49 protein-coding genes (2 of these 49 running past the window's edge) are annotated in these 57,311 nt (G+C 72.7%); 20 read left to right on the forward strand and 29 right to left on the reverse strand.

The window, feature by feature from the left end; translation table 11 throughout:
• Positions 1–280, forward strand: partial view of an SRPBCC family protein gene (locus I4Q55_RS10025; RefSeq protein ID WP_206786063.1) — the 3' portion only. Its footprint begins 164 nt before the window's first position; the window shows 280 of its 444 coding nt (coding positions 165–444); the start codon falls outside the window, past its left edge; it ends in the stop codon at positions 278–280.
• A 12-nt stretch (positions 281–292) separates the two neighbouring features.
• Here I4Q55_RS10025 and I4Q55_RS10030 read toward each other — a convergent pair whose 3' ends face one another.
• Genes I4Q55_RS10030 through I4Q55_RS10045 form a run of 4 tightly spaced genes read right to left on the reverse strand, consistent with a single transcriptional unit; the run spans position 293 to position 8,431 of the window.
• Positions 293–1,765 (reverse strand): MFS transporter, encoded by a 1,473-nt coding sequence (locus I4Q55_RS10030; protein WP_206786065.1) that lies wholly within the window; start codon positions 1,763–1,765, stop codon positions 293–295.
• Entirely contained in the window at positions 1,762–6,042 is a 4,281-nt protein-coding gene (locus I4Q55_RS10035; protein ID WP_206786067.1) for a type I polyketide synthase, read from the reverse strand. The genes I4Q55_RS10030 and I4Q55_RS10035 overlap by 4 nt, the downstream gene beginning before the upstream one ends.
• Positions 6,039–7,739 carry a fatty acyl-AMP ligase gene (locus I4Q55_RS10040; RefSeq protein WP_206786069.1) on the reverse strand — a complete coding sequence of 567 codons (1,701 nt, stop codon included), beginning with the start codon at positions 7,737–7,739 and terminating at the stop codon, positions 6,039–6,041. Before I4Q55_RS10040 ends, I4Q55_RS10035 begins: the two co-directional genes overlap by 4 nt.
• A gap of 20 nt (positions 7,740–7,759) precedes the next feature.
• Complete coding sequence (locus I4Q55_RS10045; RefSeq protein WP_206786070.1) at positions 7,760–8,431, reverse strand: hypothetical protein; 672 nt, start codon at positions 8,429–8,431, stop codon at positions 7,760–7,762.
• A gap of 388 nt (positions 8,432–8,819) precedes the next feature.
• Between I4Q55_RS10045 and I4Q55_RS10050 the strand changes: the two genes are divergently transcribed.
• The 3 genes from I4Q55_RS10050 to I4Q55_RS10060 all read left to right on the forward strand — a co-directional run bounded on the left by I4Q55_RS10050 (position 8,820) and on the right by I4Q55_RS10060 (position 12,026).
• Positions 8,820–9,815, forward strand: a complete 996-nt coding sequence (locus I4Q55_RS10050; RefSeq protein WP_242545629.1) for an alpha/beta hydrolase family protein — start codon at positions 8,820–8,822, stop codon at positions 9,813–9,815.
• Positions 9,812–10,642, forward strand: coding sequence for an SDR family NAD(P)-dependent oxidoreductase (locus I4Q55_RS10055; protein ID WP_206786079.1), 831 nt, complete (start codon positions 9,812–9,814; stop codon positions 10,640–10,642). Before I4Q55_RS10050 ends, I4Q55_RS10055 begins: the two co-directional genes overlap by 4 nt.
• Positions 10,643–10,808: 166 nt before the next feature.
• Entirely contained in the window at positions 10,809–12,026 is a 1,218-nt protein-coding gene (locus tag I4Q55_RS10060) for a glycosyltransferase (RefSeq protein ID WP_206786082.1), read from the forward strand.
• On the opposite strand, the gene I4Q55_RS10065 is transcribed toward I4Q55_RS10060, so the two are convergent.
• The gene (locus I4Q55_RS10065) at positions 12,017–12,946 is read right to left on the reverse strand and encodes a YdcF family protein (protein ID WP_242545708.1); all 930 of its coding nucleotides are present in this window, start codon (positions 12,944–12,946) and stop codon (positions 12,017–12,019) included. The two genes, I4Q55_RS10060 and I4Q55_RS10065, sit on opposite strands and share 10 nt — an antisense overlap.
• A gap of 123 nt (positions 12,947–13,069) precedes the next feature.
• On the opposite strand from I4Q55_RS10065, the gene I4Q55_RS10070 reads away from it, so the two are divergent.
• The gene (locus I4Q55_RS10070) at positions 13,070–13,429 is read left to right on the forward strand and encodes a DNA polymerase ligase N-terminal domain-containing protein (protein ID WP_307793168.1); all 360 of its coding nucleotides are present in this window, start codon (positions 13,070–13,072) and stop codon (positions 13,427–13,429) included.
• A gap of 83 nt (positions 13,430–13,512) precedes the next feature.
• Here I4Q55_RS10070 and I4Q55_RS10075 read toward each other — a convergent pair whose 3' ends face one another.
• From I4Q55_RS10075 to I4Q55_RS10100, 6 genes are all read right to left on the reverse strand, one after another.
• The gene (locus tag I4Q55_RS10075; RefSeq protein ID WP_307793169.1) at positions 13,513–14,187 is read right to left on the reverse strand and encodes a DUF998 domain-containing protein; all 675 of its coding nucleotides are present in this window, start codon (positions 14,185–14,187) and stop codon (positions 13,513–13,515) included.
• Positions 14,188–14,315: 128 nt separating this feature from the next.
• Positions 14,316–15,182: an NAD(+)/NADH kinase gene (locus tag I4Q55_RS10080; RefSeq protein WP_206786099.1), complete on the reverse strand. Its 867-nt coding sequence runs from the start codon at positions 15,180–15,182 to the stop codon at positions 14,316–14,318.
• Positions 15,183–15,212: 30 nt separating this feature from the next.
• Positions 15,213–16,691: an NAD(P)/FAD-dependent oxidoreductase gene (locus I4Q55_RS10085; protein ID WP_206786101.1), complete on the reverse strand. Its 1,479-nt coding sequence runs from the start codon at positions 16,689–16,691 to the stop codon at positions 15,213–15,215.
• Positions 16,688–17,533 carry an SDR family oxidoreductase gene (locus I4Q55_RS10090; RefSeq protein ID WP_206786103.1) on the reverse strand — a complete coding sequence of 282 codons (846 nt, stop codon included), beginning with the start codon at positions 17,531–17,533 and terminating at the stop codon, positions 16,688–16,690. The genes I4Q55_RS10085 and I4Q55_RS10090 overlap by 4 nt, the downstream gene beginning before the upstream one ends.
• The gene (locus I4Q55_RS10095; protein ID WP_206786105.1) at positions 17,517–18,407 is read right to left on the reverse strand and encodes an alpha/beta fold hydrolase; all 891 of its coding nucleotides are present in this window, start codon (positions 18,405–18,407) and stop codon (positions 17,517–17,519) included. Before I4Q55_RS10095 ends, I4Q55_RS10090 begins: the two co-directional genes overlap by 17 nt.
• Positions 18,404–19,696: a cytochrome P450 gene (locus tag I4Q55_RS10100; RefSeq protein WP_206786107.1), complete on the reverse strand. Its 1,293-nt coding sequence runs from the start codon at positions 19,694–19,696 to the stop codon at positions 18,404–18,406. Before I4Q55_RS10100 ends, I4Q55_RS10095 begins: the two co-directional genes overlap by 4 nt.
• An 86-nt stretch (positions 19,697–19,782) precedes the next feature.
• Here I4Q55_RS10100 and I4Q55_RS10105 point away from each other — a divergent pair, with 86 nt between their 5' ends.
• Positions 19,783–20,370 (forward strand): TetR/AcrR family transcriptional regulator, encoded by a 588-nt coding sequence (locus tag I4Q55_RS10105; protein WP_206786110.1) that lies wholly within the window; start codon positions 19,783–19,785, stop codon positions 20,368–20,370.
• Between the two features lie 95 nt (positions 20,371–20,465).
• Here the strand turns inward: I4Q55_RS10105 and I4Q55_RS10110 are convergent, their stop codons facing one another.
• From I4Q55_RS10110 to I4Q55_RS10130, 5 genes are read right to left on the reverse strand one after another with little or no spacing between them, the layout of a single operon-like run.
• A complete protein-coding gene (locus I4Q55_RS10110) occupies positions 20,466–20,744 on the reverse strand; it encodes an HPr family phosphocarrier protein (protein ID WP_206786111.1) in 279 nt (92 codons plus the stop codon).
• Positions 20,745–20,755: 11 nt separating this feature from the next.
• Positions 20,756–22,210 (reverse strand): PTS fructose transporter subunit IIC, encoded by a 1,455-nt coding sequence (locus tag I4Q55_RS10115; RefSeq protein WP_206786113.1) that lies wholly within the window; start codon positions 22,208–22,210, stop codon positions 20,756–20,758.
• Positions 22,211–22,212: 2 nt separating this feature from the next.
• Entirely contained in the window at positions 22,213–22,665 is a 453-nt protein-coding gene (locus I4Q55_RS10120; RefSeq protein ID WP_206786115.1) for a PTS sugar transporter subunit IIA, read from the reverse strand.
• On the reverse strand, positions 22,662–23,606 hold the full coding sequence (gene pfkB / locus I4Q55_RS10125; RefSeq protein WP_206786117.1) for a 1-phosphofructokinase: 945 nt from the start codon (positions 23,604–23,606) through the stop codon (positions 22,662–22,664). Before pfkB ends, I4Q55_RS10120 begins: the two co-directional genes overlap by 4 nt.
• Positions 23,603–24,364, reverse strand: coding sequence for a DeoR/GlpR family DNA-binding transcription regulator (locus I4Q55_RS10130; protein ID WP_206786119.1), 762 nt, complete (start codon positions 24,362–24,364; stop codon positions 23,603–23,605). Before I4Q55_RS10130 ends, pfkB begins: the two co-directional genes overlap by 4 nt.
• A 103-nt stretch (positions 24,365–24,467) precedes the next feature.
• Between I4Q55_RS10130 and I4Q55_RS10135 the strand changes: the two genes are divergently transcribed.
• Positions 24,468–26,045 carry a putative PEP-binding protein gene (locus tag I4Q55_RS10135; protein ID WP_206786121.1) on the forward strand — a complete coding sequence of 526 codons (1,578 nt, stop codon included), beginning with the start codon at positions 24,468–24,470 and terminating at the stop codon, positions 26,043–26,045.
• Here I4Q55_RS10135 and I4Q55_RS10140 read toward each other — a convergent pair.
• The gene (locus I4Q55_RS10140; RefSeq protein ID WP_206786123.1) at positions 26,022–26,996 is read right to left on the reverse strand and encodes an SEFIR domain-containing protein; all 975 of its coding nucleotides are present in this window, start codon (positions 26,994–26,996) and stop codon (positions 26,022–26,024) included. The genes I4Q55_RS10135 and I4Q55_RS10140 overlap by 24 nt on opposite strands.
• Positions 26,997–27,239: 243 nt before the next feature.
• On the opposite strand from I4Q55_RS10140, the gene I4Q55_RS10145 reads away from it, so the two are divergent.
• The 5 genes from I4Q55_RS10145 (at position 27,240) to I4Q55_RS10165 (ending at position 33,761) form a co-directional block, all read left to right on the forward strand.
• Positions 27,240–27,809 carry a toll/interleukin-1 receptor domain-containing protein gene (locus I4Q55_RS10145; protein WP_206786125.1) on the forward strand — a complete coding sequence of 190 codons (570 nt, stop codon included), beginning with the start codon at positions 27,240–27,242 and terminating at the stop codon, positions 27,807–27,809.
• A gap of 3 nt (positions 27,810–27,812) precedes the next feature.
• On the forward strand, positions 27,813–29,420 hold the full coding sequence (locus I4Q55_RS10150) for a CATRA system-associated protein (RefSeq protein WP_206786127.1): 1,608 nt from the start codon (positions 27,813–27,815) through the stop codon (positions 29,418–29,420).
• Positions 29,417–30,061, forward strand: coding sequence for a hypothetical protein (locus I4Q55_RS10155; RefSeq protein ID WP_206786129.1), 645 nt, complete (start codon positions 29,417–29,419; stop codon positions 30,059–30,061). Before I4Q55_RS10150 ends, I4Q55_RS10155 begins: the two co-directional genes overlap by 4 nt.
• Complete coding sequence (locus I4Q55_RS10160; protein WP_206786138.1) at positions 30,061–33,138, forward strand: ATP-binding protein; 3,078 nt, start codon at positions 30,061–30,063, stop codon at positions 33,136–33,138. The genes I4Q55_RS10155 and I4Q55_RS10160 overlap by 1 nt, the downstream gene beginning before the upstream one ends.
• Positions 33,139–33,206: 68 nt before the next feature.
• On the forward strand, positions 33,207–33,761 hold the full coding sequence (locus I4Q55_RS10165) for a dihydrofolate reductase family protein (RefSeq protein ID WP_206786140.1): 555 nt from the start codon (positions 33,207–33,209) through the stop codon (positions 33,759–33,761).
• Between the two features lie 27 nt (positions 33,762–33,788).
• Here the strand turns inward: I4Q55_RS10165 and I4Q55_RS10170 are convergent, their stop codons facing one another.
• From I4Q55_RS10170 to I4Q55_RS10185, 4 genes are all read right to left on the reverse strand, one after another.
• Positions 33,789–34,499, reverse strand: a complete 711-nt coding sequence (locus I4Q55_RS10170; RefSeq protein WP_206786149.1) for an Asp23/Gls24 family envelope stress response protein — start codon at positions 34,497–34,499, stop codon at positions 33,789–33,791.
• Between the two features lie 222 nt (positions 34,500–34,721).
• On the reverse strand, positions 34,722–35,951 hold the full coding sequence (locus I4Q55_RS10175; RefSeq protein ID WP_206786151.1) for an SGNH/GDSL hydrolase family protein: 1,230 nt from the start codon (positions 35,949–35,951) through the stop codon (positions 34,722–34,724).
• Positions 35,948–38,245 carry a beta-glucosidase gene (locus I4Q55_RS10180; RefSeq protein ID WP_206786160.1) on the reverse strand — a complete coding sequence of 766 codons (2,298 nt, stop codon included), beginning with the start codon at positions 38,243–38,245 and terminating at the stop codon, positions 35,948–35,950. Before I4Q55_RS10180 ends, I4Q55_RS10175 begins: the two co-directional genes overlap by 4 nt.
• A gap of 47 nt (positions 38,246–38,292) precedes the next feature.
• Entirely contained in the window at positions 38,293–39,303 is a 1,011-nt protein-coding gene (locus tag I4Q55_RS10185) for a LacI family DNA-binding transcriptional regulator (protein WP_242545631.1), read from the reverse strand.
• A 135-nt stretch (positions 39,304–39,438) separates the two neighbouring features.
• On the opposite strand from I4Q55_RS10185, the gene I4Q55_RS10190 reads away from it, so the two are divergent.
• The 4 genes from I4Q55_RS10190 to I4Q55_RS10205 are packed head-to-tail and all read left to right on the forward strand — an operon-like array spanning position 39,439 to position 45,577.
• Entirely contained in the window at positions 39,439–40,734 is a 1,296-nt protein-coding gene (locus tag I4Q55_RS10190) for an extracellular solute-binding protein (RefSeq protein ID WP_206786169.1), read from the forward strand.
• Positions 40,731–41,702 carry a carbohydrate ABC transporter permease gene (locus tag I4Q55_RS10195; RefSeq protein ID WP_206786172.1) on the forward strand — a complete coding sequence of 324 codons (972 nt, stop codon included), beginning with the start codon at positions 40,731–40,733 and terminating at the stop codon, positions 41,700–41,702. Before I4Q55_RS10190 ends, I4Q55_RS10195 begins: the two co-directional genes overlap by 4 nt.
• Positions 41,702–42,526: a carbohydrate ABC transporter permease gene (locus I4Q55_RS10200; RefSeq protein WP_206786174.1), complete on the forward strand. Its 825-nt coding sequence runs from the start codon at positions 41,702–41,704 to the stop codon at positions 42,524–42,526. Before I4Q55_RS10195 ends, I4Q55_RS10200 begins: the two co-directional genes overlap by 1 nt.
• A 15-nt stretch (positions 42,527–42,541) precedes the next feature.
• The gene (locus I4Q55_RS10205) at positions 42,542–45,577 is read left to right on the forward strand and encodes a glycosyl hydrolase 115 family protein (RefSeq protein WP_206786177.1); all 3,036 of its coding nucleotides are present in this window, start codon (positions 42,542–42,544) and stop codon (positions 45,575–45,577) included.
• Positions 45,578–45,945: 368 nt separating this feature from the next.
• Here the strand turns inward: I4Q55_RS10205 and I4Q55_RS10210 are convergent, their stop codons facing one another.
• A complete protein-coding gene (locus I4Q55_RS10210) occupies positions 45,946–47,016 on the reverse strand; it encodes a LacI family DNA-binding transcriptional regulator (protein WP_206786179.1) in 1,071 nt (356 codons plus the stop codon).
• A 131-nt stretch (positions 47,017–47,147) separates the two neighbouring features.
• Between I4Q55_RS10210 and I4Q55_RS10215 the strand changes: the two genes are divergently transcribed.
• A complete protein-coding gene (locus I4Q55_RS10215) occupies positions 47,148–48,122 on the forward strand; it encodes an endo-1,4-beta-xylanase (protein ID WP_307793170.1) in 975 nt (324 codons plus the stop codon).
• On the opposite strand, the gene I4Q55_RS10220 is transcribed toward I4Q55_RS10215, so the two are convergent.
• The 7 genes from I4Q55_RS10220 to I4Q55_RS10250 all read right to left on the reverse strand — a co-directional run bounded on the left by I4Q55_RS10220 (position 48,112) and on the right by I4Q55_RS10250 (position 53,965).
• Positions 48,112–48,654, reverse strand: a complete 543-nt coding sequence (locus I4Q55_RS10220) for a polysaccharide deacetylase family protein (protein WP_206786182.1) — start codon at positions 48,652–48,654, stop codon at positions 48,112–48,114. The two genes, I4Q55_RS10215 and I4Q55_RS10220, sit on opposite strands and share 11 nt — an antisense overlap.
• On the reverse strand, positions 48,654–49,586 hold the full coding sequence (locus I4Q55_RS10225; protein WP_206786184.1) for an acyl-CoA desaturase: 933 nt from the start codon (positions 49,584–49,586) through the stop codon (positions 48,654–48,656). Before I4Q55_RS10225 ends, I4Q55_RS10220 begins: the two co-directional genes overlap by 1 nt.
• A gap of 328 nt (positions 49,587–49,914) precedes the next feature.
• Positions 49,915–50,118: a cold-shock protein gene (locus I4Q55_RS10230; RefSeq protein WP_004558414.1), complete on the reverse strand. Its 204-nt coding sequence runs from the start codon at positions 50,116–50,118 to the stop codon at positions 49,915–49,917.
• A gap of 100 nt (positions 50,119–50,218) precedes the next feature.
• Positions 50,219–51,514, reverse strand: coding sequence for a class I SAM-dependent methyltransferase (locus I4Q55_RS10235; RefSeq protein ID WP_206786193.1), 1,296 nt, complete (start codon positions 51,512–51,514; stop codon positions 50,219–50,221).
• The gene (locus I4Q55_RS10240) at positions 51,496–52,902 is read right to left on the reverse strand and encodes an FAD-binding oxidoreductase (protein WP_206786195.1); all 1,407 of its coding nucleotides are present in this window, start codon (positions 52,900–52,902) and stop codon (positions 51,496–51,498) included. Before I4Q55_RS10240 ends, I4Q55_RS10235 begins: the two co-directional genes overlap by 19 nt.
• A gap of 92 nt (positions 52,903–52,994) precedes the next feature.
• Entirely contained in the window at positions 52,995–53,534 is a 540-nt protein-coding gene (locus I4Q55_RS10245; RefSeq protein ID WP_206786197.1) for a DivIVA domain-containing protein, read from the reverse strand.
• Positions 53,531–53,965 carry a DUF6292 family protein gene (locus I4Q55_RS10250; RefSeq protein WP_206786199.1) on the reverse strand — a complete coding sequence of 145 codons (435 nt, stop codon included), beginning with the start codon at positions 53,963–53,965 and terminating at the stop codon, positions 53,531–53,533. The genes I4Q55_RS10245 and I4Q55_RS10250 overlap by 4 nt, the downstream gene beginning before the upstream one ends.
• 188 nt (positions 53,966–54,153) lie before the next feature.
• Between I4Q55_RS10250 and I4Q55_RS10255 the strand changes: the two genes are divergently transcribed.
• The 3 genes from I4Q55_RS10255 to I4Q55_RS10265 all read left to right on the forward strand — a co-directional run.
• Positions 54,154–54,576: a DUF6292 family protein gene (locus I4Q55_RS10255; RefSeq protein ID WP_206786201.1), complete on the forward strand. Its 423-nt coding sequence runs from the start codon at positions 54,154–54,156 to the stop codon at positions 54,574–54,576.
• A gap of 25 nt (positions 54,577–54,601) precedes the next feature.
• Complete coding sequence (locus tag I4Q55_RS10260; RefSeq protein ID WP_206786203.1) at positions 54,602–56,482, forward strand: prolyl oligopeptidase family serine peptidase; 1,881 nt, start codon at positions 54,602–54,604, stop codon at positions 56,480–56,482.
• Positions 56,483–57,021: 539 nt separating this feature from the next.
• Positions 57,022–57,311 carry the beginning of a HAMP domain-containing protein gene (locus I4Q55_RS10265; RefSeq protein WP_206786213.1) on the forward strand. 4,261 nt of this gene lie beyond the right edge of the window, so the window shows 290 of its 4,551 coding nt (coding positions 1–290); the start codon lies at positions 57,022–57,024; its stop codon lies beyond the right edge, outside the window.

The following is a 57,311-nucleotide window of genomic DNA, read 5'->3' on the forward strand; positions in this document are numbered from 1 at the left end:
CGTCGCGGGGGAGGCGTGGCTGCGCACCGACCCGGCGACGCGATCGCTGAAGTGGGGTGCGGAGGGCCCCGACGACTACCACGGCGAGCTGCGCATCCGCGACGACGGCCCGGCGGCTTCGCAGATCACGGTGACGCTGCACAGCGTCCGCGAAGCCGACGGCGACGAGGTCCAGCAGGGCCTCGAGCGCACGGTCGCGGCCATGACGCACGCCGCGTCCGCCGACGCCGACGTCGAGGCGGCCGAGGGGCAGGGCGGCTGGACGTCCTACGACAAGTAATCGTATAACGACCTATACAGCGGTCGTTGAAGCGCCGTTCCGGCTCCACGTCGAGAAAAGAGCCGCGAGCGCGAACAGTCCACAAGCGACAGCCGCGGCCAGCTGGACGCTCGCGGTGCAGGCGGCCCGGGCCGCCGTGAGCAGTTCGGCGGCCGCCGTCAGGCCGTGGGCCGCCGCTTCCGCCTGCGCCGGCCCGGCGGCGGCCAGCCGCGCCGCCGCGTCCGGGACGCCGGCCGGGATGACCAGGCGCGCCGCGTAGACCGCGGCCGCCAGCGAGCCGAACGCCGTCGTGCCCAGCCCCGCGCCCAGCTCGTACCCGGTCTTCTCGACCGCGGCCGCCCCGCCTGCCCGGCCGGCCGGGGCGGCCGACAGCAGCGTGTCCGTGCTCGACGTCAGCGCGAGGGCCATGCCCAGGCCGGCGCCGGTCAGCGCGCCGCCCAGCCACCACGGCGAGGCCAGGCCGCCCGCCGCCGGGATGCCGAGCGACGCCGCCGCCAGCGCGAACCCGGCCGTGCGGACCCGGGCGTTGCCGAACCGGGCCAGCAGTGCCGGGGCGACCACGCTGCCGACCGCCGACGCGCCGAGCACGAGCAGCAGCCGCGCCGCCGCGGCGGCCGGGGAGAGGCCGAGCACCACCTGGAGGTACTGGGCGAGCAGCAGGCCGAGCCCGACCAGCGTGCTCATCACCAGCAGCACCCCGCCGACCGCGGCCGGCACGCCCGGCCGCCGGAACAGGGCCAGGTCCAGCAGGGGAGTCCGCGCCCGCCGCTGGCGGCGTACGAACAACGCGAGCAGGACGCACCCGGCCGCCCCCGCGCCGAAGCCGCCCCCCGACGGCCCGGCGGCGAAGGCGATCCCGAGCACGCCGCCCGCCGCGAGCACGGCGCTGAGGGCGTCCCACGGCTCCCGGCCGGGCGGGCTCCGCGGCAGCCACCGCAGCGCCGCCCCCACCGCGGCCAGGATCACCGGCGGGTTGACCAGGAACGTCGCCCGCCAGCCCCACGCTTCCACGAGCAGCCCGCCGAGGACCGGCCCGAACACCGAGCCGGTCCCGGCGACGCCGCCGCACACCGCGATCGCCGTGCGCCGCTCGTGCCGGTCGGGGAACAGCTCCCGCAGCAGCGCCATCGTCACCGGCATGATCATCGCGCCGCCGACGCCGAGCGCCGCGCGGGCGGCGAGCAGGGCCGGGACATCGGGGGCGAGCGCGCAGCCGAGCGACGCCGCACCGAAGACCGCGTATCCGGCGACGAGCACCCGCCGCCGCCCGAAGCGGTCGCCGAGCGTGCCGCACGGCAGGAGCAGCGGCGCCGCGGTGAGCGGGTAGACCGCCACGATCCACACCTGGGCGGCCGCGCCCGGCCGCAGCTGCCGGACGAGGTCGGGCAGCGCCACGTGCAGCACGGTCGCGTCCACCGCGACCAGGAAGAGGCCGGCGCCGAGCACGGCGAGCAGCGGCCACGCCCGGACCCGTGCCCGCGTCACGGCCACAGCAGGTCGGCCAGGTGCCGCGCGACGACGTCGACGTGCGGCGGGTCGACGACCGACAGGTGGTGCGCGGCCACCGGGACGATCTCCAGCCGCGGGCACAGCTCGGCCCAGCCGGCCGCGAGGTCGGTGCGGGAGTAGCGCGGTTCCATCGCCAGGCCGGCGGCGTACGGCTCGGTCGCCCGGTACAGCACCACGCGGCCGCCGTAGGGCCGCGGTGTCCCGCGTTCCGCGGCCAGGGTGTCCAGAAAGGACTGGTGCTGGTGGCGCAGCACGCCGGGGCTCAGCAAGCCCGCTTCGGCGACGCGCCGCATGGTGAGCGCGATCTGCTCTTCTTCGGGCAGCGGCGCGAGTTCGTCGTGGCCGAGCCGGACGGCCCGGCCGTAGGTGCCTTCGACGTAGCCGGTGAAGCGCAGGAACCGCCGGGCCGACGACGCGCGCGGGTCGAGGTCCGGGTCGGGCAGCGGCAGCATGGTGTCGATCAGCGCGACGAGCTCGACCGGTTCGCCCGCGTCGGCGAGCCGGGTGGCGACGCCGTAGGCGAGCGCGCCGCCGAACGACCAGCCGGCCAGGCGGTAGGGCCCGTGCGGCTGCCGGGCGCGGACCAGCGGCAGGAGGCGTTCGACGCGTTCTTCGATGGCGGCGCCGGGCACGCGTTCGAAGCCGGCGCAGGGCACGCCGGCGGGCAGCCGGTCCAGCAGCGGCCGGTAGACGGTGCAGGTGCTGCCGCCGGGGTGGAACAGCAGCAGTGGCGTCGTCCCGGCGTCGCCCGGCTTGAGGACGTGCACGGGCCCGCGTTCTTCGCGCGTGTCGAGCAGGGCCCGCGCGACGTCGGCGACGGCGGCGAGGGAGTCGTGCCGGAGCAGGTCGGCCGGCTCGACGGGGGTGTCGAGCTCGGCGGTGAGCCCGGCGGCGAGCAGCCGCGCGAGGTGGTGTGGTTCGCCGGCGGCGGTGAGGCGGGTCCGCGGGCCCGCTTCGGTGCCGGTGTGCTGCCGCCAGAGCCGCTGGACGAGCCGGTCGGCGGCGTCCCAAGCGCGGCCGCGGGCCGGCGGTTCGTCGCCGCGTGGGGCGAGATCGCGGTTGAGGTCGGCGAGGGTGGCCCCGCGGAGGACGGCGGCGGGGTCGGGTTCGCTGCCGAGTTCCCGGCGGACGGCATCGCGGATCCGGTTCGCCATCAGGGAGTCGAGCCCGAGTTCGACGAGCGGGACGTCGGGGTCGAGGCGGTCGGGGGAGAGCCCCATGATCGCGGCGACGATGCCGGTGAGCGTCTTGCCGGTGTGGGGCCGGCTCGGCGCGGGCTTGACGGTGGTGGTGCTCGGTGCCGCGTCCGTGTACCAGTGCCGCTCGTGGCGCCAGGGCATCGGCGGCACGTCGGTGACGCGGGCGTCGTCGTCCGGGGCGGCGAGGGTGATGCGGGTGCCCGCGCAGTACAGCGTGGCGGCGGCCGCGGCGAACGTCCGGACCTCGTCCTGGCCGCGGCGCAGGGTGCCGGTCACCACGGCGTCGGTGATCCCGGCGGCTTCGAGCGTCCGGGCGAGCGAGCCCCGCAGGATCGGGTGCGGCGACACCTCGACGAAGAGGCGGTGCCCGTCCGCGGCCGCCGCGGCGACGGCCTGCCGGAACCGCACCGGCCGGCGCAGGTGCGCGGCCCAGTACCCGGCGTCGAAGCCGGGCAGTTCGCGCGGGTCGGTGAGCACGGTGTCGTACCAGGGCACCAGCGGCCGCCGTCCGCCGAGCTCGGCGAGCGCGTCACGCAGGGCGCCGAGGACGGGCTCGACGGCGGCCGAATGCCCGGCGACCCCGACGGGCAGCCGCCGCGCGGCCCGCCCGGCGGCGGTCACCTCCGCGACGAGCCGATCGAGCACGTCGGCGGCCCCGGCGACGGTGATTTGCCCGGGCGCGGAATCGACGGCGAGCTCGACCCCGGGATGGCGGCCGAGTTCGTCCGGAGTGAGTTCCACGGCGGCCATCGCACCGCCTTCGCAGGCCGTGTCGAGCAGCCGGGCGCGGGCGGCGACGAGGTGGACGGCCTCGTCGGCGGTCAGCACCCCACTGGTGAAGGCGGCGGCGGCCGACCCGAGCGAGTGCCCGAGGACGGCGGCGGGCCGGACGCCGAGCGCCTCCCACCACGCGGCGAGCGCGACTTGGGTGCCGAAGATCGCCAGCTGCGTGTCGGCGAGGCTGCCGGGAGCGGCGTCGCCGAGCAGCGAGCGCAAGGACCGTCCACCGTGTTCGGCGAAGGGATCGCCGAGCTTGTCGACCTGGGCGGCGAAGGCGGGTTCGGCGGCGAGCAGGTGACGCCCCATCCCGGCCCACTGCGACCCGTGCCCGGAGAAGACGAAGACGGGCCCGTCCCCACCGACGACGGAACCGGCGAGGGCACCGGCGGGCAACGGATCGGCCCGTTCGGCGACGGCCCGCAGCAGGGTGGCGAGTTCCCGGTGGTCTCCGGCGACGAGCGCGGCACGGTGCGGGCCGTGGTTGTCGCGCCGGAAGAGGGTGTGGGTGACATCGGCCAGCGAGCTGCGGCGCCCGGCGGGGGAGTCGAGCCACGCGGCGAGCTGGGCGGCCCGCTCGGTGAGGCGGTCGTGGGTGCGCGCGGAGAGCAGGCCGATCCGGACCCCGGCGGGGGAACCGGCACCTGGCGGTCGGCCATCGCCTCGGACGGGACCGCCACCCGGCCGCGCCGCGGGTTGGGCCGGGTTGCCGAGCGGCTGCCCGCTGCCGTTCCTCGCCTTGCCGTCCACCGTGGCGCGCGGGTGCCCATCCACCCCCGGCGGCGCTGCCTCCTCCAGCACCACGTGCGCGTTGGTCCCGCCGAACCCGAAGGCCGACACCCCCGCGACCGCGCGCCCGCCGTGCCGCGGCCACGGTGTCGGCTCCGTGACCACCCGCAACCCCAGCTCGCCGAACGGGATGTGCGGGTTCGGGGCCGCGAAGTGCAGCTGCGGCGGCAGCTCACCGTGCTGCAGCGACAACACCACCTTGATCACCCCCGCGATACCCGCCGCCGCTTCCGCGTGGGCGATGTTCGTCTTCACCGAGCCGATCAGCAGGGGCGCGTCCGGCCGGCGGCCCGTGCCCAGGACCGTGCCGAGCGCGCGGGCCTCGATCGGGTCGCCGAGCAAGGTCCCCGTTCCGTGCGCCTCCACGTAATCCACAGTGGACGGATCGAGGCTCCGGTACGCGTCCCGCAGCATGGCCTGCTGTGCCACCGGGTTCGGCGCGGCCAGGCCGTTCGACCTCCCGTCGGAGTTGACCGCCGACGAGCGGATCACCGCGAGCACGCGGTCGCCGTCGCACTCGGCGTCCGCCAGCCGCTTGAGGACCACGACGCCGCAACCCTCCGCGCGCGCGATGCCGTCCGCCGCCGCGGAGAACGTCTTGCAGCGGCCGTCGCCGGCGAGCAGGCCCGCCGCCGCGAACGCCGCCGTCGGACCCGGCAGCAGCATCAGGTTGACCCCGGCCGCCAGCGCCAGGTCCGCGTCGCCCTCGCGCAGGGCGCGCACCGCGTGGTGCACCGCGACGAGCGAAGACGAGCACGCCGTGTCCACCGCCATGCTCGGCCCGCGCAGGTCGTAGACGTACGACAGCCGGTTGGCCGCGATGCTGCCCGCCGCGCCGGTGGCCGTCCACAGGTCCGGCGCGCCGCCGGTCATCGTGAGGTGGCCGTAGTCGTGGGTCGCGATCCCGGTGAACACGCCGGTCCGGCTGCCGCGCAGCGACACCGGCGCGATGCCGGCGTGCTCCAGCGCCGCCCACGTGACCTCCAGGAGCATCCGCTGCTGCGGGTCCATCGTCGCCGCCTCGCGCGGGGTGATGCCGAAGTGCTCGGCGTCGAACCCGGCGACGTCGTCGAGGAACCCGCCGACCACCGGGGCGGCCTCGGCGCTCCAGCGGCCCGGCGGCGCGGTCCGGACGGCGTCCCGCCCGGTCCGCAGCAGGTCCCAGAACTCGTCGGGCCCGTCGGCGCCGGGAAACCGGCAGCCGAGGCCGACGACGGCGATCGGGTCGGTCCGGCGGCGATCCGTGCCCGGCCGGGCCTCGGGCTCGTCGGCGCCGGTGAGGGTGCGGACGAGGTGGTCGATGGTCGGGCTTTCCCACAGCAGCGTCGCCGGCAGCCGCCTGCCGAGCCGTTCCTCGAGGTCGGCGGCGATGCCGACGGCCTGGCGGGAGGACAGGCCGTAGTCGCCGAGCGGGTGGTCGGGTTCGGGGGTGAAGCCGGTGTGCTCGGCGATCGTGTCCACGAGCCAGCGGCGCAGGGTGTCGGTCATCGCGCCAGTGCCTTTCCGTAGTCGCCGGCGAGGTAGCGGTCGCGGCAGGCGCCGCGCGCGATCTTGCCGCTGGACGTCCGTGGCACCCGCCCGGGCGGCACGAGCAGGACGTCCCGCAGCGCGAGCCCGTGCGCGTCGGAGACCAGCCGCCGGATCGTCGCGGTGAGCGCGGGTTCGGCCAGGTCCGGGTGGCCGCGGTGCTCGGCGACCACGACGACGGCTTCGGTGTCGGTGCCCGCCACGGCGAAGGCGGCGACGCTGCCGGGGCGGATCCCGGGATCGGCCGACGCGGCGGTCGCTTCGACGTCCTGCGGGTAGTGGTTGCGCCCGTCGACGATGATCAGGTCCTTGATCCGGCCCGCGATGTAGAGCTCGCCGTCGTGGCGGACGCCGAGGTCGCCGGTGCGCAGCCACGGCCCTTCGGGCAGGCTGCCGGGCAGCCGGGCGCCGAAGGTTTCGGTGCTCTCCAGGGGTTTCCGCCAGTACCCGGCGCCGACGTTGGGCCCGTGCACCCAGATCTCGCCGACCGCGCCGTCGGGCAGCACGGCCGCGGTGTCCGGGTCGACGAGCGCGACGAGCTGCCCGGCCGGGGCGCCGCACGCGACGAGCCGGACGCCATCGGCGGCGGGCCGCGCGGTGCCCGTGGCGAGGGCGTCGCGGTCGAACGTCGTGACACGCGGGACCGCGGCGGGGCCGGTGGTGACGAAGACGGTGGCCTCGGCCAGCCCGTACGCCGGGCGCGTCAGCTCCGGCCGGTAGCCGGCGGCGGCGAAGGCCGTGTGGAAGCGGTCGAGGACGTCCGGGGTGATCGGTTCGGCGCCGTTGACGATCGCGGCGACGCGGCCGAGCCGCAGCCGGGCGCGGTCGGCCTCGCGGATCCGGCTCGCGCAGTAGTGGAAGGCGAAGTTCGGGGCGGCGCTCCAGCTGCCCGCGTGGTCGCCGAGCAGTTCCAGCCAGCGCACCGGCCGCTCGACGAACGCCAGCGGGTCCATCAGGACCGACCGCAGGCCTAGGGCCAGCGGCGTGATCAGGCCGAGGACGAGCCCCATGTCGTGGAACAGCGGCAGCCACGAGACCGTGGTGGCCGCGGCCGGGTCGAGGCCGAGGCCGCGCACGGCCTGGCCGACGTTGGCGAGCACGTTCGCGTGGGTCAGCACCACGCCGGCCGGGCTGCGGGTCGAGCCGGAGGTGTACTGCAGGTACGCGACGTCGTCCGCTGCCACGGCGGGCGCCGGCCGGGATCGCGCCGGTTCCGGCCGGTCCACCGCGACGACGGCGATGCCGGGGCCGGCGAACTCCTCGACGTCCGGCTTGGCCGCCGCGGTGGTGACGACGGCCGACGGCGTGCAGTCGGCGAGGACCGCGGCGAGCCGTCCCGAGTGGCCCGGCAGGCCGGGCTCGAACAGCGGCACCGCGATCGCGCCCGCGGTGATCGCGGCGAGGAACCCGGCGACGTAGTCCGGGCCCTGCGGGCAGAGCACGGCGACCCGGTCGCCCGGTGCCACCGCGAGCGCGCCCGCGGCGGCGTCGACGCGCTCGGCCAGCTGCCGCCAGGTCAGCGTGCGCCGCCGGCCGGCGGGATCGCCGGCGAAGTCGGCGAAGGTCAGGGCGGGCGCGTCCGGGGTGGTCGCGGCCCAGTGGCGCAGGCACGCGGTCAGGGTGTCGCCGCCCACCGCCGGGAAGGTTTCCTGGGACATGGGGTTCTCCTTGCGGGGGGTCACCGGCCCAGCCGCGGAGCCGCGTGCTGCCACGCGGCGACGGCCAGGGCGTCGAGGTCGAGGTCGGTGGCTCCGGCGTCGCGGAGCAGGACCAGCACGCCGCCGGCGGCGATGGCGACGGTGCGCAGGCGCAGGCCGGGCAGCCCGGCGGGCTGCCCGGGCAGGGTCAGGACCTGCTGGTAGGACAGGGTTTCCGCGCCGGGGACGGCGGGCGGGGTGCCGACGGTCGTGGCCGACACCGTGGGGACGTCCTGGTCGTCGACGGTGACGCGGGCGCAGCGGCGCGCCTGCGCGGCCCAGGCGGTGAGGTCGGGTGGGTCCGGGGTGCGGGCGACGAGCTCCGACAGCTGCCCGCCGGGGACCGCCGTCTGGAAGCCCTGGCCGCTGACCGCGCCGGGGCGCAGCAGCCGGCCGCGGACGACGTCGGCGCACTCGCCCGCGTCGTCACTGCGGTCCGAAGTGGACAGTGCGGTGGCGACGTCGAACACGGCGCGGGTCGCGGGACGGCCGGGGATCGCCTCGGTCGGCAGCAGCGCGGCCGGGGGCACGGCGGGTGGTGCGGCGGGCGGGCGGGAAACGGGGACCGCGTCGGCCGGTTTCGCGGGCGAAATGCCGGCGACCGCGGCCGCGGCGACCATGAGGAGCGGGGGAAAGCGAATTCGGGCAGCCATGAAGAACCCTTCCGGGAGCATTCTCGACGGAGGTGCGGCCCCTGCGCTGGAACCCTTCGCCGGGAACGCGTCGAGTGACGCCCGAACCCGGCGGCACGGCAGAGGCTACGCCGGGAAATCGGTTACCGGAAGCACCTCAAGATGGCGTAAACATCGTCGTGTACAGCGGGTGAGCTGCCGAATCGCAGGTTACTGACGAGTTCGGCGGCGGGTTGTGGCACGGCCGTCCGAGATCGGTCACCCTGAGCGATCGCCGCCTCACCCTTGTGGGGGAGTTTGTTTTCCTGTCATTCACATTGTCCGCCCACATCGTGGGCAGGACAATTGCTCTCCTGGACGTTTTTCCTTTAGCTTGGCCGCACCTGGAGACGACCGGGAAAGGAAACACATGCGCCCTTTCGTGAGGTGGTTCGCGGCTGTGACGGCCGCGGTGTGCGCGCTGCCCGGCGCACCCGCCCTCGCCGCCGCCGGTGTCCCGGACGTCCGTGCCGACGACGGCTCGCACGTCGTCGCCCAGACCATTGTGGACGGTGACGGACGGGTGCTCGACCTGACCGTGCGCTCGGCGGGTGTCGGGGCCTACGCGATGGTCCGGCTGATCCTGCCGGAGAACTGGGCCGGCCGGCGCTGGCCGGCGGTCTACCTGCTGGCGGGGGAGACCCGGCTGCAGGACTACCGCGGCTGGAGCGCGAACACCGACGTCCGGCGCCTCGCCGACGACGCCGGCGTCCTGGTCGTGATGCCCGGCGCCGGCTCGGCGGGCTTCTTCAGCGACTGGTGGAACTACGGCAAGGACCTCGCGCTCAACCAGTGGGAGACCTTCACGGCCGTCGAGCTCCCGCAGCTGATCGACCGCGGCTACGGCGGGAACGGCAGGCGCGCGGTGGCCGGCCTGTCCCTCGGCGGGTACGGCGCGTTCGAGCTCGCCGCGCGGCGGCCGGGCGTGTTCCGCTACGCCGCCTCCTTCAGCGGCAATCTCAACCCGGCGGGTCCCACCGGCGAGCTGCTGACGAGCGCGATCGTCGCGTCGGCCCGCCTCGACCCGGAAGCCCTGTGGGGCGACCGGCGCCGGGAAGCCGCGCGCTGGGAAGCGCACGACCCGCTGGTGAACGCCGATCGCCTGCGCGGCACCGAGCTGTATCTTTCGGCGGGCAACGGGCTGCCGGGCCCGCTGGACGCCAAGCTCCCGATCGACGTGCTGCCCGGCGCGATGCTGCTGGAGTTCCTGTGCGGTGCCCAGAGCACCGCGATGGCCGGGCGGCTGCGTGCCCTCGGCGTCCCGGTGACGGCGGACCTCTACGGTCCGGGCACGCACCAGTGGGCGTACTGGCAGGAGCAGCTGCACCGGACGTGGCCCCGGATGCTGCGGGTGCTGGCGTCGTGAAACCGTCCTATGTGGTCACCGGCGCGGCGGGCGGGATCGGCCGCGCCTGCGTGGCGGAGCTGGTCCGCCGGGGCGCCCACGTGTGGGCGAGCGTCCGCACGGATGGCGATGAAGCGGAACTCTCGCGCGCGTACGGCGACGCGGTCACGGTGCTGCGGATGGACCTGCGCGACGTGGAATCGATCGAGCGCTGCGGGCAGCGCGTGGCGGCGGCGGGACCGGTGCGGGGCCTGGTGAACAACGCGGGCCTGGCGCGGCCGGGGCCGTTGGAGCACGTGCCCCTGGACGCGTTCCGGGAGCAGCTGGAGGTGAACGTGACGGGTCAGCTGGCGGTGACGCGCGCACTGCTGCCGGCGCTGCGACGCGCTGAGTTCGCGCGAGTGGTGACGATCGGCTCGATCGGCGGTCGCATAGCGGGGCCGATGGTCGGGCCGTACCACACGTCGAAGTTCGCGCTGGTGGGTTTGACGGACAGCTTGCGCGCGGAGCTGGCCCCGGAGGGCATCCGCGTGGTCCTGGTCGAGCCGGGAGCGGTGGCGACGCCGATCTGGCCCCGAGCCCGGGCGGCGGCGGAGGAGGTCCGCGCGAGCTTGTCCCCGGCGGCCCTGGAGAGGTACGGCGCCCAGCTGTCGGCGGCCGAGCACAGCGCGGCCCGTTCGGCCCGAACGGGAGTGCCCCCACGCAAGGCGGCGGAGACGGTGGTCCGCGCACTGACGGCCCGCCACCCGGCACCGAGGTACCTGGTGGGCCGGGACGCCCGCCTGGCGGCGGTCCTGGCGAGCCTCCCGTTCCGGCTGCGCTACCGGTTGACGGCGGCGAAGCGGTGAGCGGGCGGTGCGGATTCGCCGCGGCTGCGCGGTGCGGGTGGCCGGGTTCGCTGGGTGTGCTGGGTCGCGGCGGCGAAGCGGTGAGCGCGTGGTGGACCGCCGCGGCCGTCCGGTCCGCGCCGTCGCCTGCTCTGCCACCTCACCGCGCACGCGCCGGAGCCCACCGGTGAGCCGCCTGGTCGTGATCGTCGCGCCCGGTTCGCGCGGCGATGTCCAACCCTGCGTCGCCCTCGGGCGTGGCCTTGCCGCCGATGGCGATCGCGTCCGGGTCCTCGCCGCTCCCGCCTTCCGCGCACTCGTCGAAGCCCACGGCCTCGCCTTCGCGCCGCTCTCCGCCGACCCCGCCGCCGTGCTCGGGTCGGCCGCCGGGCGGGCGTGGACCGGCGGGCGCCGGCGCACCTTCCTCTCCGGGCTGCGGGCCGTCCTCCGGCCGGTGCTCGACCGGCTGCTCGCCGACGTCCACGCCGGCGCCGCCGGAGCCGGCCTCGTGCTCGCCCCGACCCTCGGCTTCCTCGGCGCGCACCTGGGTGCCCACCTCGGCGTCCCCGACGTCGAACTGCACTACCAGCCCAGCCTGCCGACGCGGGCCTTCGCGCACCCGCTGCTGCCCGCGGCCGCGCGGCTCGGCCCCTGGGGACGGCACCTCAGCTTCACCGCCGTCGACGCGCTCGCCTGGCACGTCCTGCGGCCCGGCATCGACCGCTGGCGCGCCGAAACCCTCGGCCTGCCCGCGGCCGGCCGCCGCGGGCCGCGCCGCCGGTCGACGGTGCTGTGCGGCTTCTCCGCGGCCGTCGTCCCGCGGCCGCCCGACTGGCCGGACCGCGCGCACGTCACCGGGTACTGGTTCCTCGACCCCGGGCCCTGGCGCCCGGACCCGCGGCTGCGCGACTTCCTCGCCGCGGGACCGCCGCCGGTCTACGTCGGCTTCGGCAGCATGCGACCGGCCGAAGCGGAGGCGACCTTCGCCGTCGTCCGGGAAGCGCTGCGCCGCGCCGGGCTGCGGGGCCTGCTCGCCGCCGACGGCCCGGACACCGACGACCTGCTGACCGTCGCCGACGTCCCGCACGCGTGGCTGTTCCCGCGCACCGCCGCCGTCGTCCACCACGGCGGCGCCGGGACCACCGCGGCCGGGCTGCGGGCCGGCGTGCCCGCGCTGGTCTGCCCGGTCTTCTCCGACCAGCCCTACTGGGGCGAACGCGTGTCGCGGCTGAGCGCCGGCCCGAAACCGCTGCCGCTCGCGCACCTCGACGCCGGCACGCTGACCGCACGCCTGCGCGAGCTGACGGAGAACCCGCTCTTCCGGCGCGGCGCGCAGTACGTCGGCGCACGGCTGCGCGCCGAGGACGGCGTCGCCCACGCTTGCTCGGTCCTGCGTCAGGGCTGAGCGAAGATCGCCAAGACGAGACCGGCACCGGCGACGACCAGGCACGCCGCGATCGTCGTCCGGCGGTAGTGCAGGATCAGCGCCGCGAACTCGCGCAACAGGGCGCTCGGCAGGAAGTACCGGGCCGTCGGCGAGCCCGTCGCGTGGAAGGGCAGGCCGAGCCGCCGGCACTCCACCGCCGTCCGGAAGACGTGGTAGTTGCTGGTCACGGCCACCACGCGCCGCGCGTCGGCAGGCAGGAGCGCGGCCGAGAGGCGGAGGTTCTCCTCGGTCGTGCGGGCCTGGTCCTCACGCCGGATCCGGTCGTCCGGCACGCCGCGTTCGCGCAGGTAGGCGTGCATCGCCTCGGCTTCGCTGACCGACTCGCCGGGCCCGCACCCGCCGGAAACGACCAGCAGCGGCGGAGTCGGCTCCCGGTCGTGGAGCCGGATCGCGCGCTCGAGCCGTCCCGCGAGCAGCGGCGGCACGCGGTCGCCGTCCAGGCCACAGCCGAGCACGATGATCGCGTCGAAGCCGCCGCGCCGGCCGAGCCGGCTGTAGACCACGGAGTAGACCAGCAGCGAGAGGAAGAGGAACCCGAAGTAGCCGGCCAGCACGGCGGCGACGGCCACGACGGCCGAACCCCACCGGCCGAGCGGCGCGAACGCCAGCGCTTCCAGCGTGACCAGCCCGACGCCGAGCCCGAGCGAAAGCAGGTTCCCGGCGCTGCGCCCTTCCCGCCGCCACATCCGCACGCCGTTCACGATCAGCGCGGCCGGCAGCACCAGGGCGACGAGCACGGCCACGACACCGAGCAGGCCCAGCAGCACCGGCGTCAGCCACTCCAGGTGCAGTGCCGTGCGCAACAGCCACAACGCGGTCAGCAGCAGCGCCACCCCGAGCCAGACGGCGTTGCTCAACCGACGCGGTTCGCGAGCCATCCGCACGGCGAACACGACGAGCGCCACCCCGGCGGCGACCGGCAGCACCACGTCCACCCCGGCCTCCCTGGATCCCACTGCGGGTTCCAACCTAGCCGGGCGCGCTCTGGCATGGTGAAGGACGTGACCGACCGGCGACCGGCCTTCGTGCTACACGAGCACTTCCGCCCACGTCACCACTTCGACCTGCGGCTGGAGGAGGACGGCGTCCTGCGGTCCTGGGCGGTCCCGCGTGGCCTGCCCCCGGACTCCGGCGCCGACCGGCTCGCGGTCGCGGTGCCCGACCACGCCCTCGACCACCTCGCCTACGAGGACGACACGAAGAAGATCGCCGACACGGGCTGGTGGGAGGAGCACGACCGCACGGCCAAGCGAATCCTGTTCACGTTGCACGGCCGGACGGGCGCGGTGCGGTACGCGCTGATCCGCACCGCACGCGACTGGCTCCTGCACCGCACCCAGGACCAGCCGGGCGAGACCTGACGCCCGCCGACCCGGAAATCACGTGAGCGGACCCGGAACTCGCGTGATCGAGGCCGGAACTCGCGAGTTGCGGTGAGCCTCCGTCAGACCGCAGACACCGCAGGCCGGAACCGGACCCCGGTCGGCATCGCCCGGTGCGCCCAGTACCCCAGCACCCCGAGCAGCGCGATCTCCAAGATCATCATCAACCGCTCCACCAGACCGGTCGCCACGGTCGGCAGGTGGCCGCCGAGGACGTTGACCGCGAACGGGACGATGAACGGCAGGTAGAACGGGATCGCCGCCAGTGCCAGCCGCCGTGACCACGTCGCGAACCGGCGCCACCGCGGGTCGTCGCGGTGGCGGTGGCCCAGCGCCCAGCCGACCACCGGCAGGCTCAGGCACGTCACCGCCGACGCGTACAGGTGGATCTTGCCCGTCGCGGTGATCGCGCCGCCCTGCGGATCCTTCGCGAACACCGCCACCGCCAGGAGACTCACGCACCACAGGGCCTTCGCCGCCACCAGCGCCGGGCCGGCCAGCAGGCCACGGCGGTAGAGCGCGACCAGCAGCAGCGCCGATCCCGTGCTGGTGAGCAGGAGCGCGGCGTCCCACAACCGACGGCCCGGGCTCAGCGCGTAGTCGCTCAGCATCGTGCTGACCGGGTCGAGCGGCGCGAGCCGCCGGTCGACGTGCAGCACGGCGAGCAGGACGGCGGCGCCGAGAAAGGCGGTGAGGGCGCTCGGGACGAGGAGGCGGGCACGCAGACGGGGACGCACGGGGGCGGGACACAGCATGTGGGGAAACACTCCGGGACGGTTCGGCTGGTTCAGGCGCAGCCGCGGACGCTACCTGTGACCTTTCCGTGACCATGGCCGACGCGGTTCCGCTGTGACGCAGAACACCGTCAGTGGTCGCCGTCCTGCGGGATCTCGGCCGAGTCGGTGAGCCGGAGCTTGCGCCGCGCCCGCTGGTAGAACGTCGTCAGCCCGAGCCGCACCACGCGCGCCGCGCTCGGCCGGGCGCGCAGGTCGAGCCGCTCGCCGGGGGAGACGTACCCCTCGACCTGGCCGTCGACCTCCACCGCGAGCCGGCCGCTGGTCGGCAGGAGCTCCAGCGTCACCTCGTCGTGCACCGAAAGCACCACGCCCCGGCTGTACGCCGAGTGCGGCGCGGCCGGCGTCACCAGCAGGGCCTCCACCGACGGGCTGGTGATCGGGCCGCCCGCCGAGAAGCTGTACGCCGTCGAGCCGGTCGGCGTCGCCACCACCACCGCGTCGGCCGAATAGCTCACGAACGGCTGGCCGCCCACGCGCACGGCGATCACCGCGCTCCCGTCGCCGGGCACGCGCACCACCGCGATGTCGTTGAACGCCGTGATCCGCCGCCCCCGCAGCACCGCGTCCACGGCCAGCCGCGGCTCGACCGTGAACTGGTGGTCGTCGATGGCGGAGAGCGCGCCGGGCAGGTCGGGGACGTCGACCTCGGCCAGGAAGCCGAGCTTGCCGAGGTTCACCCCGAGCACCGGCGCGCGCTGCCCGTCGGCCAGCCGCATGGCCCGCAGCATCGTGCCGTCGCCGCCCAGGCTGACCAGCAGGTCGGCCCGGCGCCCCAGTTCCTCGGGCGAGACCCCCACCGCGGCGCAGTCCAACCGGACGATCTCGTCTTCGATGCCGAGGATTTCGATGTTCCGGTTGCCGGCCCAGCCGAGCACGGCTTCGACGGCGGCCGCGGAGTCGCGGCGGGGGTGCAGCACGAGTCCCGCGGCGTGCATGTCAGCGGCCCCGGGCGGGCGAAGGGAGCGTCATGCGCTCAGTCTGCCCCCTCCTGCCGCCGGTCGCCGCGAGAAGCGCAGGGCACCGTCGTCGATCTTGCCGTGCCGGAGCTTGACGACGTCGTGCGCGTAGCTCATGCCCAGCTGCCACGGCGCCCGCGAACCCGCTTTGGGGAACTCGCCGATCGACCGCTGGACGTACCCGGCGTCGAAGTCCAGGAGCGGCCGCTCGGTGACCGCCGGGTCGTCGTTGACCGGCACGCACTGGTCGTGGCCGTGCCGGTCGAGGTGCCGCAGCAGCCGGACGACGTACTCGCCGACCAGGTCGGCCTTGAGCGTCCACGACGCGTTCGTGTAGCCGATCGTGAAGGCGAAGTTCGGCACGCCGCTGAGCATCATGCCCTTGTAGGCCATGGTTTCCGGCAGTTTCACCGGCGTGCCGTCGACGGCCAGCTCGATGCCGCCGAAGGCCAGCAGCCGCAGCCCGGTCGCGGTGACGACGACGTCCGCCTCGAGCTCGTCGCCGGACTCCAGCCGGATCCCGTGCTCGGTGAAGGAGGCGATCCGGTCGGTGACGATCGAGGCGTCGCCGCGGCGGAGGGCCTTGAACAGGTCGCCGTCCGGGACCAGGCACAGCCGCTGGTCCCAAGGCTGGTACCGCGGCTTGAAGTGGGTGTCGACGGCGTACCCGGCGGGCAGCTGCTTCATCGCCGCGCGGCGGATCATGGCCTTCACCACGCCCGGGCGGCGCCGGCTGAGCTGGTAGATCAGCGTGCTCACCGCGACGTTCTTCCAGCGCGCGATCGGGTACGCCAGCCGCGCGCCGAGCAGCCCGCGCAGCCGGTTGGCCAGCGCGTCTTCCGACGGCATCGAGAGGATGTACGTGGGGGAGCGCTGCAGCATCGTCACGTGCGCGGCGCGGTCGGTCATCGCCGGGACCAGCGTCACCGCCGTCGCGCCGCTGCCGATGACGACGACCTTCTTGCCGGTGTAGTCGAGGTCCTCGGGCCAGTGCTGCGGGTGGACGACGGTGCCGCCGAAGTTCTCCAGACCGGGGAACTCCGGCGTGTGCCCGGCCGCGTAGTCGTAGTAGCCGCTGCACAGGTACAGGAACTTCGCGGTGAACGCGACGGACCGGCCGTCGTGCTCGGCCTCGACCGTCCACAGTGCGTCCTCTGTGGACCATGCGGCGCGGACCACCTTGTGCCCGAACCGGATGTGCCGGTCGATGCCCGCCTCGGCCGCGGTGTCGCGGACGTACCCGAGGATCGACGGCCCGTCCGCGATGGCCTTCGCGTCGGTCCACGGCCGGAACCGGTAGCCGAGGGTCTGCATGTCCGAGTCGGACCGCACGCCGGGGTAGCGGAACAGGTCCCAGGTGCCGCCGATCGCGGCGCGGGCTTCGAGAATCGCGTAGGTCTTGCGCGGGAACGCCGTCCGCAGGTGGTGGGCGGCGCCGACGCCGGACAGCCCGGCGCCGACGATCAGCACGTCGAGGTGTTCGGTCATCGGACGCTCTCCGTTCGCCGGGCGCGCTGCAACACGCGCGTCAGCACGGCGTTGTAGTGGGTGGGGGTGATGCGGGCGAGCGCGTCGAAGAGGTAGGCGTCCGGGCCGACCAGGATGCGGGCCTTGCCACGGTCGACGCCGGCGTGGATGATCGCCGCCGCCCTGTCCGGCGACGTCATCGTCATCGCCTCGAACTGCGCGGCCATCTGCTCGTGGGTGCGGCCCCGGCCTTCGGGGTCGCGGCGCACCCGGGCGTTGCGCGCGATGTTCGTCGTGATGCCGCCCGGGTGCACGGTCACCGCGCGGACGTCGGTGCCGCGCAGCTCCTGCCGCAGCGACTCGGTGAAGCCGCGGACGGCGAACTTCGCCGCGCAGTAGGCGCTCTGGTACGGCACCCCGAGCAGGCCGTACACGCTGGAGGTGTTCACGATCGCGCCTTCGCCCTGCTCGACGAGGATCGGCAGGAACGCCCGCGTGCCGTGCACGACGCCGCGGAAGTTGATGTCGTGCAGCCAGTCGTCGTCCTCGGGCACCGCGTCGAGCACGCTGGACGTCACCGCGACACCGGCGTTGTTGAACACTGCCGCCAGCGGTGCCGGCAGCCACTCTCGCACTTCCGCGGCGAAGCGAAGCTGGTCTTCGGCGTCGCGGACGTCGAGGACGCGCGTCAGCACCTGGCCGGACAACGCGGCCGCGGTGGCCTTGAGGCCGTCTTCGTCGACGTCGGCGAGCGCCACCGGCGAGCCGAGCCGGGACAGCCGGGTGGCCAGCGCACGGCCGATGCCGGACGCCGCGCCGGTGATCACCACCGGGCGGCCGATGAGGCTACGAGGCCGTGACATCGCTGCTCCTCGCGTGCTGGTCGATGAGGTCGAGGATCGTGGGCCAGGCGCCTTCGGGCAGGTCGTGGCCCATGCCGCGGACGGTTTCGAGGCGGGCGCCCCGGATGGCGCGCGCGGTGGCGGCGCCGCCGGTGGGGTGCACCATCCGGTCGCGGTCGCCGTGGATCACCAGCGTCGGCGCGGTGATCTTCCGCAGCAGCGGCGTCCGGTTGCCGGACTTCATGATCGCGGCGAGCTGACGGCCGACACCGCCGGCGGTCGGGTCGCGGTCCCAGCCCGTCCCGGCCGTCTCGCGCACCCAGGCCTCGTCGAACGGGAAGCCGTGCGAGCCGATGTGGCGGAACATCCGCACGGCGCTTTCGACGGCCTCTTCGCGGGACTTCGGCGGCTTCGCGCCCATCATCCGCAACGTCGAGAGCGCGGGCCGGCCGAGCAGGCGCGACCCGGTAGTCGACATGATCGACGTCAGGGTGCGGATCCGCGCCGGGTACAGCGCGGCGGTGGTCTGGGAGATCATGCCGCCCATGGAGACGCCCGCGATGTGCGCGGTCTCCAGGTCCAGGGCGTCGAACAGGCCGGCGGTGTCGGCGGCCATGTCCGTCAGGTCGTACTGCTGCGCGGGGAACCGGCCGGCGAGCATGCCGAGGAGGCTCGGCGGCCGGAAGCGCGGGTGCGTCGAGCGCCCGGCGTCGCGGTTGTCGAACCGGATGACCTCGTACCCGCGTCCGGCGAGCTCCGCGCAGAAGGCGTCCGGCCAGCTGTGCAGCTGCTGGCCGAGCCCGGCGACGAGGACCAGCGGCTCGGCGCCGGCGTCCCCGATCCGTTCGTACGCCAGGGAAATGCCCCGGCCGACGTCGGCGATCTGTTCGGTCACGAATCTCCTCCGGTGCTCCGGCGGCGCACGACCGCGCGGCCGCCCTTGGCGGGGGCGTACGCGACGCCCCGCGAGTGCCAGCGTTCGCCGGGCGCGGACGTCGGTACCAGCGTGAAGTCCCGCAGCAGGGTCCGCAGCACGACGGTCATCTCCATCGTCGCGAAGGCGGCGCCGAGGCAGCGGCGGGTGCCGCCGCCGAACGGGATCCACTGGTAGAGGTCCGGGCGCGCGCCCAGGAAGCGGTGCGGGTCGAAGGTGGCCGCGTGCGGGAAGACGGCGTCGTCGTCGTGGATCAGCGCGATGCTGACGAGGACGGCGTACCCCTTCGGCAGCGTCCACCGGCCGAGCCGGAAGCCGTCCTGCTTGACCTGCCGGGCGGTGAGGTCGATGACCGGCCGGGTGCGCTGGACCTCGAGGATGGTGGCGTCGAGGAGCTTGTCGTCGTTACGCAGCTCGGCGAGCAGCGCCGGGTGCCGGCGGAGGCGTTCGACCGCCCAGGCGAGGGTGGTCGCCGTGGTTTCGTGGCCCGCGGTGAGCAGGGTGAGGAGCTGGTCGGAGATCTCTTCGCGGCTGAGCCCCGAGCCGTCGTCGTAGCGGGTCTGCAGCATCATCGAGAGGACGTCGTCCTTCGGTTCGGCCCGGGCCTTGGCGATGAGCCGGTCGACGATCGTGTCGTACTCGCGGCGCATCCGTTCGAAGCGGCGCCACGGGTTGAAGCGGCCCTTCTTGGGGATCGGCGCGACGGCCAGCCGCGAGCCGAGGGTGACGAACGGCGGCAGCAGCTCGCGCAGTTCGGCGAACTCGGCCCCTTCGGCGCCGAAGACCGCGCGGAGGATGGCGTTGAGGGTGATCCGCATCATCGACGGCAGCGTGGCGAACGCCTTGCCGTCGGGCCAGCTCGCCAGTTCGCGCTCGGTTTCTTCCTCGACGATCTGCTCGTAGGCGGCGAGCCGGCGGCCGTGGAAGGGCGGGACGAGCAGCTTGCGCTGCCGTTTGTGCTCCTCCCCGGACAGCGCGAACATCGATCGGGACCCGAGCACGCGCCCGAGGTTGACCTCGAGGTTGTCGACGAGGTCGGGCCCGGAGGTGAACAGCTGCTTGATCTCGCCGGGATCGCTGATCACGACGGCGTTGCCGAAGATCGGCACGTTGACGGTGAAGGCGTCGCCGTAGCGTTCCTTGAGCCGCCGCATGCCGCGCAGCGGCTGGGTCAGTGCGTAGACGCCCTGGACGGCGCGTGGCGCGGTGGGCCCCGGTGGCAGCGTCGCGGGGCTTGTCATGGTCGTCATCGACCCTCCCGGAAGGTGGTACGCGAGCGTACCGTCGGTACGGTACGCCGGTGTACCATCCGGTTTCAAGGGGAAGGGGGTATAGCGTGACGTCCGTGGACGTCGACACCCGCCGGCACCGGCAGCGCCTCCTGGACGGGCTGGCCGAGTCGATCACCGAGGACGGTTTCCGCGACACGACGGTGGCCGCCATCGTCCGCCGCGCCCGGACGTCCCGCCGGACGTTCTACGAGCACTTCTCCAGCCGCGAGGAGTGCTTGATCGCGCTCCTGGCGGACGCGAACCGGTCGATGATCCGCCAGATCTCGGAGTCGGTGGACCCGCACGCGCCCTGGGCCGTCCAGGTCCGCCAGGCGATCGAGGCGTGGATCGCCTGCGCCGAGTCCGAGCCGGCGATCACGTTGAGCTGGATCCGCGACGTACCCGCGCTGGGCGCCTCGGCCCGGGAGCTGCAGCGCGACGCGATGGAGGGGTTCATCGCGATGACGCAGCGCCTGACGGACACCCCGGAGATGCGCGCGGCGGGGATCAGCCCACCTTCCCGCCAGCTGTCGATCATGCTGCTGGGCGGGTTGCGGGAGCTGATCGCGACCACGGTGGAGGACGGCGGCCGGGCGGGGGACGTCACGGAAGTCGCGGTGCGGGCGTCGATCGCGCTGCTCGGCCCGGCTTGACCCAAGCGCCCCAATGTGGCCTTCGGTGCGTTCAACGCACCCAAGGCGGCCTTCGGTGCGTTGAACGCAACCAAGGCCGCCTTGGGGCGCTTGGGCTACGCGTCGAGGTCCTGGGCGATCAGTTCGGCCAAGGCGTCCACCGACGTCCGGGCCTGGTCGCCCTCGGCGGTCAGCTCCACCTCGTCCCCGAAACCGGCGCCCAGGGTCATGAGCCCCAGGACGCTCGCGGCGTCGACCGGATCGCCTGCCACCCCGTCCGTGATCTTGGCGATCTTCACCTTCGCGGGCTGCCCCGCGGCGGACTTCGCGACCAGGCCCGCCGGGCGGGCGTGCAGCCCCACACTGCTGGCGACGAGCGTTCGGCGTTGGTACACAGTGGACTCCTTCACGCGTTGACGGGCTGGCCGGAGACGGCGGCCGAGCGTTCGGCCGCCCGGAAGCGCACCTGCTTGAGCGCGATCACCGAGCCGGCGGCGACCAGCGTCCCGGCGATCAGCGCCACCAGGAACATCAGCGGGTTGCCGATCAGCGGGAGCACGAAGATCCCGCCGTGCGGGGCGCGCAGCGTCGCGCCGAACGCCATCGACAGCGAGCCGGTGACCGCCGAACCCAGCATGATCGACGGGATCACGCGGAACGGGTCCGCCGCGGCGAACGGGATCGCGCCCTCGGTGATGAACGACGCGCCGAGCAGCCAGGCCGCGCGGCCGTTTTCGCGCTCCGCCTCGGTGAACAGCTTCTTGCGGACCGTCGACGCCAGCGCGAGCGCCAGCGGCGGCACCATGCCCGCCGCCATCACCGCGGCCATGATCTGCAGCGACGCCGTCGCGCCGGTCGTCAGGCCGCCGACCGCGAAGGCGTACGCCGCCTTGTTGACCGGGCCGCCCATGTCGAAGGCCATCATCAGGCCGAGCAGCGCGCCCAGCAGCAGCGCGCTGGCGCCGCTGAGGCTGTTGAGCCAGCTGGTGAGCCCCGACGTCGCCGCCGCGATCGGCTTGCCGACCACGACGTACATCAGCACACCGACCACAATGGACCCCAGCAGCGGGTAGACCACCACCGGCATGATCCCGCGCATCGCCTTCGGCACCTGGATCCGCTTGAGCGCGAGCACGACGCCACCGGCCAGGAGTCCGGCCACGAGACCGCCGAGGAAGCCCGCGCCGACCGTGACGGCGATCGCGCCACCCACGAAGCCGGGGGCGATCGCCGGGCGGTCGGCCATCGCGAACGCGATGAACCCGGCCAGGACCGGCACCAGGAAGTCGAAGGCGGCACTGCCGATCTGGAACATCAGCGCGGCCCAGCCGGCCACCGAACCCGCGTCGAAGTGCTCGGTGACCTTCGGCGCGTCGACGATCTGGTAACCACCGAGCGCGAAACTCAGCGCGATCAGCAGCCCGCCCGCGGCGACGAACGGAATGAGGTAGCTGACGCCGGTCATCAGCCACTGCCGGACCTTGGTGCCGGCCTTGTCGTTCGCGCCGACCTTCGACGTGAGTTCCGGGGCGGCGGCCGGCGTGGCGGGCGCGGGCTCGCGAGCCGCGGCCTTGGCGCGCTCGAACAACCCGGCCGCGTCGTTGATCGCGGCCTTGACCGGCGCCTCGACGATCGGCTTCCCGGCGAAGCGCTCCCGGCCCTGCACCGCGAGGTCCGCGGCGAAGATGACGGCGTCCGCGCTCGCGATGTCCTCGGCGGACAGCGGCTCGGACCCGGCCGAACCCTGCGTCTCGACGACGATCTCGTCGCCGTTGGCCTTGGCGGTCTGCTCCAGCGACTCGGCCGCCATGTAGGTGTGGGCGATGCCGGTGGGGCAGGCGGTGATGGCGACGAACTTCATGATCAGGCCACCTCCTGGCGGATGTACTCGGCGACGGCGGCGGGGTCGGCGGCGTCCAGCAGGTTCTGCTTGAACTCCGCCCGGACCAGCCGCCGGGCGAGGGCGGCCAGCACCTTCAGGTGCTCGCTGCCGCCGCCTTCCGGCGCGGCGATGAGAAAGATGAGCTTCGCCGGGCCGTCCGGCGCGCCGAAGTCGACACCCGCGTCGCTGCGGCCGAACGCCAGCGTCGGCGCGGTGACCGCGGCCGAGCGGCAGTGCGGGATGCCGATGCCGCCTTCGAGCCCGGTGGCCATCTGCTCTTCGCGGGCGGCGACGTCCTTGAGGAACTCCTCGAGGTCGGTCACCCGCCCGGCGGAGACGAGCCGCTCGGCCAGCGCCCGGGTGGCGCCGTGCTTGTCGGTCGCGTCCAGGCCGAGGTCGACCAGGTCGGCGGTGATCAGGTCTGGGGTGGTCATGCGGCGGCTCCGCTGAGGGTGAAGGTGGGGTCGGCTTCGAGCACGCGCACCTGCTCCGGGTGCACGTCCTCGGGCGTGGGCATGCGGCTGCCCTCCTGCGTGACCGCGGCGGTGCCGTAAGCGACCGCGGTCCGCAGGGCTTGGGGGCCGGTTCCTCCCGCGTGGAGGAACCCGGCGAGTGCGGCGTCTCCGGCGCCGACGGTGCTGCGCACGGCCACGAGCGGGCCGAGCGCGTGGTGGGTTTCGGTCTCCTCGACGAGCACCGCGCCGCGCGCGCCCAGGCTGACCAGCACGCGGCCGACGCCGCCGGAGATCAGCTCCCGGCAGAACGCGATGACGTCGCCGAGCAGCGGCAGCGGGCGGCCGGCGAGCTCGATCAGCTCGTCGAGGTTCGGCTTGAGCAGGTCCGGGCCGCCCGCGCAGGCGGCGGCGAGCGGCGCGCCGGAAGAGTCGACGGCGACCTTCGCCCCGGCTTCGCGGGCCAGCTTCGTCAGCCGCGCGTAGAAGTCGTCGGGCACGCCGGCCGGGAGACTCCCGCAGCACACCAGCCATGCGCCTCGCGCGGCCAGCTCGACGGCACGGCCTTCGAGCGTGGCGAGCTCGGCGGGGGAGATCCGCGGCCCCGGTTCGTTGATCTTCGTCGTGGTCCCGTCGGCTTCGACGAGCGTGATGTTGCTGCGGGTCGACCCGGTGATCGGCACCGCGACGACCGGGACGCCTTCGGGCGCGAGCAGGTCGGCCAGCCGCTCGCCGACCGGGCCGCCGGCGGGCAGCAGCGCGACGGTCGGGGTGCCGGCGGCGGCCAGCGCGCGGGCGACGTTCACGCCCTTGCCGCCCGGGTCGAGCCGGACGGCCGACGCTCGCAGCACTTCGCCGCGGTGCAGCTCGGCCAACCGCAGGGTGCGGTCGAGGCTGGGGTTGGGGGTCACGGTGACGATCACGCCAGCACCACCTCCGGGCCCGCTTCTTCGAGTTCGGCCACCGCGCCGGCGTCGATGCCGCTGTCGGTGACCAGGACGTCGATCTCGGCCAGCCGCGCGAAGCGGCTGAGCTGGTCGGTGCCGTACTTGCTGTGGTCGGCCAGCAGCACCCGCCGGCGGGCGGCGGCGACCACCGCGGCCTTCACCGCGGACTCGGCCATGTCCGGCGTCGTGCAGCCGTGCTCGGCCGAAAAGCCGTTGGCGCCGAGGAAAGCGACGTCGACGAGCAGGCCTTCGAGCGCGCGCAGCGTCCAGGCTTCGACCGCGGCGAGCGTCGTCCCGCGGACGCGGCCGCCGAGGATGTGCAGCGTGATGCCCGGGCGGGTGGCGAGGATCGAGGCGACCGGGATCGAGTTGGTGATCACCGTCAGCTCGCGGTCGGCGGGCAGCAGCGTCGCGAGCCTGCTGGTCGTGGTGCCCGCGTCGAGCAGGATCGAGCCGCGGTCGGGCACCAGGTCGAGCGCGGCCCGGGCGATCGCGTCCTTTTCCGCGGCGTTGGTCCGGTCCCGCTGCGCGACCTCGGGTTCGAAGTCGAGCCGCTCGACCGCGACCGCCCCGCCGTAGACGCGGCGGACGACGCCCTGGCGTTCGAGGACGCCGAGGTCCCGGCGGATGGTCTCGGGGGCGACACCGAGTTCGGCGGCGACGTCGCCGACGTCGACGCGGCCGTCTCGTCGTGCGCGCTGCGCCAGGAGCTGATGCCGTTCGGCGGCGTACATGCCCGTTCCTCTCCGATGTTTGCCCGTTGCCGTTTGATTGTGCCCGTTGTTACCGTACTGTCAATCCCCAGTTACGCGATCCCTTGCTTCCGGAGGTCCCGAAATGCAGTTGTCCGGAGTCGGAGTCAGCCCCGGCCGGGTCGACGGTCCCCGCGTCCTCGTGGCCGCTGACCTGCCGGAACCCGCTTCTTCGCCCGCTCCCGCGGACCTCGCGGCCGAAGCGGGCAAGATCGGGCAGGCGGCCGCTTCAGTGGCGGCCGCGTTGTCCGATCGTGCCCGTTCCGTGTCCGGAGATGCCCGGTCGGTGCTGGAGACGACGGCCGCGATGGCGGCCGACCCGGCGTTGACGGCGTCCGCGGAGAAGCTCGTCCTCGACCGGTCGCTCCCCGCACCGCGGGCCGTGTGGGAAGCGGCGGACGAGTTCATGACGGCGCTGCGGGCGGCCGGCGGCTACATGGCCGAGCGCGCGCGGGACGTCGCCGACGTCCGGGACCGGATCGTCGCGGCCCTGCTGGGCGTGGCTCCGCCGGGTGTACCGGACCTGACGTCGCCGAGCGTGCTGGTGGCCCGCGACCTCGCCCCGGCCGACACCGCCGGGCTCGACCCCGACCTCGTCCTGGCCCTGGTGACGGCGGAAGGCGGCCCGACCAGCCACACCGCGATCCTGGCGCGGGCGCTGGGCATCCCCGCGGTCGTGGCGTGCGCCGGTGTGCTGGACCTGGACAGCGCGGGGCTGGCGGTCGACGGCTCCGCGGGCACGGTGACGCCGTCCGACGGCACGTTGCGGGCGTCGGCCCGGACGTCGCGCCCGACGTGGGACGGCGTGGGCCGCCTCGCCGACGGCCACCGCGTGAAGCTCCTGGCCAACGTCGGCTCCGCCGCGGACGCCACGGCGGCGGCAGCGGCCGGCGCCGAGGGAATCGGCCTGTTCCGCACCGAGTTCTGTTACCTGTCGGAGGCTTCGGAGCCGACGGAGGCGGAGCAGCGGGTGGCGTACGCGGCGGTGCTGGCCCCGTTCGCGGGCAAGCCGGTGGTCGTCCGGACGCTGGACGCGGGATCGGACAAGCCGCTGTCGTTCCTCCCGATGGGCGAGGAACCCAACCCGGCACTGGGGGTGCGCGGCCTGCGCGTGGCGTTCGACCGCCCGCAGCTGCTGGACCGCCAGCTGGCCGCGATCGCGGCGGCGGCCGCCGACACGGGCGTGGAGCTGTCGGTGATGGCCCCGATGGTGGCCACGGCGGCGGAAGCGCAGTGGTTCGCGGCGCACGCCCGCGCGGCCGGAATCGCCAGGGTGGGCGTGATGATCGAGATCCCGGCGGCGGCGTTGTGCGCGGCCGCGATCCTGGCGGAGGTCGATTTCGTGTCGCTGGGAACGAACGACCTGGCCCAGTACGTGTTCGCGGCGGACCGCCAGCTGGGCGCGGTGGCGGCACTGAACGCCCCGGACCAGCCGGCGCTGCTGAAGCTGGTGGGCATGGTCGCGGAGGCGGGCGCGGCGGCGGGAAAGCCGGTGGGCGTGTGCGGCGAAGCGGCGGCGGACCCGGCGTTGGCACCGGTTCTGGTGGGGCTGGGTGTGACGTCGTTGTCGATGAACGCGGTCGCGCTGGCCGGCGTCGGCGCGGCGCTGCGTTCGTCCGACTTGGCCACCTGCCGCGCGTCAGCTCATGGTCGGATCGCCTAGCCCGAGTTCGGGTGGCCGCCCGCCCCGCCGGGTGACGACGACCGCCGCGGACCCGAACGGCGACGCCGGCGCCCCCGGCCGGGACAGCTCGAGGCGCAGCAGGCGGGCACCCGTCACGTCGAGGTCGATGGCGGCCGGTTTCCCGGCGGCCACGTCGTGTTCGGACCGCGGGGTGCCGTCGAGCACCACCCGCACCCGGCCGACCTGGAACGGGTCGGTGGCGTCGTCGAGCACCCCGGCGACGGTGGTGAACCGCCGGTAGCTGCCCCCGAGGTCCAGTTCGACGAACCCCGGGCCGGCGGCCGGCGGCGAACCCGGCCGCAGGACGATGCTCTGCTCGTAGTGCACGCCGTCGATGTCCGCGGCGCCGCGTTTCACCCCGTTGCTCGCACACAGCCACGGCAGATCACCCGCGGGCACCCGCTGCTCCTCGCGGACGCCGCCGAGCCACTTCCCGCGCCGGGGCATCGGGTACGGGCCCTGCCCGGTGATCGCGGCGACGAGGTCGGCGACGCCGGCTTCGGTGAACTCCTCGACGTGGTACCGCGTCGTCGAGTGGGCATTGAGGAAAACCGGGATCTCGTCGACCGAGCGGCCGGGCAGGACGACCGGCAGCACCTGTTCGGTCGCCCGGCGCAGGTTCCGGGTCAGATAGTCCCGGAGGATCGCCGCTTCGAACTGGGCGCCCCGCCCCTCGTGGGGTAGCGCGGTGCCGTCGGCGCGGCGTTTGTAGTCGGGGGAGGCGATGGCCAGGATGAAGTCCGCCTTCTCCAGGTTCTCGGTCGCCCACAGCGACCAGTCCCGGCGCGTGTTGTCGTACCACGCGTCCAGGTGCACGTCCAATCCGATGCCGGCGCGGAGGAACGACGCGAAGCTGTGCACGAGTTCTTTGTGTGCCGGGGTGTCGTGCGAGTAGGTGACGAACACCCGGGGCGCGGCACGGTCGGGCATTGGCGCCCCTTCGCGTCGAGTCGGTGAATCACCGATCCTGCTGATCGGCCATTCGGAATGTTGCCCTGTCATCTATCCGTCGAATCCGTGTTTGTCAAGCTTTTCGGGCGACTGAGTCGAATTGGTCACCGGCGACCAGATACTGGCATGCTTCTGTCCAGTTTTCCGCCTTTTTTCGTCGTGCGCGCCCGGCCTAGGATGGGCCGTTGCCTGGTGGGGAGCGGCGAAGGAGCGAAGGCACGCGTGTACGAGTACGACGTGTTCATCAGCTACCAGCGCGCCGGCCGCGACATTTCGGCGTGGGTGAAGAACCATTTCCACCCCCGGCTGGCCGAAGTGCTCGACAACAACTTCTACCGGGACGTCCGTATTTTCTGCGACGACCAGGTCCGCACCGGCGCGACCTGGGCGGGGGAGGTGCGCACGGCGCTGCTGCGCACCCGGGTGCTGGTACCGGTGTGCTCGCCGAAGTACTTCCGGGACGAATGGTGCCTGGCGGAGTGGCATTCCATGGCGAAGCGGGAGGCCCTGACCACGCGCACCCGGCCGTTGATCTACCCGGTGATCTACTGCGACTCCCGGCACTTCCCCGACTGGGCGCACGCGCGGAGTCCACGTGACCTGCATCGGTGGAACCACCCCTTCGAGCACTTCCAGGCCGCGCCGGCGTACCTGGAGTTCAACCACAAGATCGCGGAGATCGCCAAGGAGCTGGAGGAGCTCATCGAACGAGCGCCGGAGTGGCAGGCGGACTGGCCGGTGCACACGCCGGATCCCGAGCCGCCGTCGCCGGCGCGGATACCGAGGTTCTGATCGATGCCGGGGTCGGTGTTCACCTTCTACTCGTACAAGGGCGGGGTCGGCCGCAGCTTCACGCTCGCCAACATCGCCGTGCTGCTCGCCCGCTGGGGTCACCGCGTCCTCTGCCTGGACTGGGATCTGGAAGCGCCCGGCCTTGGCGACTACTTCCGGCCGCAGCTGCCGAGCGGGCCGCGTGGCGGAGTGGTCGACCTCGTCGCCGACTTCCGGGAAGGCCGGTTCGCCCCGGAATCCCACGTGTTGCGGCTGCGGAAGGCCGGCGCGCTCGACTTCATCGCTGCCGGGCGCGAGGAGGAAGACTACGTCGGGCAGGTCCAGGCGATCGACTGGGAAGGCCTGTACGAGGAGGGGTTCGGCGAATACCTCGAAAAGTGCCGCGAGCAGTGGACGAGCGACTACGACTTCGTGCTCATCGACAGCCGCACGGGCATTTCCGACATCGGTGGCATCTGCACGGCACACCTGCCGGACCACCTCGTCCTGCTGTTCACCGCGAACCGGCAGAGCATCCTCGGCGCGGTGGACGCCGCGCGCCGCGCCGACGCGGCGCGCAACCGCCTGCCGTTCGACCGCTCGCGGCTCACCGTACTGCCGGTCCTGTCGAGGTTCGACAGCCGGGAGGAGTACGGCCGGTCGGAGGCGTGGCGCAAGACCGTCGTCGCGGAGACCGCCGAGCTGTACGGGGCTTGGCTCGACCAGGGCGTCGCGCCGGAGACGATGTCCCGCCACCTGACGCTGCCGTACGTCTCGTACTGGAGTTTCGGCGAGCAGTTGCCGGTGCTGTCGGAGAAGACGCCGAGCGCGGACCAGATCGGCTTCGCGCTCGAGACGGTCGCGGCGGTGATCGCCTACCGCCTCGATCGCACGGACCTGCTGGCGGAGAACCGCGACGCCTACGTGGCGGCGGTGCGCGCGAGCCACCGGAAGTTCAAGCACGAACTGCGGGTGAGCATCCCGCGGTCGTTCGTCCAGCCGGCCGGCGAGCTGCTCGCGGAACTGGGGAAGCTGGGCGTCCGGGCCGTGAAGTCGCTGTCGGGTGACCAGTCGCTGCTGGAGCGGGCCGAGGACGACGCCCGGCACCTGTGCCTGATCGTCGACGGCAAGGTGAGCCGCTGGCAGCAGGCCGAGGTCGAGCTCTTCCTGCAGCGGTCGTTCGGCCAGGACCGCCGGGTGATCCCGATCCTGACCCCGGGCACGGAGGCGGCCGGGCTCCCGGGGTACGTCGGCAACCTCCGCTACCTGCGTCTCGGCGCCCGCGGTCCGGCCGGCGTGGCTCAGGACCTGGTCGCCCGGCTGAAGGGCGGTACCTCGCCGGCCGCCCCCGATGCCGATCTTCCCGCACTGCTCGCCCGGGTCCGCGCATCTCGGCTGCGCCCGTCTCGGTGGGACCTGGTCGGCGAGCTGCTGACGGACCTCCAGGCGGCCGTCGAAGCGGGCGACGACCTCCGCACGAACGAGCTGGCGGCGGAGCTGGCGGTGGCGGTGAAACCCCGTAGCCCGAACGGCGACGGCCACCACGCGGCCGTCCCGGAGACCCGCCGGTCGATCGATCGGCTCCTGCGCACCCTCACCACGAAGCCGAACCACCGGAAGGACCTCGGATGACCGACCGCTTGGGCCACAAACAGACCGCGGCGATGTTCACGCTGATGGTGCTGGGCCGCGAAGTGCCCAACCAGGAGCTGGCAGAGCTGGTCGGCTTCACCCTCACCGGCACCGAACGAACAGGGCTGAACAAGCTCGGCTACGTGGACAGCGAGCGGACCGGGCCGAAGCGGAGCTACGTCCACCAGCTGAGCGACAGCGGCTGGGCCTGGTGCGAGAAGGAGCTGGTGGCGGGCGGACCGCCCCCGCAACGCGGCCAGAGCCCGCTGGCGACGGCGCTGTACGTGCTGCTCGGCGGACTGGACGGCTACCTCCGGCGGGAGAACAAGCGGCTGTTCCACGTCTTCGGCCCGGGGCAGAGCGCGAACGGAAGCCAGCCGGGCGACCTGGAAGAACGCATCCGGGTCGCCTACCGCGAACTCGTGAAGGAGCCGCGCGGCTGGGTCGGGCTGGTCGACCTGCGGCCGAAGCTCGGCGCGCCGGCCTCGGAAGTCGATGCGGTGCTCAAGGAACTGAGCCGCGCCGGGAAGGTCCACCTGGTGCCGGAGGACAACCGCAAGGCCCTCACCGCCGCCGACCACGAAGCGGCGATCCGCGTCGGCGGTGAGGACAACCACTTCGTCTCGTTCGAGGCGCTGTGATGGACGAGCTCAAGGCACTCGCGACGCTGAGCTTCGACTGGGCGGACACTCCCGACCACGTCTGGCGGGATTCGCCCTACCACGTGGACGGTCTGCACTCCGAGTCGCTCGCCGCCCTCGACACGGGCATCCGCGACGCCGTGGCCAGTGACGGGCCCAGCCCGATCGGGCTGGTCATGCGGGGACAGAAAGGCGTCGGCAAGACCCATCTGCTCGGTCTCGTCCGGCGCCAGGTTCACCGCGCACGGGGGTACTTCTTCCTCGACGACGTCACCGCGGCCGAGGCGTTCTGGGAGAACACGGCCGAGGCTTTGCGCCGCGGGCTGGCCCGCCCGGATGACTCGGGCGAGTCGCAGCTGAGGAGGTTCCTGCTGCGCGTGTGCCTGCGGGCCCACGTCGACGCCGACGTCGAGGCGAGGATCCGGCGTGGCCGCGGGCTGACTCCCGCCGACGTGGAGGCCTTCGTCGACGGGATCGGGTCGCTCAGCGAAGTGGTCGCCGACGAATGCGGGGACACCGCGCGGGCTCTCGTGCTCATCGCCAGCCGGGACCGGGGCACCAAGTACATCGGCGAGGACTACCTGGACGGTGACACCGAGCTGACCTCCGAAGCCCGCCAGTGGAACATCTACTCGCGGCCGAAACCGTCACGCGTCCTCGTCCAGGAGATCACGCGGCTGCTCGCGCTCACCGGGCCGGTCGTGATCGCCGTCGACCAGCTCGACACGCTCGTCGCGCGGTCCAAACAGGCCATGGGTAAAGACATCGGGGAGGACCTGCTCGTGGCGCAGATCGCCGACGGGCTCATGGGCTTGCGCGAAGCCACCCACAAGACCCTCACCGTGCTGGCCTGCCTGCCGTCCACGTGGGAACAGATCAAGTCGAAGGCGGCGGGCACTGTTCCCGATCGCTTCCGGGAAACGGTGACGCTGGGCCGGATCACCGATGCCGCGCTCGGCCGGGCCCTGGTGGAGAAGCGGCTCGGGGTGGCCTACGAATCGATGGGCTTCACCCCTCCGCACCCGACCTGGCCCGTGGCGCCCGTGGCGTTCGAGGGTCCTTGGGAACAATGGACTCCGCGCGAGCTGCTCAAGCGCATCGGTGCCCACATCGACGGGTGCCTGCGGGCCGGCCAGGTCAGGGAGCTCACCTCCTTCGACGAAAAGGCTCCGGTGCCGGTCGCGCCCGCGCGGACCGAGGTGGAGAACGACCGGTTCACCGAACTCGACGCCGAGTTCGAGAAGCTGCAGGCGGAAGCCGATCCCGGGAAGCTGCTCGGTGAGCCGATCGTGGACCGGGTGATGCCGGGTCTGTTCTCCGCCGCCTTGCGGTGCTGGGTCACCGAGGTCGGCGATGATGACATGGAATGGTCGTGCGAGCGCCAGAACGGGCTGAGCGAAGTGCACGCCTGGCTGACCCGGACCCTCGATGAAACCGCCGACCTGCAGGAGCACTGGATCTTCCGTGCGATCGCCGCCCGAGATCCGCGCGCCGCGCTCAGCCGGTTCCGCAAGGCGCGGTCCGCCGCCGGGCAGCGGCCGGGTGTGGACAACCGGCATCTCGTCATCCTGCGGGACGCTTGGGGCCGTGGGGCCAAGACCCGGGAAGAGGTCGAGAAGTTCACGGCCGCGGGTGGCCGGACGATCCGGCTTTCGGATGCCGACGTGCGGACCTTCTGGGCGTTGCAGAAGATGCTCGCCAACGGTGGCCGCGAGCTGCACGAGTGGCTGATCGACCGGCGGCCCGCCAGCCGGTCGGATCTCCTGTCGGCCGTTCTCCCCGAAAGGCCGTCCGGGAAACCGGCCGACCAGCCCACCGAAGCCACGCACCCGCCGCCCGCCGAGGGGGAAATCACCCTCGGCTCCGTCGTCGGCTCTGGCGAGCCCGTGCGGATCGAACTCTCCGCCCTGCGCAAGCACGCCGCCGTCTTTGCCGGGTCCGGTTCCGGGAAGACCGTTCTGCTCCGGCGGATCGTCGAAGAATGTGCCCTGCAAGGCGTGTCCGCCATCGTCCTGGATCCCAACAACGACCTCGCGCGGCTCGGGGACGCCTGGCCCGAACCACCCGGTGGCTGGACGAACGGGGACGCCGAGCTGGCCAAGCAGTACCTCGCCGAGACCGACGTCGTCGTCTGGACTCCCGGGCGGGCCACCGGGCGGCCGCTCGCCTTCCGGCCGCTTCCCGACTTCGCCGGGGTGCTCGACGACACCGATGAGTTCACCGCCGCCGTCGAGGTTGCCGTGGCGACGCTTGCCCCTCAGGTGCGGCTCACCGGGACCACCGCCAAGGCCAACATCGGGCTCGCCGTGCTGCGCCAGGCCGTCGTCCACCACGCGCGGACCGGGTCCCGGAGCCTGCCCGACCTCGTCGAGCTCATGTCCGACCTGCCCGAGGACGTCAGCAACCTCAACGACGCCAAGCGGATCGCCGCCGATCTCGCCGAGGTTCTCAAGGCCGCGATGGTCAACGATCCGCTCTTCGCCGGCGGTGGCGAGCCCGTCGATCCCGGCGCGTTGCTCACCCCGGCCGGCGGGAAACGGGCGCGTGTCTCCGTGATCAGCTTCGTCGGGCTGCCCGCCGAAGAACAGCGGCAGAACTTCGTCAACCAGCTGCAGATGGAGCTGTTCGCCTGGATCAAGCGCCACCCGGCGGGTGACCGGCCGCTGGGCGCCTTGTTCGTCATGGACGAAGCCCAGACGCTGGCGGCGTCGGGCAGCCTCACCGCGAGCACGCGCAGCACGATCGTGCTCGCTTCCCAGGCCCGCAAGTACGGTCTCGGCCTGCTGTTCGCCACGCAGGCACCCAAGGGCCTGCACAACCAGGTGGTCGGCAACGCGATGACGCAGTTCTTCGGCCGGCTCAACAGCCCGGCCCAGATCGCCGCGGCCAACGAGCTGGCCCGCGCGAAGGGCAGCCCCGTCGCGGACATCTCGCGCCTGGAGCGGGCGCAGTTCTACGTCGCGGGGGAGGCGTTCGGCTTCCGCCAGGTGGCGACGCCGCTGTGCCTGTCCCACCACCCGGCCAGCCCGCTGCGGCTGGAGGAGGTGATCGCCCGGGCGCGGGAAACCGGGCGGTGACCGCGGTCGATCCGGCCGGGGTTCGTTCGACGCGTGGGTGAACCGACCCCCGACCGGAGGAGCCCGCCATGATCCGCCTGTACATGTCGATGTCGCTCGACGGCTTCATCGCGGGCCCGGACGACCGTCCGGGTCAGGAGCTGGGTCGCGGCGGCGGCCGGCTGTTCGACTGGCTGGACGACCGCCACGGCGACGGCCCCAGCGGGCAGGTGTACCGCGAAGCCCTGGCGACCGGCGCGCTGATCTCGGGCCGCCGGACGTTCGAGCTGGCCGGCCGCTGGGGTGGCGACCACCACGACGGGGTGCCGATCCACGTCCTCACCCACCGGGTGGACCCGGCCGACCCGCCGCCGGGCAGCGCGCGCTACTACACCGACGTCGTGGCCTGCGCCGAAGAAGCGCGCGCCGCCGCGGGCGACCGCGCGGTCATGGTGCACGGCGCGGGCGCGGCACAGGCGTTGCTGCGGGCGGGACAGCTGGACGAGCTGGAGATCCACCTGGTCCCGGTGCTTCTCGGTGCGGGACGCCGGTTGTTCGAGGGCACCGGACTTGCCGAGTTCGAGCTGGTGCGGCAGCTGCCGGACCGGGATGTGCTGCACCTGCGGTACGCCGTGCGCCGCTGAAGCCGTCGCGGCGCACGGCGGCGCAGGTCAGTCCGCTTCGGGGAAGTGGATGTCGGTGACGTGCACGTCGACGACCTCGACGTCCAGGCCGAGGTACTGCTCGACGGCCTCGATCACCGCGACGCGCAGCTGCTCGCCCAGCGCCTTGACCGCGTGGCCGAACTCGATCACCACCGGGATGGTCACCCAGGCGACGTCGTCGGCGAGCTCCACCTTGACGTCGTCCTCGGCGACGCTGTGCACACCCTCGGTCCGGCCGGCGATCCGCAGGACGATCTTGCCGACCACGCCGTCCGCGATCGTGGTGCTGCCGCGGGAACCCGCGGCCGGGCGCGCCGCCTGCTCGGCCTCGGCGACGGGTTCGGTGACAGGTTCGGCGACGGGTTCCGCGACCGCGACCGGCTCCGCTTCGTCCTCGGCCGCGTTCGGGTCCGTGTCGTCCTCTTCGGTCTCGGCAACCGCTTCCACGGGCTCTTCGGTCTCGGCGGCGTCCTCTTCGGAGGCTTCCGAGTCTTCAGTGTCGTCCGAGCCGGCCGTGTCTTCCGCGACGTCCTCGGTCTCGGCGGTTTCCGTCGTGGTCTCCGCCTCCGGTGCGGATTCCTCGACGACGGCGGCTTCCTCCGGAACGCTCTCGGAGGCGGCCGCCGGCTCGGGCTCGGCCGTGCCGTAGGCGTACCCGCCCGCGTCGGCGTTTTCGTTCTTGGGGCGGCCGAAGATGCTGTTCATGACGTCGGACATGGTTTCCCTTTCCGGGAGCGACGACTACCTGTGGGGACAGCAGACGGCGACATGTTAGGGGACGGCCCGTGACCCGCGTCACGGGCCCCCGCCTTCGAGACTCGCTTGTGTCCCAACAGATATCCGGCCGATCACCGTCCGTCAGGCCGCGTTCGGCGGTCGGTGATCACTGCGGAAACCACGTCCGGTAATTGTCTTCTTTTTGACGCTTGACGATTCCTGTCAGTCGTTCCGGAAAAGCCACGGCGGAACGCTCGACCCGATCGCCCGATATCCCGCCGGGTTGAGGTGCAGGTGGTCGCCCACGTCGTAGGCCGGCAGCAGCTGAGACGGCGCCGCCGGGTCACGGACCACCTTGTCGAAGTCCAGGAGCGCGTCGAAGTGGCCCGGCTCGCGGATCCACGCGTTGACCTTCTGGCGCGCTTCTTCCCGCAGCGGGTTGTCGTAGCCGGTGTTGCCGCCGAACGGGGTGATCGTCGCGCCGTACACGCGGATGTCTTGGGCGTGCGCGCGGGTGATGATCTGGTCGTACGCGTCGATCAGCTGGGCCGCCACGTCCGCGGCGGCCGCCGGGGTGGCCGTGCCGATGTCGTTGACGCCCTCGAACACGATCGCCCACGAAACGCCGCTCGTGGCCAGCAGGTCGCGGTCCAAGCGGGCCAGCACGTTCGGGCCGAGGCCGTCCTGCAGGACGCGGTTGCCGCCCGCCGCCTGGTTCACCACGGACACGCCGTGCAGCCGCGAAGCCAGCACGTTCGGCCAGCGGTCGTTGCCGTTGGTCGTCGAGCCGCGGCCATCGGAGATGGAGTCGCCGATCACCGCGACCGCGGACGCCGGGGACAGCACCTCGACGCCGCTGAGGAAGTACCAGTGGTCGACCGGGGTCGCGCCCGGCAACTCGGGCGCGGAAACGTGGTTGCCGGACAGGAGGTACGACGTCGTGCGCGAACCCGGGTGCGAGGTGATCGACGTCGAGGCCTGGCCGTTCGCCAAGTACGCCGTCACCGAAATGTTTTCCAGGGACCGCACCGGGAAGGGCAGCGGGTCCGACACCACCTGCGCGCCCTGCGGGACCGTCGTCGACGGCTTGCCGTGGAACGTCACCGGGAGGACGCTGCCCGGAACCACGCCGGAGACGCCGGCCGCGCCGGACACCGGGCGCGCCACCGACACCGCGGTCAGCGGCAGCGGGGCCCCGCCGAAGGCGTTGGAAAACCGCAGCCGGATCCGCGGGCCGCCGACGGTCACCTGCGCCGTCTGGCGCAGGGTCGCGTTGTCGAGCACCCGGTCGGGGCCGGTGAAGGGCGCCGGCGGCATGTTGCCCGGCTCGGTCAGCTGGGGCATCGACGTCCACGTCGCCACCCAGTGCGAAGGCGCGGGACGGGCGGACGCGCCCACGAAGAGAAAAGCCAGCACGGCCAGGACGAAGACGACCAGAGGGCGTTGTCTCACGACGAGAACTCCGGGGTCAGGACCCGGTCGTGGCCGACGACGCGGCCCGGCCCGGTCAGCGTGCAGTGCAGGGTCGTGACGATCTGTTCACTCGAGGTCCCCACGCGCAGCTCGACGTCGCCGGGGTCGACCCGGCGGTGCCCGGCGCGGCCGGTGTAGGAGGTCAGGTCCGCGTGCAGGGCGATCTCCAGGACGCACGTTTCGCCCGGCGCCACGGACACCCGGCGTGCCGCGATGAGCTGGCGTTCCGGCCGCGCCACCTCGGCCACCGGGTCGTGCAGGTAGACCTGGACGACCTCCGACGCCTCGAGCTGATGGTCGTTGCGCAGCGTCACGCGCACCCGGCAGACGCCGTCGGTCGGCCAGAGCGAGCCGGTCGCACTGACGTCCAGCCAGGTCACCGGCCGGTAGGACAGCCCGTGCCCGAACGGGAACAGCGGCGAAGGATCCACTGTGGACACCTCGCTGTGGCGGCCGAGCGGCGCGGCCAGGTACGTCGACGGCTGGCTCGCCCCGGCCGCCGGGAAGCTCACCGGCAGCCGGCCGGCCGGGTTGATCCGGCCGCTGAGGACACCGGCCAGCGCGCCGGCGCCTTCCTCCCCGGGGTAGAACCCGCTCACCACGGCGGCCAGCCGGGGGAGCTGGCGGGACAGCTCGTACGGCCGTCCCGAGAGCAGCACGAGCACCACCGGCTTGCCCGTGTCCAGCAGGGCGTCCAGGAGCTCCTCCTGGCGGCCCGGCAGCCGCAGGTCGGCCGCGTCGCAGCCTTCGCCGGACGTGCCGCCGCCGAACAGCCCGGCCCGGTCGCCCAGCACGGCCACGCAGACCGACGCGTCCGCGCAGGCCGCGACGGCCTGCGCGATTCCTTCGTCGTCTCCGCCGGTGACCGGGCAGCCCAGGGCGTAGGTCGTGTCGAAGACCGAGCCCAGTGCCTCGAGCACGGTCGGCACCGAGACGCCGAACGGGACGTCGGGGTGGTGGACGCCGACGTGCAGCGGGAACGAGTAGCAGCCGAGCATCGCGCCGGGGGTGTCCGCGCGCGGCCCTACGACGGCGACGCGGGCACCGGGGGAGAGCGGAAGCGTGCCGTCGTTGTGCAGCAGCACGATCGACCGCTCGGCCACCTCGCGGGCCAGCGCCCGGGACTCGGCGTCGTCGAGGTCGATCTCCTCGGGGAACTCCGGCGCCCAGCCGGCGTCGAGCAGGCCCAGCTCGCACTTCTGGCGCAGCACCCGCTCGAGGGCGCGGTCGACGGCGGCGGCATCGACCGCGCCCCCTTCCACCGCGGCGAGCAGCGGCTCGCCGTAGCAGTCCATGGTCGGCAGCTCGACGTCGATGCCGGCGGTGAGCGCCTGCCCGGCCGCGTCGGCGCGGTCGGCCGCGACACCGTGCAGGCGGTGCAGGAACGCCACGGAGAAGTAGTCGGACACGACCGTGCCGGTGAAGCCGTAGGTGTCCCGGAGCAGATCCGTCAGCAGCGTCGGGTCCGCGGCGCCCGGCACGCCGTCGATGTCGGTGTAGGTGTTCATCACCGACCGGGCGCCGGCCCGCAGCGCCAGTTCGAACGGCGGCAGCAGGACGTCGGCGATTTCGCGCGGGCCGGCCGAAACCGGCGCCAGGTTGCGCCCGGCACGCGAAGCCGAGTACCCGACGAAGTGCTTCAGGGTGGCGATCACGCCCGAGGACTCGAGGCCGGCGACGTAGGCGCTGCCGATCGTGCCGACCAGGTAGGGGTCCTCGCCGATGGTTTCCTCGACCCGCCCCCAGCGCAGGTCGCGGGCCACGTCGAGGACGGGCGCGAGGCCCTGGTGCACCCCGAGCTCGCGCATGGTCCGCCCGATCTTCGCCGCCATCCGGCGGATGAGGTCGGGGTCGAAGGTGGCGCCCCACGACAGCGGCGCCGGGTAGACCGTCGCCTGCCACGCGGCCAGCCCGGTCAGGCATTCTTCGTGCACCACGGCGGGAATCCCGAACCGGCTGCTGGCGACGATCTGCCGCTGGGTGCGCGCGAGGCTGTGCGCGCCGATCACCGGGTCGACCGGCCGGGTGCCGAAGGCGCGGGTCAGCTGCCCGATGCCGTGCCGGACCAGGTCGTCGAAGTCGACTGCCGCGTCGACGAAATCGTGCTGGTGCGGCGCCATTTCGCCGCCGGAGTCGATGCCGACCCAGACTCCGTAGAGCTGGGCGAGCTTCTCGCGCAGGGTCATCCGGGCCATCAGGGCGCGGACGCGTTCGCCCGGGTCGGCCGCCGGGTCGCGCCACGGCTCTCCGGCCGTGGTGGGCTGCGTGGTCAAGGCTGGTCCGCCCTTCGTCTGGGGAGGAGTGAGGAAGAGGAAACGGTTCAGGGGAGGGCGCGGGTGGAGTGCCGCACCACCAGGCCGGTGTCGAGCGTGACGTGGGTCCGCTCCACCTCGTCGCCGTTGATCAGCGCGATGAGCATGCGGATCGCCCGGTGCCCCATCTCGCGGATCGGCTGGTCCACTGTGGTCAGCGGCGGGCTGCAGAGCGCCGACTCGGGCACGTTGTCGAAGCCCACCACGGAAAGGTCGTCGGGCACGGTCAGCCCGAGCTCGCGGGCCGCGCCCACGGTCGCGATGGCCGAGATGTCGTTGGCGGCGAACACCGCCGTCGGCCGGTCCGGCCCGGTCAGCAGGGAATGGGCCGAGGCCGCGGAGACCTCCGGGTCGTAGGCGCCGTTGCGGATCAGGTCGTCGTCCGGCGTGATGCCCGCGGCGGTCAACGCCCGCAGGTACCCCGTTTTCCGCAGCTCGGCCGACTGCAGGTCGGGCCGGCCGGTCAGGAACGCGATCCGCCGGTGCCCCAGCTCCAGGAGGTGTTCCGTGGCCAGCTGCGCGCCGCGCAGGTTGTCGGAGTCGATCGTGGGCAGGTGCGACGGCCCGGTGTGCGGGTCGACCGCGACGACCGGCGTGCCCGGCACGGCTTCCAGGGAGACGGCGGGGGTGACCAGCACGGCGCCGTCGACGAGGGTGCCGCTCAACCGGGACAGGTAACGCTTTTCCCAGCCCGCCGGGTCTCCGGTGCGCCCGCCGGCGGAGTAGACGACGAGTTCGAAGCCGCTGCCGCGGATGGCGTCGGCCGCGCCCTTGAGCAGCTCGGTCGAGAACGGCTCGAGGTCGGCGACCAGGATGCCGATGACGTTCGTCCGGTGGTTTCTCAGGCTTTGCGCCACCAGGCTCGCTTCGTAGCCGAGCTCTTCGATCACGGCGCGGACTCGCGCGAGCGTCGCGGCGGAGACGCCGTAGCGCTCGTTGATCACCTTCGAAACCGTGGCCACCGAGACGCCGGCCCGGGCGGCGACGTCACGGATGGTCACCCTGGAACTGGGCTGCATCGGCTCAGACTAGCCATAGAAAACGTTATCGACAACGATTGACATCCCATTTGCCCCGGGAGCAGACTCTTCGCCAACCCGGGCGCGAGTGCCGCCCCGTCCAACTCGGCCGAAGTCGTCAGGAGTGGACCCACGATGTTTGTGAAACGCCGCATCACCGTTCTCGCCGCCCTCGCGGCGGTCGTCCCGCTCGCGCTGGCCGCGTGCAGCGGGGGGAGCGAAACCCCCGCGCAGCCGAGTGGCCCGGTCACCTTGACCTGGTGGCACAACGGCACCACCGACCCGATCAAGACGGTCTGGGAGAAGGTCGTCGCCGACTACCAGAAGGCGCACCCCGAGGTCACGATCAAGGCGCAGCCGCTGCAGAACGAGGACTTCAGCACCAAGGTCCCGCTCGCCCTGCAGTCGGCGGAGCCGCCGGACATCTACCAGTCCTGGGGCGCGGGCGACCTGGCCGGGCAGATCACCTCGGGCAAGGTCGCCGACATCACCGAAGACACCAAGCCGTGGATCGAACAGGCCACCGGCAAGTTCGGCGAGAAGTGGCAGGTCGACGGCAAGCAGTACGGCGTGCCGTTCACGCAGCACTTCGTCGGCTTCTGGTACCGCAAGGACCTCTTCCAGCAGGCGGGGATCACCACCCCGCCGAAGACCATGGACGAGCTGAACGCCGCCGTCACGGCGCTGAAGGCCAAGGGCATCGCGCCGATCGCGGTCGGCGGCAAGGACCGCTGGCCCGATGCTTTCTACTACAACTACTTCGCCATCCGCGAATGCTCGACCGCGGTGCTCCAGCAGTCGGTGAAGGCGGTCAAGCTCGAGGACCCGTGCTGGACGAGGGCCGGGCAGGACCTGAAGAACTTCCTGGCCACCGAACCGTTCCAGACCGGGTTCGCCGGCACCCCCGCCCAGCAGGGCGCCGGCAGCTCCGCCGGCCTCGTCGCCAACGGCAAGGCGGCGATGGAGCTGCAGGGCGACTGGGAGCCCGGCACGATGTCGTCGCTGACCGAGGACAAGGACCTCGAGTCGAAGATCGGCTGGTTCGCGTTCCCGACCGTGGCGGGTGGCCAGGGCGACCCGGCCGCCGTGCTCGGCGGCGGTGACGGCTACGCCTGCACCACTCGCGCGTTCAAGGCCTGCACGGCCTTCCTGCAGTACCTGGTCAGCGAGCCGGTGCAGACAGAGCTGTCCGCGAAGGGGACCGGCCTGCCCGTGAACGCCGTGTCCGCGAAGGCGCTGAAGACCGACGTGCTTCGGCAGGTCTACGACTACGGCACGAAGGCGCCGTACCTGCAGATGTACTTCGACCGGGCGTTCCCGACGGCGGTCGGCGCCGCGCTGAACGACGCGGTGGCCAACATGTTCGCCGGCCAGGGCACCCCCGAAGGCATCGTCACCGCCGTCAACCAGGCCGCGGCGGGCAACAAGTGACCACGGCGACGACCCCGGAGCGGACGGCGGCGCGGCCGTCCGCTCCGGCGGTCACCGCCCGCAAGCACCGGCCCCGGCTGCGCAAGCGGCTCGAGCTGACCCTGCTGCTCGGGCCGGCCCTGCTGCTGTTCTTCGGGTTCGTCCTGGTCCCGATCGGGATCGCGGCGTTCTACAGCGTCTTCAACTGGAACGGCTTCGGCCCGCTGGACGACTTCGTCGGCTTCAAGAACTACTCCGACGCCCTCGACGGCAAGGTGTTCCAGGGTGCCATCGTGCACAACCTGATCATCGCCGGGCTGTCGATCGTGGTGCAGCTGCCGCTGTCGATCGGCCTGGCGATGCTGCTCAACCGGAAGCTGCGGGGCCGCGCGGTGCTGCGCGCTTTCGTCTTCGCCCCCTACGTCCTTTCCGAGGCGATCACCGCCGTCATCTGGGCGCTCATGCTGCAGCCGGGCGGCTTCGCCGACCAGGTGCTGAAGGGCGCCGGGCTCGGCGGGCTGGTCCACAACTGGCTGGCCGACCCGGGCATCGTGCTCTACACGCTGTTCGCGGTGATCACCTGGAAGTACATCGGGTTCGGCATCATCCTGCTGCTCGCCGGGCTGCAGGGCGTGCCTGCCGAACTGCGCGAGGCCGCGGCGCTCGACGGGGCTTCGGCGTGGCAGACCACCCGCCACGTCGTGCTGCCCCTGCTCGGGCCGACCATCCGGATCTGGATCTTCCTGTCGGTGATCGGCTCGCTCCAGCTGTTCGACGTCGTCTGGATCATGACCCAGGGCGGCCCGGCGAACGCCTCGACGACGATGGCGACCTACCTGATCGACCACGGCTTCAAGCGCTACGAGTTCGGGTTCGGCTCCGCCGTGGCGGTGATCCTGTTCGTCATCTGCTTCGTGTTCGCCCTGCTGTACCAGCGGTTCGCGCTCCGCCGCGACACCCAGGGCGCCCTGACCAGGATGGTGGGCTGATGCGCTCGGGCAAGTTCGGCCTGTCGATGGGCTACCTCGCGGCGATCGTGGTGGTCGGCGTGACCGTCGTGCCGCTGCTGTTCGTGGCGCTCGGCGGGTTCCGCACCAACGCGCAGCTCAACTCCGACCCGGCCGGGCTGCCGGGGCCGTGGGTGTTCGACAACTACGCCTCGGTGCTCGGGTCGAGCGCGTTCTGGACGTTCCTCGGCAACAGCGCGCTGATCGCGGTGATCGCCACGGCGCTCGCCGTCGGGTTCGGTTCGATGGCCGGGTACGCGCTCTCGCGGTACCACTTCAAGGGCCGGGAGGCGTTCTACACGCTGTTCACCCTCGGCCTGCTGTTCCCGCTCGGCGTGGCGACGCTGCCGCTGTACCTGTGGCTGCGCCAGCTCGGCCTGCTCGAAAGCTTCTGGGGGGTGGCGATCCCGGAGGCGGCGTTCTCGCTGCCGGTGACCATCGTGATCCTGCGCCCGTTCATGCACGCCATCCCGGGCGAGCTCGAGGACGCGGCCGTGCTCGACGGCACGACCCGGCTCGGGTTCTTCTGGCGGATCCTGCTGCCGCTCTCGGCGCCCGCGCTGACCACGGTCGCCGTGCTCGCCTTCGTCACCAGCTGGAACGCCTACCTGCTGCCGCTGCTGGTGTTCAACGACGCCGGGAACTTCACGCTCCCGCTCGGCGTCGCCATGTTCCAGTCCCAGTTCTCCCAGGACACCGCCCGCGTGCTCGCGTTCACCGCCTTGTCGGCGATCCCGGCGCTCGCGTTCTTCGTGCTCGCCGAACGGCGCATCGTCGGCGGGCTGACCGGATCCGTGAAGGGCTGACTCAGGAGGTCTGCCGTGCCGTCCGAGGTACACCGCCGTGCCTTCCTGCAACTACTCGCCGTGGCCGGGGCCGCGGGATCCGTAGCCCTGCCGGGCCTCGCCGAAGCCGGGACGGGCTTCCCGTTGGTGTCGCGGGGAAAGGCCGCGACGATCGTCGTCGGCTCGGGCGACTTCCCCGGCGTCCGGCGGGTCGTGGGCGACCTGGCCGCCGACATCGAGCGTGTCACGGGCGTGCGGCCCGCGGTGGCGTTCGACGTCGTTCCCGCGCGGGGGCCGGTCGTCGTGGTCGGCACCCTCGGCCGCAGCCCGCTGGTCGACGAGCTGGTCGCCGCCGGGAAGCTCGACGTCACCGGGATCGCCGGGAAGTGGGAGACGTCGCTGAGCCAGGTCGTCGACGGCCGGCTGGTGCTCACCGGCAGTGACCAGCGCGGCGTGATCTACGGCGTCTACGAGGTGTCCCGGCGCATCGGCGTCTCGCCCTGGTACTGGTGGGCGGACGTGCCGCCGCGGCGGCGGGCGGAGCTGCACCTGCCGGGGGAGCGGTTCAGCCTCGGCACCCCGCACGTGAAGTACCGCGGGTTCTTCATCAACGACGAGAACCCGGCGCTCGGCACCTGGGCGCCCGCGTACTTCGGGCCCGGCAAGGCGCCGGGCTTCCCGAACGGCTTCAACCACCTGTTCTTCGCCAAGGTCTTCGAGACCATGCTGCGGCTGCGGGCCAACTATCTCTGGCCGGCGGTGTGGGGACGCGCGTTCGCCGAGGACGACCCGCTCAACCACGCCACGGCGAAGGAGTACGGGATCGTCATGGGCACCTCGCACGAGGCGCCGATGATGCGGGGCATCGAGGAGTGGAACCGGCACGCGGTGCCCGCGGTCCGGGACGCGGCCGGGAACATCACCACACCGGGCCACGACCCGTACGGCGGCACGGGGGAGTGGAGCTTCCGCCGCAACGGCGAGGCGATCAAGGCCTACTGGACCGACGGGATCCGCCGGATGGTCCGCGAGGACTTCGAAGGCGTCGTCACGCTCGGCATGCGCGGCAACGGCGACGTCAGCCTGCCCGACGGCGACGGCATCGAGCTGATGCGGGAGATCATCGCCACCGAACGGGAGATCCTCGCCCGCGAAACCGGCCGGGACCTCACCACGGTGCCGCAGGTCTGGACGCTGTACAAGGAAGTCCAGCGGTACTGGGCCAAGGGCCTGCGCCCACCCGACGACGTCATCGTCGTGTTCACCGACGACAACTGGGGCAACATCCGCAAGACGCCCGACCTGTCCCTGCCGCCGCACCCCGGCGGGTACGGGCTCTACTACCACTTCGACTACGTCGGCGGCGGCCGCAACTACAAGTGGGTCGACACCGCGCTGCTCGCGAACACGTGGGAACAGCTGCACCAGGCCTACGCCTACGGCAACGACCGGCTGTGGGTGGCCAACGTCGGGGACATGAAGAGCAACGAGCTGCCGCTGCAGTTCTTCCTCGACTACGCCTGGGACCCCGCCTCGCTGCCGGCCGAACGACTGTCCACCTGGGAGCGCTCGTTCGCCGCGGAGAACTTCGGCGCGGCGCTGGCGTCCGACGTCGCCGCGGTGCTGCACGACTACGGGCGCCTGCAGTCCCGCCGCAAGCCGGAGCTGCTCAACCGCCGGATCACGGTGGACGCCGCCGGCGCGATCACCTACGACGATCAGATGACACCGTTCAGCCTGGTCAACTACGGCGAGCTGGACCGGGTCACGCAGGAGTGGCAGCACCTCGGGGCACGGGTGGCGAAGATCGAGGCGCGGCTCCCGGCGGCCTACCGCGACGCCTTCTACGAGCTGGTGCAGTACGCGGCCCAGGCGACGGCGAACCTGTACGCGCTGCGACGGGCCGAGTTCACGAACCTGCTGTACGCGGCACAGGGCCGGGCGTCGGCGAACGCCCTGGCCGCCGTCACCGAAGCCCGCTTCGCCGACGACCTCGCGCTGGCGGCGAAGTACAACACCGGCATCGCGAACGGCAAGTGGAACGGGTTCCAGACCCAGCCGCACATCGGCTACGGCGACGTCGAGCGCTACGGCCCGAACGCGCCGTGGCAGCAGCCGGAGAAGGACAACGTGGCCCTGCCGGACGTGATCTTCCCGGCGGTTCGCCGCGTGGACGTGCCGGCCGCGGCCGCGCTGGGGGTCGCCGTCGACGGCTCGCCGGACGCGTGGCCCGGCGCCGCGGGCCGGCCGGCGTTGCCGGAGTTCAGCCCGTACCAAACCGCGCCACCGCAGTACATCGACGTCTTCAACCGCGGCCGGGAATCGTTCCGCTGCACTGTTTCCCCGGGGGCGCCGTGGGTACTGGTCGAGCCCCGCGGCGGGCGGGTCACCGAGGAGCTGCGGATGACCGTCCGGATCGACTGGAGCCGGGCCCCGAAGGGCACCACGACGGTGCCGATCACGGTGTCGGGCACGGGGAGTTCGGTCGTGGTGGACGCCGTGGTGCGCAAGCCGGAGCTGCCGGCCCGCGGGTTCGTCGAGGCCGGCGGGTACGTGTCGATCGAGGCCGAGCACTGCAGCGCGAACATCCGTGCCGCGGACGTCGCCTGGCGGCGCATCCCGGACATCGGACGGACCGGCGCGGGGATGACCCCGTTCCCGGTGACGGCGGCGAGCCGCGCACCGGGAGCGGGGCCGCGCCTGGAGTACCGGATGACGTTGTTCACGACCGGACCGGTGACAGTGTGGGCGTACCTGTCCCCGCGCAGCAACGTGCTCGCGGGCGACGGGCTGAGGTACGCGGTGTCGTTCGACGACGCGGAGCCGCAGGTCGTGAACATCACGAAGGCGACGGGCGCGGACGACACGTCCATGAACCGCCAGTGGGAGCGCACGACGTCGGACAACGTGAACCTGACGGCGACCCGGCACGTGATCGGCGCGGCGGGCCCGCACGTGCTGAAGTTCTGGATGGTCGACCCGGCGGTGATCGTGCAGAAGCTGGTGGTCGACACGGGAGGGTTGCGGGCGAGCTACCTGGGCCCGCCGGAGAGCACGCGGCGGCCGTGGTGAGGGGGCTCGCGGGAGTCACCGTGGTGGGTGTGGTTGTGGGAGCGCCTGCGGTGGCCGCGGTGGGTGTGGTTGTGGGAGCGCCTGCGGTGGCCGCGGTGGGCGAGATTGCGGAAGTGCCTGCGGTGGGGGTGGTGGGCGTGGTCGCCGGAGCGCCTGCGGTCACCGTGGTGAGCGAACTCGCCGGAGAGCGCGGAGCGAAGGGGCGCAACCCGAGTCCGTGCCGGCGGGAAGGGTTGCCGAGCACCCGCCCGCCGGGGGCGCCCCCCGTTTTCCACTCTACCGGTGGCCACCGACAGTTCCGGGGTCCGGAAACCGCTGACCGACCGCCGGCGCCGCGCCCGCCGGCCGTGGATCAGCCCTGGTCCGCCCTATCTCGCTCCGCCGGTCAGCACCCGGTAGCCCCGGTGGGCCGGCGCCGCCGTGCTGTGGCGGACCACCAGGCTCGTCGCCAGCTCGAGGCGGTGGCTCTCCGGATCCACCCCGCGGGCCAGCGAAATCGCCAGCCGGGCGCCGGCCGCCGCCATCTCCTGCAGGGGCTGGCGGACCGTTGTCAGCTCCGGGGTCAGCCAGCGGGCGATCGGCAGGTCGTCGAAGCCCACCACCGAAAGGTCGTCCGGGATGCGCAGCCCCGCGTCGCGGGCCGCCTCGTACACGCCGAGTGCCTGCAGGTCGCTGCCGGCGAACACCGCCGTCGGCCGGTCGGGGAGGGTGAGCAGTGAAGCCAGTTCGCGGTAGCCGGCCCGGACGTGGAAGTCGCCGCGGCGCACCAGCGCCGGGTCGAACGCCAGCCCGGCCGTCTCCAGCGCCGTGCGGTAGCCGTCGATCCGGGCCCGGCTGCACAGGACTCCCTCGGGCCCGCCGATCATCGCGATCCGGCGGTGGCCCAGCTCCACGAGGTGCCGGGTGGCCGTCAGCCCGCCCTGCCAGTTCGTGGCCCCGATCGAGGGCGTCTCCGGCCCGGGCGCGCCGGCCGGGTCGACCACGACCAGCGGGATGTCCCGGGCCCGGAGCTTCGCCAGCTGCCCGCCGGTGAAGTCCGAGCACACCGAAACGATGCCCACCGGCCGCCGGGCGAGGACGCTCTCCAGCCAGCTCTGCCCGGGCGTGTGCCGGCCCGACGATTCCGCCAGCACGACCGCCATTCCGTTTTCGCGGGCCACGCACTCCACCCCGCGGATGATTTCCAGGGCCCACGTGCTTTCGAGTTCGTGGAACATCAGCTCCAGCAGCCGGGAACGGCGGGATCGTTCGTCGGCGCGGCGCCGGTACCCGTATTTCCCGATGACGGCCTCGACGCGGGCGCGGGTGCTTTCGGCGACGTCGGGGCGGCCGTTCAACACTTTCGAAACTGTCGGGACGGAGACACCGGTCTCGGCGGCGATCCGGGCGATGGTCACCCGTGCCTCGGTCGGCTCGAGCTCGTCAGACTTCGTTGTCATGAAGGAGATTCTAGGTCATCGAAACCTGATTTGAAACGGTTGGAAAGTTTCGGAGCACCATTGTCACGTGGAGGATGAAGATGCCGGGAAGAATTCCTAAGAAACGCGTCCTTGCGACGGTTGCGGCCCTCGTGGGTATTGCCGCGTGGCAGGCGCCGGCCGCTTCGGCGGCGCCGGCTTCACTGCCGCTGCAATACACCACGAACCGTTACGTCGGCAGTGCGGTCGCCGCGGCCTACCTGACCTCGGAAGCCGATTACCGGGCGGTGCTCACCCGGGAATTCGACAATGTGACCCCCGAGAACGAGATGAAGTGGGCCACGATCGAAGCCGTGCGCGGCCAGTACGACTGGTCGGGTGCGGACGCGATCGTCCAGTACGCGCAGAAGCACCACAAGACCGTCCGCGGCCACACGCTGGTCTGGCACTCCCAGCTCCCGGACTGGGTCGGCGCGCTGCCCGCCGACGAGCTCCGCCGGGTCCTGCGCGACCACGTCACCACGGAAGTCAAGCGGTACAAGGGAAAGATCCGCGCCTGGGACGTCGTCAACGAGATCTTCGACGAGGACGGCACCTGGCGTGACACGGTCTTCCACCAGAAGCTCGGGGAGGGCTTCGTCGCCGACGTCTTCCGCTGGGCGCACGCGGCCGACCCACACGCGAAGCTGTACATCAACGACTACAACATCGAAGGGATCAACCCGAAGAGCGACGCGGTGTACAACCTGGTGAAGACGCTGCGGAAGCAGGGCGTGCCGATCAGCGGCGTCGGCATCCAGGGGCACCTGTCGATCCAGTACGGCTTCCCGGGTCAGTACCGCGAGAACCTGGCCCGCTTCGCCAGGATCGGCGTGGAAACGGCGATCACCGAGGCCGACGTCCGGATCCCGATGCCGCCCGACCCGGCCAAGCTCGCGACCCAGGCCGAGTACTTCGGGCAGCTGTGGGACGGCTGCCACGCCGTGCGCAAGTGCGTCGAGTTCACGACGTGGGGGTTCACCGACCGGCACTCGTGGGTCCCGGACGTCTTCCCCGGTGAAGGCGCGGCCTGCCTGTTCGACGAGAACCTGCGCCCGAAGCCGGCGTACTACCGCCTCAACCCCTGACCGGACCGGAACGCAGCCCGCGCGCGGTGAGCGCGGCGAGGATGCGGGGCACCGCTTCCACCGTGGCCGGGCGGCCGTCGTGCATCAGCACGACGCCGCCCGGCTGCGCGTCCCCGGCCGCGGCGACGATCTCGCCGACGGAACAGCCGGCCCAGTCGCGGGTGTCGACGCTCCACAGCACCTCGGTGAGCTCGTGCGCGGCCAGTGTCGCCGCGACCGAGGCGTCCGTGTCGCCGTAGGGCGGCCGGAACAACGACGGCCGGATCCCGGTCAGCCGCGTCAGCAGGTCCTGCGTGCGCCGGACCTCCCGGTCGCGGCCGGTCGCGGGCAGCGTGGTCAGCCGCGGGTGCGTCCACGTGTGGTTGCCGATCGCGTGCCCGGCCGCGGCGATCGCCCGGACCAGGTCCGGGTGCGCCTCGGCGTGCTCGCCCCACAGGAAGAACGTCGCCCGCGTGCCGCCGAGCGCGGCCGGCAGCGCCGGGGTCGTCTCCGGGTACGGGCCGTCGTCGAAGGTCAGGGCGACGGTGTCCATCAGCGGGCCAGCGCCGCCAGCCGCTTCGCCGTCGGCCAGCGGACGTTCCACGCCCAGCCCAGCTTCTCGAACACCCAGATCACCCGGGCCGAGACGTCGAGCTGGCCGCGCAGCACGCCGTGGCGGGCCGACGTCGGGTCCGCGTGGTGGGTGTTGTGCCACGACTCGCCCATCGACAGCAGCGCCAGCGGCCAGAAGTTCGCCGAGCGGTCGCGGCTGGCGAACGGGCGCTCGCCGATCATGTGGCAGATCGAGTTCACCGACCACGTCACGTGGTGCTGGAAGGAGATGCGGGCCAGGCCCGCCCAGAGGAACGCGGTCAGCGCGCCCCACCACGACAGCGTGATCAGCCCGCCGAGCAGCGGCGGGAGCAGCAGGCTCAGCACCACCCACAGCGGGAAGAGCCGGTCGACGACGCGTAGGTCGCGGTCGGCGGCCAGGTCCGGGGCGAACCGGTCGACGTTGGTCTTGTCGCGGCCGAAGAGCCAGCCCATGTGCGCGTGCCAGAAGCCGCGGACCAGCGCCACCGGCGACGTGCCGAACAGCCACGGCGAGTGCGGGTCGCCGTCCCGGTCGGAGAAGGCGTGGTGCCGCCGGTGGTCGGCGACCCAGCCGATCACCGGGCCCTGCGCGGCGAGCCCGCCGGCCACGGCCAGTGCGATCCGCAGGGCCCGCTTCGCCCGGAAGGAGCCGTGGGTGAAGTAGCGGTGGTAACCGACGGTGACCCCGAGCGTCGACACCACGAAGAACGCGCCGCCGATCGCGAGGTCGACCCAGCTGATGCCCCAGCCCCAGAACACCGGGACCGCGACGGCCAGCGCCACGAACGGGACCAGCAGGAACGTGCGGATGGTGATCAGCTCGGGGATGGTCTGCTTGCCGGAGAGCACGGGTTTCGGGGCCGGACGGGCTGCCTTCACGGAGGCGGTCATGCACTACTCGATTCGAGGTCTACGCCGCGCCGGACCGGGCCGGGCGCGGAAGGCCGGGGAGCGGGAACACCCGGCGGTCAGCGGTCGGGAGGTGGCCGGGCGGGTCGCCGCTCCTGCCGGCGATCGGCCTCGGGCCACCGTGCGAGAGTGAAGCCGGCGGGACGCCGGCATACGAGGTGCTCTCGTCTGCGCCCAGTTTACCGGATCGTTGTGAATACGCAGTGTGGGCGGAACCGGATGTGGGGTGGAGCAGGGGGCGGAAACAGGGGTGGACACGAGAAAGGCCCTCGCCCCTGGTCGGGGCGAGGGCCTCAGGCTGCCTCGTGGCTCAGATGACGCTGACGCGCTGGGCCTGCGGGCCCTTCTGGCCCTGGCCGATTTCGAACTCCACGCGCTGACCCTCGTCGAGCGACTTGAAGCCGCTGCCCTGGATCTCGGAGTAGTGGACGAACACGTCCGGACCCCCGCCGTCCTGCGCGATGAAGCCGAAGCCCTTTTCGCCGTTGAACCACTTGACACTGCCCTGAGCCATACCCATACCTACTCTTTGTAGTGAGCCTGGGCGTCCCGTTCGGACACCCGGTCTCGCGACCATCCTCCCATTGCCGGACCGGAGAGGCCACCCCCGGTGGTCAAACTCCCCAATCGGGTCGCAGCGGCATGCCCATTCCGCCCTCGCTGTCGGTCCGCACCCCGAGGATGTGGTGCAGTTCGATCTCGCGCCGTTCGAAGGCCAGCCGGCAGGCCGCGAGGTAGAGCGCCCACACCCGGCTGCGCCCGGCGCCCGCCTCGGCGACGGCCTCGTCCCAGTGCTCGTCGAGGTTGGCGCACCACCCGGCCAGGGTCTTCGCGTAGTGCTCGCGGAAGTTCTCCGAGTGGCGCACCTCCAGCCCGGCGTCGTGCATGGCCGTCATCAGCTCGCCGGGCGCCTCGAGCTCGCCGTCCGGGAAGACGTAGCGGTCGATGAACCCGCGCGAGCGGTGCGCGACGCTGGTGTCCGGGTTGGTGATGCAGTGGTTGAGCAGCCGCCCGTGCGCCTTGAGCTTGCCGGCCAGGAAGCGGAAGTAGCCGGGCACGTTGCGCGCGCCGATGTGCTCGGTCAGGCCGATCGACGAGATCGCGTCGAAGCCGGTCTCGGTGACGTCCCGGTAGTCCTGGTGCCGGATCTCGGCGCGGTCGGCGATGCCGAGCGCGACGATGTTCTTCTGCGCCCACTGGGCCTGTTCACGCGAAAGGGTGACACCGATGGCCTCGACGCCGTAGTGCCGGACGGCGTGCGCGACCATCCCGCCCCAGCCGCAGCCGACGTCGAGCAGCTTCATCCCGGGCTGGAGGCCGAGCTTCTTGCAGATCAGGTCGAACTTGTGCGCCTGCGCCTCCTCCAGCGTGGCGTCCGCGTGCGGGAACACCGCGCACGTGTAGGCCATCGACGGGCCGAGGACCAGCTCGTAGAACCGGTTGGACACGTCGTAGTGGCTGGCGATGGCCTCGCTGTCGCGCACCTTCGAGTGCCGCAGCGCGGTCAGCCCGCGCCGGAACCGGCTCGGGTGCTCCTCGGCCGGCGGCTTGACCACCCGCAGGTGGCGCGGGCCGAGCTTGCGCAGCAGCCACAGCCGGTCGGCCGGGGTGAGCTGGTCGACCTGCGCCGACAGGGCGTGCAGTGCGGTGTAGAGGTCGCCCTTGACCTCGATCGCGCCGGCGACGTACGCGCGGGCGAGGCCGAGGTCGCCGGGGGAGGACATCAGGTAGTCCAGCGCCAGCGGCGAGTGCACCTCGAAGGCCACCGGCGCGTCGGCCGGGCCGCTGCGGCTGCCGTCGTAGGCGGTGATCGACACCTGGGCGCGCGGTCCGAGCAGCCGCTCGAACACGGCGCCGACGGTGATGTTTTCCTGGGTCACGTTCGTTCCTTTCACCGGCGGCGGACGCATTTTTCGTAGAGGCCGAGCAGCCGCTCGCGCGGGTCGTAGGCGCGCTTGAGCTTCCGGTAGGCGTCGCCGTTGTACAGCCGCCAGAACTCGTCCTCGGTGTAGAAGCTGTCGGAGTAGAGCGACTTGTGGCCGCCGAGCCGGGTGACCTCGGCTTCGATCATCCGGTTGTGCACGCCGTCGCGCTCGCCGGGGTCGAGGGGCACGGCCGACCAGAACCCGAAGTTGACGTACAGCTCCTCGGGGTCCAGTTCGTACAGCGGCCAGCGGATGCCGCCGGGCCGCTGCCGCAGCGGGCAGATCCAGACCGGGCTGATCGGGATTTCCCGTTCGAAGAATTCGAGGAACTCCGCGGCCCGGCCGAGCGGGACCTCGATGTCCTGCACGATCGTCTCTTCCGGCGGCAGCCGCCGCAGCTTCAGCAGCCGCTCGGCGATCCGGAACCGCCGGTCGAGCGCGACGGCCTTCCAGTACACCGAGGACCGCAGGAACCGGCGGCCGAGCAGCAGCCGGGGCAGCCGGTGCTGGACGCCGAACGCGCGCGAGCACCAGAACCAGTCGGTGTCCCAGCGCCAGAGGTAGTCGCGGACGGTGAGGTGGTCGGTCTCGCGGCGCTGGATGGAGCGGTAGTAGATGTCCAGCCAGGTGTAGTCGCTCGTCGCGGGCGCGGTGTCGGTGAACGTGCCGAGCGTCAGGTACAGCTCGTCCGGGCCGAAGACCGTGCCGTCGACGAAATCGACGTGCTCGCCCTCGTACTCGCTCGTCGCGCAGACCTCGCCGAGCGCCTCGAAGTACTTCCCGCGGTCGTGGTGGCGGACGTGCCGCAGCTTCACGAAGGGTTTCACCGGTTCCAGGAGGATCCGCAGCCGCAGCGCGTAGCCGAGGGTGCCGTAGGAGTTGGGGAAGCCGTGGAACAGGTCGCGGTGCTCGTTGTCCGGCGTGGCGACGACGATCTCGCCGTCGCCGGTGAGCACCTCGAGCTCCAGCACCGATTCGTGCGGCATGCCGTTGCGGAACGACGAGGACTCGATGCCGAGCCCGGTCACCGCGCCGCCGAGGGTGATCGTCTTCAGCTGCGGCACGACCAGCGGCATCAGGCCGTGCGGCAGCGTGGCGTCGACGAGCTGCTCGTAGGTGACCATGCCCTCGACGTCGGCGGTGCGGGTCTCCGGGTCCACCCGCAGGACGTGGGTGAACCCGGAGACGTCGAGGCCGGGGTGCTTCGTCGCGGCACGGGAACGGAAGAGGTTGGACGTCCGTTTCGCCAGCCGGACGGTGGTTTCACCGTCGATCGCGGTGAGTTGCTGTCTCAGGGCGTCGACGCGGGCTTCGTGCGCGGGGAAGGCCGGGCCCGGACGGGCTTCGGGCACCCCCGCCTGATCGGTGGTCACGTCGTTGATCCTGCCTCACCGGCGGCCCGGGTGGCTCGTCGAGCATCGTGAAATGACTCATTCACGTAAGTGGTTCCCGGGCGCGGGCCGGCTCACGCGACCGCGCGCAGCGGCGGTTGCTCCTCGAGGACCGATTCGGCGTCGGCGAGGTAGGCGTCGATCCGCCGCAGCCGGTCGGCGGTGCGGCGCTCGATTTCGGCCAGCCGGTCGGCTCGGCGGCGGGCGTCGTCGACGATCCGGTACGCCTGCGCGCGGGCGTCGGCGGTCCGCTGCCGGGCGGCCTCCTCCGCCTCCCGGACGATCGCGGCGGCGCGTTCCCGGGCGGTCGTGACGACCGCGCCGGCTTCGGCGTGCGCCAGTTCGAGCAGGTGCCGGACGCGGTCGCCGACGGCGGCCGGGTCGGCGGGGGCGCGGCACAGCCGGTCGGCGCGGGCGCTCAGCTCGGCGTGGTCGGCGCGGGCCCGTTCGAGCTGCCGCGCGAGGGTTTCGGCCTCGGCGACGGCCGCGTCGCGGTCGGCCGTCAGCAGGTGGATCTCGGCGAGGAGCTCGTCGATCCGCTCGTCGACCTGCTCGCGGTCGTAGCCGCGGAACGTCAGCGCGAAGCTCTCCGGCAGGGGCAGCGGCGCCGTCATCGGGCCGCGGCCGGACGGCGCAGCAGCGCGGCGAGCGCGCCGGCGTCCCCCGCGGTCCGCAGCCGCACCGGATCGGGCCGTCCCACGGTGTGGTCGTCTTCGTGCAGGGCGGTGACGAACCGCGCGACCCGGCGTGGCGACGGGACGACCTCGTCGCCCAGGTAGCGCAGGACGATCAGGTCTTCGCCGGAGTGCGTCTCGATCGCCGCCGCCCAGCCGCGTTCCTCGTCCCACAGCAGGGCCACGTCACGGTCGGGGTAGTGCGGCAGCCGGGTGTCGAGGGCGACGTAGGCGGAAACCGGGCTGTCGTGGTCGAGCGTGCACGACTCGAGGCCGATCCCGAGCTCGGCGGTGACGTCGCGGAGGTACTCGAGCAGCGCGGGGACGGCGGGGTGCTGGTAACCGGTCGGGAGTTCGATCGATGCGGTCACGGGGGTTCTTCGCCTTTCTCTCTCGGATACTTCGGTTCTAACATGTCATCCTTTCGATGACAAGTGAGATGTCGCCGGATGGACGACATCGACTGTCTGGTTTGCCGGGATTGAGCAGCGTGCGGCCGGGGTACCCGGCTTCCGGACCGCGGAGGATCCCGCGGCGGGACGGGGAAAGCGAGGCGGCGTTGAGCATTCTGATCGACTTCGGGCGCGACACGGAGTTCTCGTTCGAGCGGCGGTTGCGGGGCTACGTGGGGGCGGTGGCCCGGGCGGTGGGGGTGGGCCTGGAGTCGTGCACGCTCGACGCGGGCACACCGGCGGCGGCGTACATCGCCCTCGACTGGCGCCTGTCCCGCTTCCCCGGTCACGACCTGGCCCTGGTCTGGGACGAAGTCCACGGCTGGGCGGCGGCGATCGAGGACACGACCGGCGCGACGGCGCTGTGCTACCTCGGCGGCGAAGTGCTCCCCGAGCCCCGCGCGGTGGTCCGGTTCCTGGCCGCGGTCCGCGCGGACGACCCGGACGCGGGCACCCTGGAGGCCCCGGCCCTGCGCGAGGCGGGCGACCACGAGCGCCTGCTGGCCATGGTGCCCACGGGCCGGAGTTGATCGGTTTCGGGCACACTGGGGTCCCATGGGGAAGCTGACGGCGGAAGCCGTGGTCGACCGGATGGTGCCGCAGCGGCCGCAGGTGTCACCGGACGGCCGGTGGGTGGTGTTCGCGAGTTCGCCGGTGGGTCGCCCCGGGGAGCATCCGGTGAGCGGGTTGTGGCTGGCACCCGCGGACGGGAGCGAGCCGCCGCGGGAGTTCGCCGCCGCCGGTGTGGAGGACCGCGAGCCGCGGTGGTCGCCGGATTCCGCGTGGGTGTACTTCCTTTCGGACCGGGCCGACCGCGGGACGGCGCAGCTGTACCGGGCGGGCCGCGAGGACGGCGAGCCGGAGCAGCTGACGGACTGGCACCCGGGGATCGGCGACTACGTGCTGCTGCCGGACAGCGGTGCGGTGGCGCTCATCGCGCCGGAGGAGAAGGCCGCGCCGGCCGACCCCCGGGTTCGCGTGGTGCGGGGCGGAGCAACGGGGCCGGCCGCGGCCGGCCCACCCGATTCCCGCTCCACGTGGGACACCGTCGCCCGGCCCGATCGGCTCTGGCTCCTCGACCCCTCGACCCGCGCCGTCCGCGCGCTCGGCGACTTCGGCCCGCGGCACGTCGTCGAAGCCGCCGCGCGGCCGGATGGCCGCACCCTCGCCGTGCTCACCTGGTCCGTCGCCGACCGGGAGCCCGGGCTCTACGAACCCCGCCTCCACCTCGTCGACCCCACCACCGGTGCCCGGGAGGATCTCGGAGTCCCGGCGCTGGAGGCCGAGTCGCTCACCTGGTGGCGCGACGACGCCGGCTGGCGCCTGGCCTACCTCGGCATCACCCCGCCCGGCCTGATCAGCGGCCGCGCGATCTTCGCCGCCGCTGACCACCGGAACCTCACCGCCGGGATGAGCGTCTGCCCGGTCGAACTGGCCAGGGCCGGCGACGGCCGGCTGCTGGCCCTGTTCGCCGAAGGCCTCGACACCACGATCCGGCGCCTCGACCCCGCCGCCGGCACCTTCACCGAGCTCGGCCGCTCGGCCGGCAGCCTGCTGCACCTGAGCGCGAGCGGCGGCAGCATCGCCGTCGTCGGGAGCAGCGCCACCGAACCCGAGGCCGTCCACTGTGGACCGCCCGGCGGTCCGCTCACCCGGCTCGGCGAACCGCGGCGGCACGGGATCCGGTGGGGCACCCAGGAACGCGTGTCGTACCGCGCCGACGACGGCCTGGAGCTCGACGGCCTCCTGATCCTCCCGCCCGGCCGGACCCGCGCCGACGGGCCCTTCCCGCTCGTCACCCTGGTCCACGGCGGCCCGTACGACCGCTTCGCCGACCGGTTCCAGCTCGGCTGGTTCCGCAACGGCCAGTGGCTGGCCGCGGCCGGGTTCGCCGTGTTCCTTCCGAACCCCCGCGGCGGCCTCGGCCACGGTCACGCCTTCGCGGCGAGCGTCGCCGGCGACGTCGGGGGCGCGGAGTTCACCGACATCCTCACCGGGATCGACCTGCTCGTCGAGGCCGGCGTCGCCGACGCGGACCGGCTCGGCATCGGCGGCGGAAGCCACGGCGGGTTCATGGCCGCCTGGGCCGTCACGCAGACGGATCGCTTCAAGGCGGCCGTCGTCAACGCGGGCGTCATCGACTGGCCGCTGCTCGCCGCGACCGGGGAGTGCGGCCGGTACGACCTCGCCCTCGGCGGCCGGGAGAACAGCCCGATCACCCACGCCCACCGCATCCGGACACCGGTGCTCATCGTGCACGGCGAGGACGACGCGAACGTCCCGCTCTCGCAGGCCGAACTCCTGCACCACGCCCTCGGCGACCGGCCGCACGAGTTCGTCGTCTACCCCCGGGAGGGCCACTCGCTGCGCGAACGCGGCCACCAGATCGACTTCCTGCACCGCACCCGAGCCTGGTTCTCGGACCTGCTCGCCTAGCTTGTACTCCGCGCCGCCGGGACGTGTCCGGGCCAGGCACGCAGGTCATCCATCCGGGTACGCGAGTCGTCCATCCGGGTACGCGAGTTCGCCGTTCCGCTACACCGACCTCGCGTGTTCAGAAACCGAACTCGCGTGATTGGACGCGTATCTCGCGTGATTGGCGGGGCATCTCGCGTGATTGAGGGGGCGACACGACCTACCGGGTGACGCGGATAGCGCGCCGGGCGTGTCGCTTGTTCCACAATGGAGTGTCCACACCGGACACGAAATCCGGGCACGGCGAAGCGCGGCGACGGCGCCGGCGCGCACGCCACCGAAGCCCGCGGCGACGTTCAGCCGAACGGGTCAATGCGGCCGGATGGCCTGGGGGAGAAGGAAAGGCTTTCGAGCACCGCCTGGGAGCGCACGTGGACACCGGCGCGGCTGGTTGCTCAACCGTTGCCGTTCAGCATAGTGCAACTGCACTATGCTGAGCCATCCGGTGTGCACACAGCGGGCGGGCGAAACCAGGAAACGGGTGGCGGATGGGTGGGGCAATGGTCGATGGCGTGCGCCCGGGTACGGGAGCGGACGCCTCGGGCGTGGGCGAGGCCGGGGAGCAGGAGCTGCGCCGGCTGCTGGCCGGCCTGACCGCCGTCCGCGACGGCGATTTCGGCATCCGGCTGCCGGGCGGGGCCGACGGCCTGCTCGGCGAAATCGCCACGGTGTTCAACGGCATGGCCGACCAGCTCTCGCTGTTCACCTCCGAGGTCACCCGTGTCGCGCGCGAGGTCGGCAGCGAAGGCCAGCTGGGCGGGCAGGCGAAGGTCCCCGGCGTGTCCGGCAC

Source organism: Amycolatopsis sp. MtRt-6 (genome assembly GCF_017308975.1).
Classification (GTDB): domain Bacteria; phylum Actinomycetota; class Actinomycetes; order Mycobacteriales; family Pseudonocardiaceae; genus Amycolatopsis.

Coding starts and splice junctions, on each gene's coding strand:
- I4Q55_RS10085 (WP_206786101.1), bottom strand. CDS start 16,691: ATGACCGAACACCTCGACGTGCTGATCGTCGGCGCCGGGCTGTCCGGC.
- I4Q55_RS10150 (WP_206786127.1), top strand. CDS start 27,813: ATGCCGGGGTCGGTGTTCACCTTCTACTCGTACAAGGGCGGGGTCGGC.
- I4Q55_RS10035 (WP_206786067.1), bottom strand. CDS start 6,042: ATGACCGACACCCTGCGCCGCTGGCTCGTGGACACGATCGCCGAGCAC.
- I4Q55_RS10165 (WP_206786140.1), top strand. CDS start 33,207: ATGATCCGCCTGTACATGTCGATGTCGCTCGACGGCTTCATCGCGGGC.
- I4Q55_RS10135 (WP_206786121.1), top strand. CDS start 24,468: ATGCAGTTGTCCGGAGTCGGAGTCAGCCCCGGCCGGGTCGACGGTCCC.
- I4Q55_RS10190 (WP_206786169.1), top strand. CDS start 39,439: ATGTTTGTGAAACGCCGCATCACCGTTCTCGCCGCCCTCGCGGCGGTC.
- I4Q55_RS10225 (WP_206786184.1), bottom strand. CDS start 49,586: ATGACCGCCTCCGTGAAGGCAGCCCGTCCGGCCCCGAAACCCGTGCTC.
- I4Q55_RS10235 (WP_206786193.1), bottom strand. CDS start 51,514: ATGCGTCCGCCGCCGGTGAAAGGAACGAACGTGACCCAGGAAAACATC.
- I4Q55_RS10155 (WP_206786129.1), top strand. CDS start 29,417: ATGACCGACCGCTTGGGCCACAAACAGACCGCGGCGATGTTCACGCTG.
- I4Q55_RS10230 (WP_004558414.1), bottom strand. CDS start 50,118: ATGGCTCAGGGCAGTGTCAAGTGGTTCAACGGCGAAAAGGGCTTCGGC.
- I4Q55_RS10220 (WP_206786182.1), bottom strand. CDS start 48,654: ATGGACACCGTCGCCCTGACCTTCGACGACGGCCCGTACCCGGAGACG.
- I4Q55_RS10045 (WP_206786070.1), bottom strand. CDS start 8,431: ATGGCTGCCCGAATTCGCTTTCCCCCGCTCCTCATGGTCGCCGCGGCC.
- I4Q55_RS10140 (WP_206786123.1), bottom strand. CDS start 26,996: ATGCCCGACCGTGCCGCGCCCCGGGTGTTCGTCACCTACTCGCACGAC.
- I4Q55_RS10210 (WP_206786179.1), bottom strand. CDS start 47,016: ATGACAACGAAGTCTGACGAGCTCGAGCCGACCGAGGCACGGGTGACC.
- I4Q55_RS10090 (WP_206786103.1), bottom strand. CDS start 17,533: ATGTCACGGCCTCGTAGCCTCATCGGCCGCCCGGTGGTGATCACCGGC.
- I4Q55_RS10260 (WP_206786203.1), top strand. CDS start 54,602: ATGGGGAAGCTGACGGCGGAAGCCGTGGTCGACCGGATGGTGCCGCAG.
- I4Q55_RS10050 (WP_242545629.1), top strand. CDS start 8,820: ATGCGCCCTTTCGTGAGGTGGTTCGCGGCTGTGACGGCCGCGGTGTGC.
- I4Q55_RS10170 (WP_206786149.1), bottom strand. CDS start 34,499: ATGTCCGACGTCATGAACAGCATCTTCGGCCGCCCCAAGAACGAAAAC.
- I4Q55_RS10120 (WP_206786115.1), bottom strand. CDS start 22,665: ATGACCACCCCAGACCTGATCACCGCCGACCTGGTCGACCTCGGCCTG.
- I4Q55_RS10185 (WP_242545631.1), bottom strand. CDS start 39,303: ATGCAGCCCAGTTCCAGGGTGACCATCCGTGACGTCGCCGCCCGGGCC.
- I4Q55_RS10245 (WP_206786197.1), bottom strand. CDS start 53,534: ATGACGGCGCCGCTGCCCCTGCCGGAGAGCTTCGCGCTGACGTTCCGC.
- I4Q55_RS10115 (WP_206786113.1), bottom strand. CDS start 22,210: ATGAAGTTCGTCGCCATCACCGCCTGCCCCACCGGCATCGCCCACACC.
- I4Q55_RS10160 (WP_206786138.1), top strand. CDS start 30,061: ATGGACGAGCTCAAGGCACTCGCGACGCTGAGCTTCGACTGGGCGGAC.
- I4Q55_RS10100 (WP_206786107.1), bottom strand. CDS start 19,696: ATGACGACCATGACAAGCCCCGCGACGCTGCCACCGGGGCCCACCGCG.
- I4Q55_RS10080 (WP_206786099.1), bottom strand. CDS start 15,182: ATGCACGCCGCGGGACTCGTGCTGCACCCCCGCCGCGACTCCGCGGCC.
- I4Q55_RS10040 (WP_206786069.1), bottom strand. CDS start 7,739: ATGTCCCAGGAAACCTTCCCGGCGGTGGGCGGCGACACCCTGACCGCG.
- I4Q55_RS10130 (WP_206786119.1), bottom strand. CDS start 24,364: ATGTACGCCGCCGAACGGCATCAGCTCCTGGCGCAGCGCGCACGACGA.
- I4Q55_RS10200 (WP_206786174.1), top strand. CDS start 41,702: ATGCGCTCGGGCAAGTTCGGCCTGTCGATGGGCTACCTCGCGGCGATC.
- I4Q55_RS10065 (WP_242545708.1), bottom strand. CDS start 12,946: ATGGCTCGCGAACCGCGTCGGTTGAGCAACGCCGTCTGGCTCGGGGTG.